We start from the raw sequence: 56423 nt of genomic DNA on the forward strand, positions 1-56423 counted from the left end.
CTTCCGGCTGCCGGACGTGATCACGCTGCCGTCGTACCCCATCCTGGCCCTGACCCTGATCCCCACCGGCGAACTGCCCCGCGCGCTGCTCGGCGGCGTGGCCCTGGCGGCGGTCTACGGAGTGCTGTGGTTCGTCCGGCCCGCCGCCATGGGCCTCGGCGACGTGAAGCTGGCCGGGCTCATCGGCCTGGCCACCGCCGCGCTCGGCTGGCCCGCCTGGGTGCTGGCCGCCGTGGCCGGGCAGCTGCTCGGCGCCCTCTACGCGGTCGCGCTGCTCGCGACCGGCCGGGCGGGGCGCCACACCGAGTTCCCGCTCGGTCCCTTCATGCTGCTCGGCGCCCTGACCGGTCTCTGTCTCGGCAGTTGAACGCCCGGCCATCCCACTAGGCGGCACATGGAAGACTTGTAGGCATGTTGCGCTGGTTGACCGCCGGAGAGTCTCACGGCCCGGAGCTCGTTGCCGTCATGGAAGGCCTGCCCGCTGGGGTCGAGGTGACCACGGCCGCGATCGACGAGGCGCTGCGCCGCCGCCGCCTCGGCTACGGCAGGGGCGCCCGGATGAAGTTCGAGCAGGACCAGGTGACGATCATCGGTGGCGTACGCCACGGCCGCACCATGGGCAGCCCGGTCGCGATCCGCATCGGCAACACCGAGTGGCCCAAGTGGGCGAAGGTCATGGCGGCCGACCCGGTCGACCCCGAGGAGCTCGAGGGGCTGGCGCGCAACGCGCCGCGCTCGCGGCCCCGTCCGGGCCACGCCGACCTGGCCGGCATGCAGAAATACGGCTTCGACGACGCCCGCCAGGTCCTCGACCGGGCCAGCGCCCGCGAGACCGCCGCCAGGGTCGCGCTCGGCGAGGTGGCCAGGCGCTTCCTCAAGCAGGCGCTCGGCGTCGACATCGTCAGCCACGTGGTCTCCATCGGCGAGGCGTCCAGCCCGGCCGAGACGCTCCCGGGGCCGGGTGAGCTGCCCCGGATCGACGCCGACCCGGTCAGGTGCGCCGACCCCGAGGGCAGCGCCGCCATGGTGGCCGTCATCGACAAGGCCCACAAGGACGGCGACACGCTCGGCGGCGTGGTCGAGGTGCTCGCCTACAACCTGCCGCCCGGCCTCGGCAGCTACACCCACTGGGACCGCCGCCTCGACTCCCGGCTGGCCGGGGCGCTCATGGGCATCCAGGCGATCAAGGGCGTGGCGGTCGGCGACGGCTTCGAGACGGCCCGCCGGCCCGGCTCGCGCGCCCACGACGAGATCGCCTACACCACCGAAGACGGGGTGCGCCGCCTCACCAACCGTGCGGGCGGCGTCGAGGGCGGCATGACCAACGGCGAGATCCTGCGCGTCAGCGCCGCGATGAAGCCGATCTCCACGGTGCCCCGGGCGCTGGCCACGATCGACGTCAAGACCGGCGAGGCGGCCCAGGCCCACCACGAGCGGTCCGACGTCTGCGCGGTCCCGGCGGCGGGCATCGTGGCCGAGGCGATGGTCGCGCTGGTGCTGGCCGACGCGGCGCTCGAGAAGTTCGGTGGCGACTCCGTCGAGGAAGTCGCCCGTAACCTGTCCGGCTACCTCTCCTCAATGGTGATCAAATGATCAAGGCCGTGCTGATCGGCCCGCCCGGGTCCGGCAAGACCACCCTCGGCCGCCTGCTCGCCGAGCGGCTCGGCGTGCCCTTCCGTGACACCGACGCCGACGTGGAGGCCGTCGCGGGCAAGCCCGTGGCCGACATCTTCGTCGAGGACGGCGAGGAGCGCTTCCGCGAGCTGGAGCTGCGCGCCCTGCGGCAGGCGTTGACCGAGCACGACGGCGTGCTGTCCGTCGGCGGCGGGGCCGTGTTGCGCGAGGAGGCCCAGGAGGCGCTCGCCGGCCTGCCCGTCGTCTACCTGCAGGTCGGCCTCTCTGACGCGGTGCAGCGGGTGGGCCTCGCCTCGGCCCGGCCGCTGCTCGTGCTCAGCCCGCGCAGCCAGCTGAAGAAGCTCATGGAGGAGCGGCGGCCCATCTACGAGCGGCTGGCGACGATCACCGTGGTCACCGACAAGCGCGAGGTCGAGGAACTGGCCGACGAGATCGCCGAGGGGCTCGGCCGATGACCGCCACGAGGATCGCCGTGCGCGGCGACAGCCCCTATGACGTGGTGGTCGGCACCGGCGTGCTGGGCGAGCTGCCCGGCCTGTTCAGGCCGGGAGTGCGCACGGTCGCGGTGGTCCACCCGGCCGGCCTGCCCGAGATCTCCCGCCCGGTGTGCGCGGCGTTGTCCGACGCCGGCCACGACGTGGTGGCGCTGCCGGTGCCCGACGGCGAGCAGGCCAAGACCATCGAGGTGGCCGCCCAGCTGTGGTCGGCCCTCGGCCGCTACGGCGTGACGCGCTCCGACGCCGTGGTGGGCGTCGGCGGGGGAGCCACCACCGACCTGGCGGGGTTCGTCGCCGGCACGTGGCTGCGCGGCGTTCAGGTGGTGTTCGTCCCGACCACGCTGCTCGCCATGGTCGACGCGGCGGTCGGCGGCAAGAACGGCATCGACACCCCCGAGGGCAAGAACCTGGTCGGCACGTTCCTGCCTCCCGCCGGGGTGCTCTGCGACCTCGCGACGCTGCCGAGCCTGCCGCGTGCCGACTACGTCGCCGGGCTCGCCGAGATCATCAAGGGCGGCTTCATCGCCGACCCGGCCATCCTGGCGCTGATCGAGGAGGACCCCGAGGCGGCCACCCGGCCCGAAGGCCGCCACACCCGCGAGCTGATCGAGCGCAAGATCCAGGTCAAGGCCGACGTGGTGGGCGCCGATCTGCGTGAGGCGGGGCTGCGCGAGATCCTCAACTACGGCCACACGCTGGCCCACGCCATCGAACGCGCCGAGCACTACCACATGCGGCACGGCGAGGCCGTCGCCATCGGCATGGTCTACGCCGCCGAGCTGTCCAGGCTCGACGGCCGCGTGGGGGCCGATCTGGTCGAGCGCACCAGGTCGATCCTGACCTCGGTCGGCCTGCCCACCGCCTACCGCGCTGACGCCTGGCCGCAACTGCGCGATCACATGCGGCTGGACAAGAAGAACCGGGGGGCCGAGCAGCGGTTCGTGGTGCTCGACGGCCTGGCCAGGCCTGCCCGGCTCGAAGGCCCGCCGGAGGAACTGCTGGAAGCCGCCTACCAGGCGGTCACTCAGTGACCCCGGCGGTTCGGCCGCGTCCGGCGGAGACGGGCGTCGGGCGATGAGGCATTACGGCTCCTTCGTGGCCCTCGGTGACAGCTTCACCGAAGGGCTCAACGACGTCGGTCCCGACGGCCGCTACCGAGGCTGGGCCGACCGGGTCGCCGAGCGGCTCGCCGCCGACGACCCCGCGTTCCGCTACGCCAACCTGGCGGTGCGGGGCAGGCTGCTCAACCAGATCGTCACCGAGCAGGTGCCGGTCGCCGTCGAGATGGCCCCCGACCTGGTCAGCCTCTGCGCGGGCGGCAACGACCTGCTCCGGCCGGGCTGCGACCCCGACGCGATGGCCAAGACGCTCGCGCGGGCCGTGCGCGAGCTGCGGGCGGGCGGCGCCGAGGTGCTGTTGTTCACCGGGGTCGATCCGCGTGACACGCCGCTGATGCGCCGCCTGCGCGGCCGCTTCGCCGTCTTCTACCTGCACATTCGTTCGATCGCCGACCTCTACGGCTGCCGGCTGGTCGACCAGTGGTCGATGCAGGGCCTGCGCGACTGGCGGGCCTGGGGCGACGACCGGCTGCACATGAACGAGGACGGCCATCGGCTGGTCGCCGCCCGGGTGCTCGACGTGCTGGGCGTGCCGTTCGACGACTGGCGCAAGGTGTGGCCGGAGCGCTCGGTCGATCCGCGGGCCAGGCGGCGCGAGGACGCGCAGTGGATCCGCGAGCATCTGGTGCCCTGGGTGACCCGACGGCTGCGCGGCACCTCGTCCGGCGACGGCGTCGACCCCAAACGCCCCGACCTGCTGCCCTGGGGTCCTTGAGGTCCGTGTCCGGCCGACCCTGTGCACGGCGGAACGGGTACGGCGAAACCTGTGCGCAGGCGGAGCCCGTACGGCCGGATCAGCTCTCGTCCGCCAGGCGCTTGAGCGCGGCGCGGGGGACGGCGGGGTCGGTGGTGCGCCAGAAGGGCGGTAGCGAGCCCAGCAGGAAGCCGCTGTAGCGGGCGGTCGCCAGGCGCGGGTCGAGCACCGCGATGACGCCCTTGTCGTGTTGTGACCGCAGCAGCCGGCCGGTGCCCTGGGCCAGGAGAAGCGCCGCGTGGTTGGCCGCGACCGTCATGAAGCCGTTGCCGCCCTTGGCCGCCACGTGCCGCTGCCGGGCCGAGGTGAGCGGGTCGTCGGGACGGGGGAACGGCACCCGGTCGATGATGACCAGGCGCAGCGACGGGCCGGGCACGTCGACGCCCTGCCAGAGCGACAGGGTGCCGAACAGGCAGGTCGCCTCGTCTTCGGCGAACTGCTTGACGAGCAGCATGGTCGAGTCGTCGCCCTGGCAGAGCAGCGGCACGTCGAGCCGGTCGCGCAGCGCCTCGGTGGCGGCCTTGGCGGCCCGCATGGAGGAGAACAGGCCCAGTGTGCGGCCGCCCGCGGCCTGGATCAGCTCGGTGATCTCGTCGAGGTAGGCCTGGGGGAGTCCGTCGCGGCCGGGCTGGGGCAGGTGCTTGGCGACGTAGAGGATGCCGGCCCGGGGATGGTCGAACGGCGAGCCGACGTCGATGCCCTGCCACTCGCCCTTGCCGAGCCCCCACTGCATGGCCATGCCGTCGAACGTGCCGCCCAGCGCCAGCGTGGCGGAGGTGAGCACGATGGTGCGGTCGCCGAAGAGCCGCTCGCGCAGCATGCCGCCGACGTTGAGCGGCGCGACGCGCAGCGTCGGCGGGCGCCGGTCGGTGCCGGAGTCGAGCCAGACCACCTCGGCCCGGTCGGCCTCGGTGGCGTGCCCGTAGGCCTCCAGCATGCGTACGGCGGTGTCGTGGACCTCGTCGAGCGCGGTGAACGCCGCCTTGCGCTGGCCCGCCTTGTCGGGGTCGTCCTTGTCGCCGCCGCGCGGCCCGAGAGCCGTGACGCAGCGGGCCGAGGTGTCACGCAGCAGCGCCAGCGTGAGCCCGAGCACCTCGGGCAGTTCGTCGACCCGGCCCGCCGGGGCGGCGGCCAGCAGCGCCTTGAGGTCTTCGCCGGCCTCCAGCAGCTGGTCGGCGATGGGCTGCTCGATCAGCCGGCCCACGCGGCGTACGGCCAGCGACACCGAGACGTCCGACAACTCGCCGGTCACCACCGAGGTGACCCGGTCGACCAGCTCGTGGGCCTCGTCGACGACCACGAGATCGTGCTCGGGCAGCACCGACATGTCGCTCATCGCGTCGATCGCGAGCAGCGCGTGGTTGGTGACGACCACGTCGACCTCGCCGGCCTTGGCCCGGGCCAGCTCGGCGAAGCACTCGGCGCCGCTCGGGCAGCGGGTGGCGCCGAGGCACTCCTGGGCGCTCACCGAGAACTGCCGCCAGGCCTGCTCGCTGACCCCGGGCACCAGCTCGTCGCGGTCGCCCGTCTCGGTCTCCTCCGCCCACTCCTGGATGCGCTGCACCATCCGCCCGGTCGCGCTGACCTCGCGCGGGTCGAACAGCTGGTCCTGCTCGTCCTCCTCGGGCCAGCCGGCGGTCGCCTTGTAGCGGCACAGGTAGTTGCGGCGGCCCTTGAGGATGGAGAACGACGGCTCGTGCGGCAGCTCCTTGGCCAGCGCCTCGGACAGCCGGGGCAGGTCGCGGTCGACCAGCTGGCGCTGCAGCGCGATGGTGGCGGTGGAGACCACGACCGTGGTGTCTGAGTCCATGGCGTGCCGGATCGAGGGCACCAGGTAGGCGAGCGACTTGCCGGTGCCGGTGCCCGCCTGGACCGCGAGATGCTCGTCTTCGTCGACGGCCCGCTGGACGGCCTTCGTCATCGTGATCTGGCCCTGGCGCTCGCTCCCTCCGAGAGCGTTGACCGCGGCGCTGAGCAGGTGTTCGACTGACGGGAGATGGGAGTCCGGCACGGCACTAAACGCTACCGGCATTCCGGGGTCGCCGCGCCGAACGCGGTGTGACGGGGCATACGCATCCCGGCGTTCCCGGACCCGGACCTCGGTTCGCGTGGCACACTGAACGACCGGAACTCCAACCTGTCCGTCTAGGAGCTTCCAGATGCGATCAGATGGACCCAAGATAAGGGTGGGGAGTCCGGTTAAGTAGGGTTTTCCGGGGTTGAGTGGACGAATAAAGGCTGGTTAAAGCAGTATGTCTGCCATGTCGGAAGTTGTCCCGTTGCCGTCGTTCGGTGAAGTGTTCTTCGATGCCAGAGGTCAGGAACGTTGCCTCCGGGTCACGTGGCATGAGGGCACACTCGTGCTCAGCCTGTGGCGTGGGGAGATGTGCACGGCCAGCTTCCGTATGCCGATGGACGACGTGGGGCGCCTGCTCGACACGCTCGACGACGGCTACGCGGAGGCCACGGGCGAGCAGCCGGCCGTGCCCGAGCACGATCCGGTGACCGAGGCGATCCCCGGCACCGGCCAGTATCACCGGCCCCCCGCCCATGGCCTGCTGCCCCCGCCGCCGCAGCACGACGAGCGGCCGACGACCGCGCCCAACGACGTGCTCGTCGCCAGGGGGCCGGCCCACCAGGACAAGCTGGTGGCCTCCTATCAGGAGCCGGTCGCGCCCCGCGACGCGCCGGCCCCGCAGTACGGCGAGCGGAGCCCCTTCAGCGGCCCGCAGTACGCCGATCCGCACACGGGCGAGCCCATCCCCGCCTACCGGGAGCCCGCCCGCGCGGAGCCGTTCTCCGGCCCCCAGTACGCCGAGCCCGACACCTTCGGCGGCCGGCCGTACACCCTGGACCCCGAGCCCTTCTCCGGCCCGCAGTACGTGGCCGGCGGCCACGAGTCCCAGCCCCACTACCAGTTGCCCGGCGGCCGCCCCGTGGCGCCGTCGACCGATCCGCTGGGCTTCCCCTCCCAGGCCGCCGAGCCCTACCCGGCGCCGCGCCAGGAGCGCCCCGCGCAGAGCGACTACGGCTACCAGCAGCAACCACCGCCCCCGCGCAACGTCCCGGGCACGGCGGGGATCGGCACCCCGATGCACGGCATCCCCGGCGCGGGCAGGCGCCAGGCCCCCGCTCCGCCGGCCGACCGCTACCCCGGCCAGGACGGCTACCAGGGTTACCAGCCTCAGATCGACCCCCTCGACCCGCTGGCGAGCCCGTATCCACGGGCCGGCGGCACGCCCGACATCTCGCGCCCGTACGTGGGCGACCCGATGTTCTCCACCGGCGAGCGGCTACGTCCCGACCAGTACGACGACCGCGACGATCGCCGCGACTGGTGAGCCGGGGCCGCTGACCTGGGGCAGGTGACCTGAGGCGTCAGGCCATCTGGGCGTGGACGAAGCACCACCGCCAGTTCTCGCCGGGCTCGAAGGACTCGATCACCGGATGGCCCACGGCCTGGAAGTGCTGCGTGGCGTGCTTGTTGGGTGACGAGTCGCAGCACCCGACATGACCGCACGCCAGGCAGCGACGCAGATGGACCCAGCCGCTTCCGCCGGCCAGGCACTCCTCACAGCCCTCCGGCGTCCGCGCGGGCGGGTCGTCGGCCTGGGCGAGATGCTCACAGATAGTCATGACGCGAATCCTAGAACCAGAATCGTGTTCCAATTTGGCCGGACCTCTTGCTCCACCACGTTCCAACGGTGGACATTGTGACCATCGGGGAGTGACGTAGGACACAATCCCGAGGAGCCGGCTTGCTTGAGGTTCGCAATCTCGAGGTTGTCTATGACGACGTGATGCTCGTGCTGCGCGGCGTGAGCCTCAAAGTCCCTCCGGGCTCGATCGTCGCGCTGCTGGGCGCGAACGGGGCCGGCAAGACGACCCTGCTGCGCGCGCTGTCGGGCCTGCTCGACGTGCACGACGGCGACATCACCAAGGGCTCCGTCACGCTCGAAGGCGAGCCCATCCACCAGCTTAAACCCGCCCAAATCGTACGGCGAGGCATCAGCCAGGTCATGGAGGGCCGGCGCATCCTGGCCGAGCTGACCGTCGAGGAGAACCTCAGAGTCGGCGGCCACACGGCGGGCACCTCGCATCTGGAGCGGGTCTACGACCTGTTCCCGTTGCTGCGCGAGCGGCGCAGGAGCGTGTCCGGCTACCTGTCGGGCGGCGAGCAGCAGATGCTGGCCGTCGGCCGCGCCCTCATGGCGGGCCCCCGCTACCTGTTGCTCGACGAGCCGAGCCTGGGCCTCGCCCCCGCGCTGGTCGCGCAGATCCGCGACCTCATCGTGGAGATCAACCGGCAGGGCACCACGGTCCTGCTCGTCGAGCAGAACGCCACGATGGCGCTGTCGATCGCCGGACACGGCTACGTGATGGAGACCGGCAAGATCGTCATGGACAAGCCGGCCGCCGAGCTGCTGGCCGACGAGGACATCAAGGAGTTCTACCTCGGAGCCGTCCGGTCCTTCCGGGAGGTCAAGCACTACAAGCGGAGGAAGCGATGGCTGTCGTGACCCCCGTGCTGACCTTCGAGGACGTGCGCCTCAGCTTCGCCGGCGTCAGGGCCATCGACGGCGTCACCTTCGACGTGGGCCCGGCCGAGCTGTTCGCGATCATCGGCCCCAACGGCGCGGGCAAGACCTCGATCTTCAACGTGCTGTCCGGCGTCTACCGGCCGGACAGCGGCCGGGTCGCCTTCCTCGGCGAGGACCTGCTGTCCAGGCGGCCGCACGAGATCGCCGCGATGGGGCTGGCCAGGACGTTCCAGAACGTCGAGCTCTTCCACAACCTGACCGTCCTGGACAACCTGATGCTCGGCCGTCACCATCACTTCCGCTACGGCGCGGCCGCCGCCGTGCTGTGGCTCGGCCGGGCCAGGCGAGAGGAGCTGGCCGCCCGCGCCCGGGTCGAGGACATCATCGACTTCCTGGAGCTGGAGGCCTGGCGCCGCCACCCCGTACGGCTGCTGCCGTACGGGGTCCAGAAGCGGGTGGAGCTGGGCCGGGCGCTGGCCATGGAGCCCCGGCTGCTGCTGCTCGACGAGCCGGTCGCCGGGATGAACCTGGAGGAGACCGAGGACATGGCCAGGTTCGTCCTGGACATCCGCGACGAGCTGGGCATCCCGATCGTGCTCGTCGACCACGACATGGGGCTGGTCATGGACCTGGCGGACCGGGTGCTGGTGCTCGACTTCGGCCGGCCCGTCGCGCTCGGCACCCCGGAGCGGGTGCAGCACGACCCCGAGGTCATCGAGGCGTACCTGGGAGGCACCGCTTGACCGCCACCATCGTCACCAGGGTGCGCGAACGCGCCCTGACCGTCCCCGCCGCCGTCGCGATGCGGCGCAAGGACCTGGGCATCTGGCAGGAGATCGGCTGGGCCGGCTACTGGGAGCAGGTCGAGCTGGTCGCGCACGCCCTGCTCGCGCTCGGCGTCGAGCCGGGCGACCGGGTGGCGGTCCACTCCGAGAACCGGCCCGAGTGGCTCTACGCCGACCTCGGCACGGTCGCGGTCAGGGGGATCACGGTCGGCCTCTACCCGACCAACCCGCCCGCCGAGGTCGCCTACCTGCTGACCGACTCGGGCGCGAAGATCCTCCTGGCCGAGGACCAGGAGCAGGTCGACAAGGCGCTGGCCGTGCTCGACGAGTGCCCCGCGCTCCGGCACATCGTCTACCTGGAGCCGCGCGGCATCCGGGGGCGCTACACCGACCCGCGGCTGATGTCCTGGCCCGAGCTGCTCGCGCTCGGCGCCGGACACCGATCGGCCCATCCCGGCGCGGTCGCCGCCCGGATGGACGAGGCCACGCCCGGCGACGTGATGACGCTGATCTACACCTCCGGCACCACCGGGCCGCCCAAGGGCGTGATGCTCACCGTGCGCAACGTCGAGTTCGCCGTGGAGACGCTGGTCACCGGCGGCGGGTTCACCTCACCGCCGCCCTCGGACCGCGACCTGACGGTGTCCTACCTGCCGCTCTGCCACGTGGCCGAACGGGCGTTCACCGTCTGGTTCAACGCCGCGTCCGGCGTGCAGGTGAACTTCGCCGAGTCGATCGACACCGTCCAGGCCAACCTGCGAGAGGTGCAGCCGACGATCCTGTTCGGCGTGCCGCGTATCTGGGAGAAGGTGCTCGCCCAGGTCAACATCAGGCAGGACGCCGCGACCCCGGTCAAGCGCGGCATGACCCGGTTCTGGCTGCGGGTGGCCGACCGGATCGGTGACACGCTGGTGCGCACCGGCGGCCGGCACACCACGCGCACCCGGCTGCTGTACGGGCTGGGCTGGGTGTTCTGCTACCGCGCGCTGCGCGAGCGGCTCGGCATGCGCCGCGTCCGCTACGCCGCCTCGGGCGCCGCGCCCATCGCGCCCGACGTGCTCAAGTTCTACATGGGGATCGGCGTCGCCATGCACGAGGTGTACGGCATGAGCGAGAACACCGCCGTCGCCACCGCCAACCGCCCCGGCAGGGTACGGCTGGGCACGGTCGGCGAGCCGCACCCCGGCACCGAGCTGCGCATCGACGAGCTCACCGGCGAGATCCTGACCAGGCATCCCGGCACCTTCGCCGGCTACTGGGGCAACCCCCGGGCCACGGCCGACGTCCTGGAGCCCGACGGCTGGCTGCACACCGGCGACGTGGGCGAGTTCGTCGACGGCGGTCACGTCCGGATCACCGACCGGATGAAGGACATCCTGATCACGGCCGGCGGCAAGAACGTCGCGCCCAGCCAGATCGAGAACGCGCTGAAGGCGTCGCCGTACCTGAAGGAGGCCGTCGTCGTCGGCGACCAGCGGCCCTACCTCGTCGCGCTGATCGGCATCGAGCCCGACACGGTGGGGGAGTGGGCGCGGCGGCGCGGCATCACCTACACCACCTACCGCGACCTGTCGGACAAGCCCGAGACGCGCGAGCTGGTGCGCGGCATCGTCGACGAGGTGAACGAGCGGTTCGCCCGGGTCGAGCAGGTCAGGCGGTTCGCGTTCCTGCCGAAGGAGCTCGACCACGAGGACGGCGAGCTGACCGCCACCCAGAAGGTCAAGCGCGCGGCCATCGCCAAGCTGTTCGAGGACCTGGTCGAAGGGATGTACACCCGGTGACGGGCCTCCTGGAGTCGCTGATCCGCGGGCTGGGCAACGGCTCGGTGTACGCGCTGCTCGCGCTCGGCTTCGTGATCATCTACAAGGCGACCCGGGTGATCAGCTTCGCGCAGCCGGCGCTGATGCTGGCCGGGGCGGTCGCGGTCAGCTACCTGGCCGAGGTGACCGGCTTCTACGCCGCCGTGCTGCTGGCCGCGCTGCTCATCGCCGGGGTGGCGCTGGTGATCGAGCGGATCGCGATCAGGCCCATGGTGGGGCGGCCGGTGTTCGTCGTGGCCATCATCACGCTCGGCATCGACGTGGTCGTCCGGGTGGTGGTCAACGGTTTCATCGGCCGGGACGTGCGCCAGGTGGGCGACCCGTGGGGGTTCGCGCAGGTGTCGCTCGGGCCGCTGGTGGTGCAGCAACGCTGGCTGGCGATGCTCCTGGTGACGGCCGTGCTGGTGACGCTGCTGTTCGCGTTCTTCCGCTACACCAGGTACGGCCTGGCGATGCGGGCGGCGGCGTTCGACCAGGAGACGGCGCTCGCGCAGGGCGTGTCGGTGGGCATGGTGTTCGCGCTGTCGTGGGGGCTGGCCGGGTTCCTGGCCGCGATCGCCGGCATGTTCGTCGGCACCGGGCAGGGCATCGAGCAGCTGACCTGGGTGATCGCGCTCAAGGCGCTGCCCGCGATCATCGTCGGCGGGCTCGACTCGCTGGGCGGCGCCGTCGTCGGCGGGCTGGCCGTCGGGGTGGTCGAGTCGCTGTTCCAGTCCTACCAGGGCGAGTTCGCGCCGTGGCTGGGGCAGAACTTCGCGGTGGTCACGCCGTACGTGGTGATGCTGGTCGTGCTGCTGGTCAGGCCGTACGGGCTGTTCGGCACCAGGGAGGTCGAACGGGTATGACGGCTCCTCCTGGCCTCTCGGGCGGCCGGTCCCGGCGGGTGCGCGGCCGGCCGCTGCTCTACACCTCCTACGCCCAGGACATGGCGCTGCTCGACACCCGCGCCAAGCGGGTCTGGACCGGGCTGCTGGTCCTGCTCGCGTTCGCCGTCTCCGTGGTGCTGGCCGACCGCTCGCTGGAGATGCTGGCCGTCGCGTACGCGCTGGCCATCGGGGCGATCGGGCTGAACATCGTCACCGGCTACGCGGGGCAGGTGTCGCTCGGGCACGCGTTCTTCGTGGCGATCGGCGCCTACACCGCCGCCGCGCTGTCCGGGCCGCCCGGCGGCGACACCCTCGGGTACGGCCTGGCCGAGATCTGGATTTGGCTGCCCGCGGCCGGGCTCGTCGCCGCGGTGGCCGGAGTGCTGGTCGCGCCGCTCGCCACCCGGCTGCGCGGCCTCTACCTGGCCATCGTCACGCTCGGCCTGGTCTTCCTCGGCGAGCACGTCTTCAAGGAGTGGAAGGAGCTCACCGGCGGGCCGGGCGTCGGGCGGGAGGCGGCGATCCCGCAGCTGTTCGGCTACCGGCTCGACCAGGACGGGCCGCTCGGCACCAAGGAGCAGGTCCTCTACCTGCTGATGCTGTCGCTGCTCGTCGTCTTCGCCGTCGCGGCCCGCAACCTGGCCCGCTCGCGCGTGGGCCGGGCCTTCGCCGCGATCCGCGACCGCGACATCGCCGCCGAGGTCATCGGGGTGCCGCTGACCCGCTACAAGGTGCTGGCGTTCGGCATCTCGTCGTTCTACGCGGGCTGCGCGGGCGGCCTGCTCTACTGCGTCTCCGGGTACGTCGAGCCGGGCTCGTTCAACCTGCTGCTGTCGGTGCAGTTCATCGCGATGGTGCTGATCGGCGGCGTCGCCACCGTCTCGGGGGCGATCGCGGGCGCGCTGTTCATCTCGCTGCTGCAGCCGGTGACCAGGGCGCTACCCGCGCTGGTGCCGGTCATCAGCGGCGACACCACCCAGACGCCCAACGTGTTCCAGGTCGAGACCGTGCTGTACGGCCTGCTGATCGTGTTGTTCCTCGTCTTCGAGCCGCGCGGGCTGTTCGGTCTCTGGGTTCGCGCGCGCAATTACTGGAAGTCGTGGCCGTTCTCCTACTAGAGAGGGATTTATCATGAAGAGTCGCTATGTGGTGATAACCGCCGCTGTAGTGACCCTTCTGTCCGCATGCGGCGTCATCCGGGGGGACGACGAGGGCAGCAAGGGCGCCCAGACGACAGGGGTCACGAGTGAACCCTGTCCCTCCGCGGTCGACAGTAAAAAAGGGTGCATCTACCTCGGCAGCATCTCCGACCTGACCGCCGGCCCGTTCGCGGCGCTGGCCGTGCCGATCACCGAGGCCCAGAAGGCGTTCTGGGCCCGGGTCAACAAGGCGGGCGGCATCGGCGGCAAGTACGAGGTGGACGTCACCAAGTTCGTCCGCGACAACAAGTACAACCCCGAGGTGCACCGCCAGGTCTACAACGAGATGAAGGACCAGGTGCTCGGCCTCGCCCAGACCCTCGGCTCACCCACGACCGCCGCCATCATCGCCGACCTGAAGGCCAACAGCGTCGTCGCGGCCCCGGCCTCCTGGACCTCGGCCTGGGAGTTCGAGGACGTGATCATCGAGACCGGCGCCAACTACTGCGTCGAGGCCATGAACTCGGTGGACTACGCGATGGAGGCGTACAAACCGAAGAGCGTGATGGCCGTGCACCTGGCCGGCGACTACGGAGCCGACGCGGCGGCCGGCGCGAAGATCGCGGCGGAGAAGAACGGGCTCACGTTCACCGCCGTGGAAACGCCCTCGGGCGCCACCGAGCAGGGCCGCGCGATCACCGAGATCACCAAGAACAAGCCCGACCTGGTCATCCTGACCACCGGTCCCGCCGACGCGGCCACCATCGTCGGCCAGGCCGCCGCCGCCGGATACAAGGGCCGCTTCATCGGCACCGGCCCGACCTGGAACCCCGCCCTGCTCAAGTCGCCCGCCGCCCCCGCGCTGAAGGCCCTGTACGAGCAGTCGGCCCCCGGCAAGTCGTGGGCCGCCGACACCCCGGGCCACCAGGCCATGCGCGACTCACTGCCCGGCGTCACCCCCAACGACGGCTACACCTCGGGCTGGGCGTGGGCATACCCGCTGAAGGCGGCGCTGGACGCGATGGTCGCCGGCGGTGACGTCAGCCGCAAGGGCCTGCTCGCGGCCGTCAAGTCGCTCAAGACCGTCGACTACGAAGGGATGCTGCCGCCCGAGGCCGGAAACTACGCCGACGACCCCAACACGGCCACGTTCCGGCAGACCCTGATCAACAAGGTCGACGACCAGGTGCCCACCGGCGTCTCCATGGCCAAGGACTTCTTCGTCGGGCCGACCGCCAAGGACTACACCTTCGACGGCCCCTGTTTCGCCAAGCTCTAGCCACGTGCGGGGCACGAACGGTTGGGTAGGGTCGCGGTATGCACCCCCTCAAGAGCCGCCTCGTGCCCCTCGCCGCCTTCGCCGCGTTCGTGCTCGCCGCCGGATGCGCTGAGGTCAACTCCACGATCGACAAGACCCAGGCCTGCCTGGAGGCACCCAAGATCGTCGCTGATCTGGGTGCCGAGATCACCAAGCTCAAGGACGATCCGCAGGCCCTGGAGAAGGCCCTCGACGACGCCGCGGGCAAGCTCAACGGCGTCGCCGACAAGGCCGCCAATACCACGCTCAAGGAGGCCAGCGACAGCCTGGCGAGCACGCTGGCCGGCATCAACGTCACGGACGTCAACGGCGCCGTCGACGCGATCCAGAAGGTCGGCACCGACTCGGCCGCCTACCTGGAGAAAGTCGCCCAGGCCTGTAGCTGAACCCCGGCTTCTCTAGGGGGAATATGGGCGAACTAGCGTTGAGTTCATGGAGCCGGATCCCCGTTTCACGCTCGCCAACGAGCGCACCTACCTGACCTGGCTCAGCACCGCTCTGGCACTCAGCGCGGGCGGCATCGCCATGGCGGCGGTGCCCGAGGACGTGTTCGTCCCGTGGGTGCGCACCGCCCTGGCGGTCGTGCTGGTCACGCTGTCCGCGCTGGCCGCCGGCATGGCCTATCCCCGCTGGCGCAACATCCAGCGCGCGCTGCGCGCCCAGGCACCGCTCCCGCCGCCTGCCCTGGCGGCCGTCTTCGGCTACGGAGTGGCGCTGGTCGCGGTGATCGCCCTGGTCCTGATCCTGCTCTCGGTCTGACGATGTCCCGCGAGATCTGGGACTCCGGGCTGCAGAACGAGCGCACCCGGCTGGCCTGGGTGCGCACCGCCGTGATGCTGTCCACCGGCGGGCTCGCCGCCACCGGCCTGTCGGTCCAGCACGGCCTGGCCCCGCCGGCCGCCGTGGGCTTCGCGCTGGCCGCGCTCTGCGGTGGCTTCCTGCTGCTGCGGACCGGCGTACGCTACCGGCGCGTTCAGGAGGCGCTGCACGGCGGCCGGCCTCTCGAAGGCGGCCTGGACGCGCTGCTCGCCTGGCTCGGCACGCTGAGCGCGGTGGCCGGGGCGGTCGTCTTCGTGATCACCGTCCGTTAGTTCCCTCGAAGAGCCCCTCGTGCTCGATCGGCGGCGCGAGGGCGGGCTGACGGCCACGGGCCGGGGCGCCGAAGCCGGCCATGCGCGGCTCGGCTACTCTCGGCGCCACTGACGATCATTCCGCGATCCGGGCAACCTGCCACCGAATCGTCAATGGGGAGACACCAACGCATGCACACGCCACCATCGCCACCATCGCCACCTGGAGCGGAGCGGACTGACGGATCATCGGTCCGGATCGGCGCTCTCGTTCCGCTGACTCGGCCTGGCTGGGTCGAGGCAGGCCGGCACTTGCTCGCCGGACTCGAACTGGCCGTTCGCGAAGTCAATGACGCCGGCGGGATCGCCGGAAGACCACTCGAACTAGTGGTCCGAGACACCGCGGCTGATCCACAGAGGGCCGCGGCGGCCGTGGACGAACTGGCTCGCCTGGGCGTGGCCGCCGTGGCGGGGGAGTATCACAGCGTCGTCGCTCGTGCCGCCGCCGCCAGGGCCGACGCCCTCGGCCTGCCGTTCCTCTGCTCATCGGCGGTTCTCGACGCGCTCACCGAACAGCCAACGGAATGGGTTGCGCGCCTCGCCCCGGCGCAGTCCCACGGCTGGCAGATCTACGCGGACTTCCTCCTCGGCGCGGGCCACAGCCGGATCGCCGTGGCAGCCGAGCCGAGCGTCTACTGGGCGTCCGGGGCTCGCATTCTGCGGGACTACCTCACTCCACGCGGCGGCACCCTCATCGAACTCGACATGCGCGCGCTCACCCCCGCGGCCGTGTGCGACGAACTCGCCGGCAATCGCGCGACAGCCCTCCTTCTTCTGGTCGGCCACCCGGAGCCGGCAGTGTCCATCGTCAAGTCCGTCCGCAACGACCGGCGCCTCGCCGAGATCATGATCGGTGCTCCGGCCGGGCAACCGGAGTTCGCCGAATGGGCGACGGCGCTGGGCGACGACGGCGCCGCGATCCCGTTCTTGCGCTACCTGCCCGAGCGTCTCAGCCCACTCGGTGCCCGAGTCGAGACCGCCCTTCGTGAACGGCTGGCCGAAGCGCCCTCCTTCGTCGCCTTCGAGGGCTACGACGCGGTCGCCGTCCTCGCCGATGTGCTGCGTTCTCACGGCGTGGAGCGGGCGCGCACCGCCGAATCCTGGTCGCGCGTCGCGGTCGAAGGCACCCGCGGGCAGATCCGGTTCTCCCGCATGCCGGGCATCAGCGTTTGGCAATGGGCTTGGACGCCGATCCAAGTCGTTGACCGAGATCCGGCGGAACCCGATCGCTTCCGGATCCTGCACGCCACGGACCGCGTCGCCGGCGACGCCTTCTGACCGGACGGTGACAGGTGCTCACAGGAGGGGGGATCAGCCTTGCGGTGGGAGGCTGAGGGCGGCTTCGCGGGCGATCAACGCGGCGGCCCGCCGTACCTCGGCCTCGGTGCTCCAGCGGCCCAGCGACAGCCGTAGCGCGCCGCCGGCCCGCTCGGCGCCCAGGCCCATGGCCAGCAGCACCGGAGAGGGCGCCGGGACACCCTCGTGGCAGGCCGAGCCGGTGGCGGCGGCGATCTCGGGAACGGCGGCCAGCAGGGCCCGCCCGTCGATGCCGTCGATGCTGACGTTCAGCGTGCCGGGCAGCCGTTCGGCGGGGTGCCCGTTGAGATGGACCCGGCCGGGCAGCAGCCGCCGCAGCTCACCGTGCAGCAGGTCCCGCAGGCCCGACAACCGGGCCCGGCTTTCGGGCAGGTCCTGACGGGCCAGCTCGGCGGCGGTGCCCAGCGCGGCGATGAACGCGACGTTCTCCGTGCCGGCCCGCCGCCCGCCTTCCTGGCCGCCGCCGTCGATGACCGGGACGAGCGGGACACCGTCGCGTACGTACAGGGCGCCCACCCCTTTGGGCGCGTACATCTTGTGGCCGACCACGGTCAGCAGATCCACGCCCAGCTCGCGGACGTCGATGGGCACCTTGGCCACCGCCTGGGCGGCATCGGTGTGAAACAACGCCCCGGAGCGGCGCGCCAGCGCGGCCAGCTCGGCGATCGGCTGCAGGGTGCCGGTCTCGCTGTTGCCGTAGGCGATCGACACCAGCGCCGTGTCCTGCCCGAGGGCCGCCTCCAGGTCGGCGGGGTCGACCCGGCCGCGGGCGTCGACCGGCAGCAACCGCACGGCGAAGCCGTCGCGCTCCAGGCTCTGGCACGCCCGCAGCACGGCGGGATGCTCGGTGGCCGGCGTGATGAGCTGACGCCTGCCGGTCTCGCCCGCGCGGGCCAGGGCCAGGACCGCGCCGCGCACGGCCAGGGTGTCGGCCTCCGAACCGCCGCCGGTGAAGACGATCTCCTCCGGGCGGGCGCCGAGCAGTCCGGCCAGCTGGGCCCGCGCCCGAGCGAGAGCCTCACCCGGCGCCTGGGCGTAGAGGTGGCCGCTGGAGGGATTGCCGAAATGGGTGGACAGGTAGGGCAGCGCCGCCCGCAGGACCACCGGGTCGACGGGGGTGGTGGCGTTGTAGTCGAGATAGATCGGCCCGTCGGCCAGGCCGGGATGGCTCATCACGTCTTCTCCGGGGTGGGTCTCGGCCATGCGCACCGCCACCACTATGCCGGAGATATGCCGGAGATCGCGGCTTGCGAGGTCACGGGCCTGGGCGGACACTCGTAAGTGGGGGTGAACCTGATGGAAGAAGAGCGCCGAATCCTGCCCTTCGAATGCCGCGGATGCTGGCACGTATGGGAAGAGGAGTATCTCGTACGACGCGGCGAGGGCCGCAGGGGCGACGACCGGGAGATCTGGCTGCGCGCGGGCGTCGCGGTGCCGCCTCCGACGCAGGGCGCCATCTGCCCGCGCTGCGGCTGCCAGGCCGCCACCACGTTCCCCGAGGGATATCTCAGGTGGCATCCCGAGCTGATCGCGCCGGTGGGTCCGCCGACACCCGACGCGACGCCGCTCCTCAGCCCGGTACCTAAGCGGCATCCCGGACACCTAACCTGACAGCAGGTGAGCATTTCATAGCGATGGGTGTCATAAGTCACGTCTTTTCGTAGCGTGACGAGAGGCGGACACTCGGTGCGGATGGCGGTCGGTCACCGGGGGGTGGTCCTCGTGCGCGACGGGTTCAGCACTCGGCGGATGTGGCTCTTCGAATGCCTGCGCTGCTGGTACGTCTGGGAAGCGGCCTATCTGGTCAGGCACGTCACCGACGACCACGGCAACGACGTCGAGATCTGGCTCCAGGGCGGAGTGCCCGTTCAGCCCCCCTGGTCAGGCACCTGCTGCCCCGGTTGCGGCGTCTACCACGTCACGTCCTTCCCGGTCGGTTACCTCGCGCGGCACCCGGAGCTGGCACCCGCGCCGGAACCGGAGCCCCTGGTGGCGGCCACGCCCGTGGCGAGGTGGGTGCCACCCGTGCGGGCGCCGCTGCCCGGCAGGCTGCTGGTGGCGATGGGCCTGCCCGTGCTCGCCTTCATCGGCTACGAGCTGTACGAGAACCTCTTCGTCAGGACGCACCCGCACTAAAGACCTGTCCCGTAGATCAGGCTCGCGATGTCACCGGCTTGTTGCCGGGACTCATAGCCGTGCCCAGCCGATTAGCGGACGAAGGCACTGATCACCGCTACGGTAAGCGGAAAGTTTGATGTGTCCAGGGCGAGCGGGCGAGGGATTGATGTGGCATGAGGAACTCCATCCAGCCGACCGCGCAACCGTTCGTCACCCGCCTCCGTGCCCGCGACTACAAGTCGCTCAAGTCATGTGATGTGGCTTTCGGACCGCTGACGATCCTGACCGGTTTCAACGCGGCGGGGAAGTCGACTGTTCTCGACGCGATCCGTCTCGTCCGCGACGCGTTGGCGCTGTCCCCCGAAGGAGCGATCGCCAAGCGTGGTGGGCTGGAGTCGGTTCTACGGCGCGGGAAGGAGGCTGGCGAACGTGGCGCGGACTCTTTCGCGATCTCGCTCGACCTGGCCTTCCCGGACGGCCAGGGAGGCGCGGCCTACGAGATAGAGATCGGCCGAGATCCGGCAGGGCGGCACCCACTCGTGGTGATCAACGAGAAGCTGACGCTCACAGTGCGCGACGAGCAGGCACGATACGCCGTCGATTACGCTGCCGACGGGCACCGCGAAGTTCATGGTGGGGAGATTCCCGGAGCAAAGCTAGGTGTCGATGCGTTGCTTCTGCCCATCGTGGGACGTCTGGCCCCTTACGACGTTCTGCTCGACAAGCTTCTCGCGATGCGGTTTTACGAGCTGGACACGACCGTGCTCAGGGAACTGGACAACACTCGTGCGCCTCATCGCCAGTTGGGCGAGCGAGGCGAACACCTGGGACAGGTGCTGGGGGTGCTCGCGGAGGAGCATCCGATGTTCAAGCAGGCGATCGACGAGACGATGCGCTGGCTGGTCCCGTCGCTGCTGGGCGTCGATCGTCGCATGCAGGGCGATTACGCCACGATCCAGGCTCGGTTCTGGACCGGCGACCCGCACTTGCCGTACTGGGACGCGGTGAACTCCGGCGCGGTGGGATCGCAGGATCCGCGCGTGCAGGTTTTCCAGAGCGACGAGCTCTCAGAGGGAACAGTCCAGGCCATGGGCGTGCTGGTGGCATTGAACCAGCCGGAGGCCATCAGTGGTGCGATCCCCTTGGTCGCGATCGAGGAGCCGGAATATGCGATTCATCCCGCGCGAGTAGCGGGCCTGTTGGCGGAAATGGCGGAGGCAGCCAACCGCACTCAGGTGATCGTGACCACGCAGAGCTCCGAGTTGCTGGACGCGGAGGAAATGGACCCCGTATGGCTGCGCATCGTGGAGATGGATGAGGCAGTAAGCAGGGTCGGCCCGCTGAGCGACGAAACCATCGAGATCCTGCGGAAGAACCCTTCGTACCTTCCCGATATGCATCGGCAAGGGCATCTCAGTCCAAAGGATGACCGAGAGCGGAAGGCTGCCAGGTGAACGGGGATCAGTTGCGGATCGGCGCCATCGTGGAAGGCGATGGCGAGGTGGAAGCCTTGCCGATCTTGCTTCGCCGGGTCGTCGCCGAGATTTCCCCAGAGCGATGGGTTGACGTGCCGAAGCCGTGGCGGCTCGACCGTGGCTGCCTGATGACGGTCGGCGGAGTGGAAGGGAGCGTCAATCGCCTGGTCTGTGACGTTGGCACGATCACGGGCCTTCTGGTGCTGCTTGACGCCGATGATGACTGCCCGGCTGATCTCGGTCCGCGGCTTCTGGCCCGCGCCCAGGCCGCCAGGCCGGACGTGCCGGTGGCTGTGGTGCTCGCCAACCGAGAGTTCGAGGCGTGGTTTCTGGCGGCCGCGAGTTCGTTGCGCGGCTGTGCGGGGCTGGCCGCGGATCTGGAGAATCCGCCCGACCCGGAGCAGCCGCGTGGCTGCAAGGAGTGGCTGAGCCACCGAACGATCAACGGCCGACCTTACAAGCCGAGGAGCCATCAAAGCAGCCTGGCCGCCCAGTTCGACCTGAGGATGGCCAGGGAGAACGCGCCCTCCTTCGACAAGTTCTGGCGGGACGTCGAATACCTGATCACCGGGAAGAGGTAGCTCTCTTGGCAATCGCCGGCGAGGACTGCTTGAACCTGCTCATCAGGCTGAAGGCCGGAGAGTAAGGGAGGCGTGGATCTTCGCCCACACTCGGTGGCCGATCGCGTCGTCGCCCTCGTATCCGACCTGGTCCGCGAGTGCGGCGACGACGGCCAGGCCCCTGCCGCGCTCCGCGTTGGTCCGGCACGGGGTGCCGAAGCGAGGGACACCACCCCAGCCGCAGTCGTAGACCGCGATGGTGATCGTGGCGGTCGTACGGGTGAGCTCGACGATGAAGGTCCCGTGCGGACGGCCACTGCTGCTGTGCTGGACGGCGTTGGCGGCCAGCTCGGCGACGATCTGCTCGGCGTCGTCCTGGCGGGGAGAGTCGGCCAGCAGGAAGCGGGTGAAGTGCCGGGCGTCCGGGATCTGGTCGAAGGCGCCCGGGAAGGTACGCCGCCAGACCAGGCCACCGGGGTGCAGGTCGATCATCGCGTCGATGAGTTCGCGTTTGACGTGGCACGGCTGAGCTTGTGCGCGTTGCCGGGGGATGATCAGAGCGGCGGCGGTGTCAGGCACTGGGATTCTCCGTGAGGAAGCGGATCGGTGTGTCACCGCCAGGTTGCCCCTCCGGACCGGCACCTTGGATCCCCACCATCGCTTCCTGAATGCCCCACGCTGAGCCGAACGACTTCAGCGAGGTTCCCACACCATCCGCACGGCTATCTAGACGGAATGTGACTATGCCATTACGTTCGGTTGTCGTGATGTCGTAGTGGAGGTGGTACGGATGGCCCGCGAAGGTTACCTGGTGCTGCAGCAGACCCGGATGTGGAGTCAGCGGCTCCGGGAGAAGGGGTTCACCTGGGATCAGATCGCCGAGGTGATCGCGCTCACCCACGACGTCAGCCCGTTGCGGTTGTATCGGCTGGCGCACGGCCGCACGGCGGCCGACGTGGTGGCGGTGGTCAACGACGCCGACCCGGCGGGCACCGCCGCGCTTCGCGTGCCACGCCTGTACGACTTCGAGTCCTGGCCGCAGGGCGGGCGCAGGCCACCCGCACCGCTGCTCGCGGCGCTGGCCAAGATCTACCAGACCAGCGCGCGCAACCTGGTGCACAGCACGACCCTGGCGTCGTACGGGCAAGTCGATCATGAGCTGATCGACCGCGCGGACTTCCGCCACTCGGACACTAACCGGACCGCGACCCCATGTCGTGTCACCATGGACGAGAGCGCAGCAATCCACCCCGCTGACACGTCGCTCGTGGACGCTTCAGCGTGCGTCCGGTTGCTGCACGCCACCGGCGCTGAGGAGGCCGATGTGAAGCGACGCGAACTGCTCTTCGAACTGGCCCTGGTCTTCGGCGGCAGCCAGGCGCTCGGCCTGCTGCGCATCCTCACCCCAGAGGAGGAGGAACGCCTGGCCGGAGTGCTGCGCGACACCTGGCGCATGGACGAGGCCGCCGTACAGACCTTCGAAAAGTTGACATTGCAGGCGCGGCGAGCTGACGAGGTGTCCGGACCCGCGACGCTACTGCCGGTGGTCAACGGACAGCGGACGGCCGTGGGCAAGCTCCTGGCACGCGAGTCGCTGGCACCGAGCCTCCGCGACAGGCTTCTCGACACGTATGCGCAACTGTCCCAGCTGGCCGGTTACCTCGCCTACGACATGCTCGACTATCCGACGGCCGAGCAACCACTGCACGACGGGCTACGCGCGGCACTCGACCTCGGAGATCCGACGCTGATCGGCTACATGCACTACTGGCTGGGCAGGCTGGCCGCCGACCAGCACCGGACGGCCGCCGTCTTCGACCATGCCTACGCCCTGCAGAGCTGGGCCGCCCGATCTCCGAGCAAGCTGCTGGCCCCGCTGCACCAATCGCTGGTCTCGCTGGCTCACGCCGCCAATGGTGAAGCTGCGGCGAGCGCCCGCGCGCATGAGAGCGCGCTCTCGTCGGCGAGAGCGCCGAAGGACAACGAACCGGCGTTCTTGCACTGGGTTTCGCCACCGGCGGTGGAATCCAGGAGAGCCGCCTTGCTGATTCAACTGAATCACCCCAGAGGCGCCATAGCGGCTGCCGAGCGATATCTGACCGAGCATGACGCGAAATTCAAGAGGGAGCATGGGTTGGTGCTCGCCCGGTACTCCCGCGCCCTGGCTCTGGCCAAGGAGATCCCCGAGGCCACTGCCCGGCTGGCCGAGGCGGCCGACATCACCGGGCAGCACAGCTCCGCCCGACTGGCCGCGGAGATCGCCCAGGCCCGAACCCGGCTGGAGCCCTGGGCGACCACCACGTACGTACGGCGACTGGATGAGACCTTGCGCTCCCGCGGCCTCACCCCGGCGAAGTCGGCCAGGGCTTGAGCCGGAGCGCAGGCCGTCCATGACAGCTAGGACCAAACGGCCTTGGTCCTAGCTGAGACTCTCCAGCCAGGCCCGGTGCAGCCCGGCGAAGCGGCCCGAGGCGGCGATCAGCCGGTCGGGCGGGCCGTCCTCGACGATCTCGCCGCGCTCCATGACCAGCACCCGGTCGGCGATCTCCACCGTCGACAGCCGGTGCGCGATGATGAGCGCCGTCCGGTCGGCGAGGATCGTCCGCAGCGCCCGCTGCACCAGGCGCTCGCTCGGCACGTCCAGGCTCGACGTCGCCTCGTCCAGGATCAGCACCGCCGGATCGGCCAGGAACGCCCGCGCGAACGCCACCAGCTGCCGCTGCCCCGCCGACATCCGGCCGCCGCGCTGGCCCACCTCGGTGTCGTAGCCGTCGGGCAGTGACATGACGAACTCGTGCGCGCCGATCGCCTTGGCCGCCTCGCGCACCTGCCGGTCGGTGGCGTCCGGCCGGCCGAACCTGATGTTGTCGGCCACCGTGCCGCTGAACAGGAAGTTCTCCTGCGTGACCATGACCACGGCTCTGCGCAGCGAGAGCTCGTCCAGTTGCCGCAGGTCGATGCCGTCGAGCAGCACCCGGCCCTCGGTCGGGTCGTAGAAGCGGGAGATGAGCTTGGCCAGCGTCGTCTTGCCCGCGCCGGTCGCCCCGACCAGCGCCACGCTCTGGCCCGCCGGGACGGTCAGGTCGAGCCCCGGCAGGATCGGCATCTCCTCGACGTAGGCGAACCGCACCCCCTCGAACCGCACCCGGCCGCGTGCGCCGGTCAGCGCCTCCGGCTCGCGTGGCTCCGGCACCCCCGGCTCCTCCTCCAGCACGCCCGACAGCTTCTCCAGCGCCGCGCCCGCCGACTGCAGCGTGTTGTAGAACTGGCTGATCTCCTGCATCGGCTCGTAGAACTGGCGCAGGTAGAGAAGGAACGCGGCGAGCACCCCGACCGTGATCTCCCCGTGCAACGCCAGCCAGCCGCCGTAGACCAGCACACCGGCGACCGTGACGTTGCCGATCAGCTTGATGCCCGGCATGAACACCGCGACCAGCCGCATGCTGCGCGCGTTGGCGTCGCGGTAGTCGTCGTTGAGCTGCCGGAAGATCTCCTGGTTGCGCGGCTCACGGCGGAACGCCTGCACCGCGCGGATGCCGGTCATCGACTCCACGAAGTGCACGATCACCAGCGCGACCGTCTCCCTGGTGCGCCGGTAGACGATGGCCGACTGCCGGCGGAACCACCGGGTGAACAGCAGCAGGAGCGGCAGCGGGATCAGCGCCACCAGGCCGAGGGGCACGTCCAGCACCAGGAGCAGCACCGCCGTGCCGAACAGCGTCAGCACCGCGGTGACCAGGCCGTCGAACCCCGACTGCAGCAGCTCGGCGATGGCCTCGATGTCGGAGGTGAGCCGCGAGATGACCCGGCCGGAGGTGTACTTCTCGTGGAAGCTCAGTGACAGCCGCTGGAAGTGCTCGAACACCCTGCGCCGCAGCTCCAGCAGGATGCTCTGGCCGATGCGGCCCGACAGCTTGAGGAACGCCTGCCGGGTCAGCGCCTGGGTGGCCGCCGCGGCCACGATCACGCCGACCACGGTGATCAGCGTGCCGGGCCCGGTGCCCTTGAGCATCGGCGGGATGCCCGCGTCGATGCCCACCTTGACCAGGTAGGGGATCGCCAGCCCCGCCGCGTTGGAGACCACGATGATCGCCGTGAGCAGCGCGATCGCCTTGCGGTGCGGCGTCAGCAGGTCGCCGAGCAGCCGCCGCGACCGGTCGCGCAGCAGGACGGAGACCTTCTCGGACAGTTCGTCCTGGTCCTCGGAGGCCACGCCGCGCCAGTCGGTGACCGTGTTCGTCGTCATCGCAGGGCCCCTTCCGACGGGTCGAGGTCGGCGTCCTGCGCGAGCAGCTCGCGGTATTCGGGTACGTCGTTCAGCAGCTCCTGGTGCCGCCCGACGTGCGTGATCGTGCCGCCCGCCAGCAACGCGACCTTGTCGGCCAGCAGCACCGTCGAGGCGCGGTGGGCGACCACGATGCCGGTCGCCTCGCGCAGCACGTGCCGCAGCGCCTCCTCCACCAGCGCCTCGGTCTCCACGTCCAGCGCGGACAGCGTGTCGTCGAGCACCAGGATCCTTGGCCTGCTCAGCACGGCCCTTGCCAGCGCCAGCCGTTGCCGCTGCCCGCCGGACAGCGACAGCCCCTGCTCGCCGATCCGCGTGTCGAGACCCCACGGCAGGTCGTACACGAACATCGCCTGCGCGGTGCGGATGGCGGCGTCCAGGTCCTCTTCGGTGGCGTCGGGCCGGCCGAGCATGAGGTTCTCGCGCACGCTCATCGAGAACAGCGTCGGCTCCTCGAACGCCGTCGCCACCACCTCGCGCAGGGCAGGCAACGTCAGGTCGCGCACGTCGTGGCCGTCGATCGTGACCCGGCCCGCGGTGGGGTCGATCAGCCGGGGCACCAGCGAGGTCAGCGTCGTCTTGCCCGACCCGGTGGCGCCCACGACGGCGACCGTCTCGCCCGGCCGTACGTCCAGCCAGACGTCGTTCAGCACGGGCCGGTCGGCGCCGGGGAAGCGGAACTCCACGCCCTCGAACCGCAGGTGGCCGCGGGGCCGCTCGACCGTCCGCGCGCCGCCCTCGATCGCGGGCACCGTGTCCATGACCTCCATGACCCGGTCGGCCGAGGTCATCGACTCCTGCGCCATCGCCAGGATGTAGCCGAGGCTGGCGATCGGCCAGACCAGCTGCAGCATCAGCGTGGTGAAGGCGACCAGCGTGCCCAGCGTCAGAGATCCGCCGCCTACCGCCAGCGCGCCGAGCAGCAGCACCAGCGAGAGCGTGAAGTTGGGGATCATCTCCAGGAAGGTGAAGAACCGGGCCGACAGCCGCACCTTGTCCATCGAGGTGTCGTAGACCTTGAGCGCGGCGTCGTCGTACCGGTCGTAGACGTGGTGCCGACGGCCGAACGCCTTGATCGTCCTGATCCCGATCGCCGACTCCTCGACCAGCGTGGCCAGGTCGCCCTGCTCGTCCTGGACCTGCCGGGAGATCTTGATGTAGCGCTTCTCGAACCGCATCGACACCACGATGATCGGCACCGCCGACGCCGCCACCAGCAGCCCGAGCGGCCAGTACATGTTCAGCAGCAGCACGGTCACGACGCTGAGCTGCAGGATGTTCATGACCAGGAAGAGCATGCCGAAGCCGAGGAACCGGCGGATCGTCGACAGGTCGGTCGTCGCGCGCGACAGCAACTGCCCCGACTGCCACTCGCCGTGGAAGCCCATCGGCAGCCGCTGCAGGTGCTCGTAGAGGTCGTCGCGGATCCGGGTCTCCAGGCCGAGCACCGGCCCGATCTGCGACCACCTCCTGATGAAGATCAGGAACGCCTCCAGGACGCCCAGACCGAGCGCCAGGAGGCCGAGGGGGAGTAGGGCGCCGGAGTCGCCGTGGAGCACGGGCCCGTCGATCACCTCCTTGCCGACGAGGGGCAGCGCGATGCTCGCGCCGATGCCGAGGAGGGCGGCCAGCCAGATGAACACCAGCTTGGCGAGGTAGGGGCGGAGGTAGGACCTCATCCGCCACAGCGAGTTGGAGGACAGCAGGGGACGACGTGGTGAACTCGTATCGGGAGGCATCCCATCCAGGCTACGACGGAGGATCAACCGATTTTCGGAGCGCCACGGGCGCATACCCGTTCCTGACCGGGACGTGACATCGGCCGAGAAGGCGTGATGCACAGTGATCACAGGTTGACGCGCGCCCGGGGCGACTGGTTCCTGAAAACGGTGGGCGGCGGCGCGCTCGCCTCCCGGTAAATCTGACCCTGGACAGGCCAGGAACCGGGACTCCGGCCCGAAGGCCATCGAGACGCCTGCCGGGCCGGAGGACGGGACCTCTCGCTGCGGCGCAGTCCGGGTATTGTCTTGAATATGTCGTCAGCGACATATAGCGTTGTGGGGTGGATGCGCTCTTTGCCATCGAGCCCGAGGTGCGGGATTGGTTGGAGGCGTTGCCAGCCAAGCACTTCCTCAAGATCGACGAGTATGTCGGGCTGCTCGCGGAACACGCTGCCGCGTTCGGCGAGCCCTATGCCCGCTGTCTGGGCGACGGAGTTCGGGAGCTGCGGCCCACCCTCGACGGTGCTGCCATACGCATCACGTACTGGCTCACGCCGAACCGCACCGCGGTCCTGCTAACCGTCTTCCGCAAGACGAGAATGCGGGAGGACGCCGAAGTTAGGCGCGCCAAGCTCGCTCAGAAGGTTTGCGAGGCCGAACACGGTCCAGCGCACGAGGAGTTCATCCGCACCATTGAGGAAGGAGAGGTGGAGCAATGAGCCACAGCCGCTGGAAGACCTTGCGCGAACGCAAGCTCGCCGCGGGTTTCACCGAGCCGGAGGACGTGGCCGAGGCTCGTCGCGAGATCCGGCTGTCCATGGCCCTGGCGAAGGCGGTGTACGATCGGCGCACCGAACTCGGGCTCACTCAGGCTGAATTGGCCGACCGCGCGGGCCTCACCCAGGCGAAGGTCTCCCGGATCGAAGGCTCTGACACCGTTCCCACACTGCCGCTTCTCGCCAAGCTGGCCGAGGCCCTTGACGCCACCCTTAACATCGCCCTCGACAACGACAACACCCAGGTGAGCTTCACCGGACACCGCACCAACGCGGCCTGAGTAGTCCAAGCACTCGGCGGTGTGATGGGCATTCGAATAGACGAAACGTATGACAGCGGCCACGGCATAACCCAAGCCGAGGTGGCCCAGGTGATGGGGGGTGTCCCAGCAGCGCGTCGCGGCGATCGAGAACGGGTCCATCGCCGAACTGGCCCCCCTCAGCCTGTACATCCATGCCCTAGGTGGAGAGCTGAAGGTCATCGCCGACTTCGGGGACACCTGGCAACGCGTCGCTTGACCGGATCTGCGAAGGTCCCGGACCGGTCGGGATCGAAGAAGCGAGCCCCGCGATTCACTCGCTGAGGCGTGACGTCCACATGCGCCCTGACGGCTACGCTGACGGCAGCAGAGAAGGACAACCATGGACGCCCATGGCCGGATGTGGGCTCTGACACCCCAGCTAGGTAGCGAAGCAGGACTGCCCTGGCAAGCCGCAGTTCAATGATCGACAAGCGTAAAGCCCCTGTGTAGGAGTGCCGAACACCGCTGGCTCTGCCATGACTCCGCCTGCCGGCGGTAGGCGGCGGGGGAGAGGTCGTGGGCGGCGCGGAAGGCGCGGCTGAACTGCGCCGGGCTGGGGAAGCCCCAGCGCGCGGCGATGGCGTGGATCGGCAGGTCGTTCTGCGACGGGTCGGCCAGGTCCCGGCGGGCTCCGTGGAGGCGCCGCCGGCGGATCCACCCGGCGACCGTCAACTCCTGCGACTGGAAGAGCTTGTGCAGGTAGCGGGTGGAGATGTGGAAGGCGCCGGCGATCGTGGCCGGTGACAGGGCGGGGTCGCCCAGGTGCCGGTCGATGTGCTCGTGGATCCGTACGAGCAGGGCGTGCCGGCCGACGCCCGGTGGGGGTGAGGTGCCGAGGCGCTGGTGCAGCATCGCGGCGGTGAGGTCGAGCAGCACCGTGGACAGGCGCGCGGTGTCGGCGGCGCCGTACTCGTCCGGGCGACGGGTCAGGTTCGTCAGGAAACCGGCGAGGAGCGCGCCGATCCCCTCGTTGCCCGGCAGGGGGTCGCGATCAGCCGTCTGACCTGGCATTCGGGCACGGGCAGCAGCGCTCTGGGGAACGCCATCAGCACCCCCTCGGCGAACGTCCCCTCAGGGACCACCTGGCCATGGAACGGGCGTGAGGTGTCGAAGAGCATCATGTCCATGCGACCGAGGCAGGCGTCCTGCCGTCCCTGCGACACGCTGGATCTGCCGCGCAGGTTCAGTGCGAGCTGGTACGACTCCAGGTCGGACTGCCGGATCAACCGCGGAGTGCGCACCGCCTCGTAGGCCGGGCAGGTCGTCCGCGACACCAGCACCGTGCCTAGGTCGATCAGCCGCGCGGCGGCCCAGAAGTCGCCCGTCTCCCGTCTGCGGAGGTCCATCGGGGCCACCATCCGCCCGCTCACCTCGCGCCAGAAGGCGAACCGCTCGCCGACAGGGAGATCATGCGTGCGTAGGACCATGTTCACGGCTGCCCCCTTGACCGTCATGTCCCGCGGCGCTCTCCATCCTCCCGCCGCACACTCGATTCGAGTTTCCGGCGCGCGAATAGGTTCACGGCAAAAGGCACAAAAGGTCCCGCGACGCGGAACCTTTTGCGGGCTTCCGGGGACGGGCTCCCGTCCTGCCCCGGACAACCGGTCGATCAGCTTTTACGAAGGTCGATCAGCGGGCGGCTGCATCAGATCCAGCAGGGATTGCTGGAGCCCGAACGGATGGTGTAGAGAACGGCCTGACGGTAGTTCTGCGGTGTGACCGTTTGGCCGGCGGGCCCGGTGCGGGCTACGAATCATCCTGCTCCTTAACGATGATCGGACAGATCACCGACAGAATGTCCGGAGGGACAGGAGATGTCGTTGGCGCAGAGCGAACAATGATGCGCAATGAACGTACGACCCACCGGCGCCGCCCACCGTCCTCGCCCTGACGGAAGGCCGGCGTCGGTAGGCCCCTCCTCCTGGCTCCGGGGCGCCGTCGCAGGGTCGCTCAGTCGGTGCCGGACGCCTGCGGCGGCGGCCAGGCGGCGACGCGGCCGAGCTGGGCGGGCACTGGCTTGCCCAGGTGCCGCCCGATGCCCAGCCCGGCTTCGGCCACGGCGGGCAGCGTGATGCCGGTGCCGACGCCCATCCGGTCCAGCAGGTAGACGAGGTCCTCGGTGGCGATGTTGCCGGTGGCCTCGGGCGCGAAGGGGCAGCCGCCGATGCCGCCGGCGCTGGAGTCGAGGGCGGCGGCCCCGGCCTCCAGGGCGGCCACGGCGTTGGCGTAGCCGGTGCTGCGGGTGTTGTGGAAGTGGAAGCGCAGCGGTCTGTCGGTGACCTCGCGGACGGCGGTGACCAGGCGGCGCACGTCGGCCGGGGTGCCCACGCCGATGGTGTCGGCCAGCGCGACCTCCTGCGCGCCGGTGCAGCGCGCCACCAGCTCGGCCACGTGGCCGGGGTCCACCTCACCCTCGAACGGGCAGCCGAACGACGCCCCCACGGTCAGCGTCACGCCGAGCCCGGCGGCGCGGGCCCGCTCGGCGATGGCGCCGAAGCCGTCGACGGCCCGGTCCACCGACATGCCCTGGTTGCGCTGGGAGAAGGTCTCGGTCGCCACGACGACGACGTTGACCTCGTCGACGCCGGTCTGCAGCGCCCGGTCGAGGCCGCGTTCGTTCAGCACGAGGCCGGCGTAGCGCAGGCCCGGCACGCGCGGGGCGCGGGCCATGACCTGCTCGGCGTCGGCCATCTGCGGGACCCGGCCGGGATGGACGAAGCTGACCGCCTCGATGCGGCGCACGCCCGCGCCGACGAGAGCTTCCAGGTAGGCGACCTTGGCGTCGGTGGGCACCTGCTCGGGCTCGTTCTGGAGACCGTCGCGGGGGCCGACCTCGATGATTTCCAGCTCCATGTTGTATGCAACCCCTTGTCCAAATGGTGCGATTACGCCAAGATACTCGCATCCCAACCGAGGAGTTGTATACATGTCGGCTGTCGACGAGCTCAGAAGCCTCATCCTGGCGGGACAGTACGCCCCGGGTGACCGGCTGGGCGAGGTCGAGCTGGCCGAGGTGCTGGGCGTCAGCCGCACTCCGGTGCGCGAGGCGCTGCGCCGGCTGGAGGCCGAGGGGCTCGTCGAGCTCGTGGCCAACAAGGGCGCCCGGGTGGTGGCGTACCCCGCCCAGGACCTGGAGACGATCTTCGAGCTCAGGGCGCGCATCGAGGGGCTGGCCGCGCGCCAGGCCGCCCTCACCGCGAGCCCGGACGACGTCGCCCGTCTGCACGGGGTGGCCGTCGACCTGCGCGACCACTCCGAGCGGGGCGACCTCGACACCGTCTACCGGCTCAACTCCGAGTTCCACCAGAGCCTGATCCACCTCGGTGGCAGCGCCCTGCTGGCCCAGTCGATCAGCTCGCTGATCCACTCCTCCATCCTGCTGCGCACGTACGGCTCCTTTGACGAGGACGCGATGCGGCGCAGCGTCAACCACCATCTGGAGATCGCCGCCGCCCTGCGCGCCGGCGACCCCGAATGGGCCGAGGCGGTCATGAGGGCCCACCTGTTCTCGGCCCGAGCGTCGTTGCTGGGCCCCCGATATCAGGAGAGAACCACATGAGAGGACTCCCGCTCGGCGACATCCGAGTGGTCGAACTGGGCCAGTTGCTCGCGGGACCCTTCTGCGGCCAGCTCCTCGGCGACTTCGGCGCTGAGGTGATCAAGGTGGAGGATCCCGGCAAGGGTGATCCCATGCGCCAATGGGGCAGGGAGAAGCCCCACGGCAAGTCCCTCTGGTGGCCGGTCGTGGCCCGCAACAAGAAGTCGGTCACCTGCGACCTGCGCACCACCGAGGGCCAGGACCTGGTGCGGCGCCTGGTCGAGCAGGCCGACGTGCTGCTGGAGAACTTCCGGCCCGGCACGCTGGAGCGCTGGGGCATGTCGCCCGAGCAGCTGCACGAGATCAACCCCAGGCTGGTGATCACCCGGGTGACCGGCTTCGGCCAGACCGGCCCGTACGCGCCGCGCGCCGGCTACGGCTCGATCGGCGAGGCGATGGGCGGCATCCGCTACGTGACCGGCGATCCCGGCCAGCCGCCGTCGCGCGCCGGGATCTCCCTGGGCGACTCGCTGGCCGCCACCTACGCGTGCCTCGGCACCCTGGTCGCGCTGCACGAACGCGAGAACAGCGGTCAGGGCCAGGTCGTCGACTCGGCGATCTACGAGGCCGTGCTGGCCATGATGGAGTCGCTGCTGCCGGAGTGGCAGCAGGCCGGCTACCAGCGCGAACGCACCGGCCCCGTGCTGCCGAACGTGGCGCCCAGCAACGTCTATCCCACCAAGGACGGCGACAGCATCCTCATCGCCGCCAACCAGGACAGCGTGTTCGCCCGGCTGGCGGCCGCCATGGGCCGGCCGGAGCTGGCCGGCGACGAGCGCTACGCCACCCACGGCGCCCGCGGCGCCAACATGGGCGAGCTCGACGACCTGATCGGCAGGTGGACGGCGGAGCTGCCCGCCCAGCAACTGCTCGACCTGCTGCACGTGAGCGGCGTGCCGGCGGGACGGATCTACCGTGCCCCGGACATGTTCGCCGATCCGCACTTCGCCGCCCGCGAGGCCATCGTCCGCGTCCAGCATCCCGACTTCGGCGAGCTGGCCATGCAGAACGTCGCGCCGAAGCTGTCGGCCACCCCTGGCGAGGTGCGCACCGCCAGCCCGGCTCTGGGCGAGCACAACCACGAGATCTACCACGGACTACTCGGCCTCACCCCCGAGGAGATTGACCGGCTGTCGGCCGGCGGAATCATCTAGCAACAAGGAGCGTCGCCATGCGTTACCGCCTCGGCGTGGATGTCGGAGGGACTTTCACCGACATCCTGCTCATCGACGAGCACTCCGGGCGCAGCTATCGCGCCAAGACCCCATCAACCCCCCACGACCAGTCCGTCGGCGTGCTCGCCGGTCTCGAGAAGGCCTGCGCCCAGGCGGGCGTGACACCCTCCGAGATCGGCGAGATCCTGCACGGCACCACGGTCGCCACCAACGCCATCCTGGAGGGCAAGGGCGCCAGGGTCGGCCTGGTCACCACCGCCGGGTTCCGGCAGGTGCTCCAGATCGCCCGTTCCTATGTGCCGGGCGGCCTGGCCGGCTGGATCATCTGGCCCAAACCCGAACCGCTCGCCGCGCTGGAGGACACCGTCGAGGCGGTCGAGCGGGTCGCCGCCGACGGCTCGATCGTCACCCCGCTCGACGAGGACGACCTGCGGGTCAAACTGCGCCGGCTGCGCGGCGTCGAGGCGCTCGCGGTCTGTCTGATCCACTCGTACGCCGACGACACGCACGAGCGCAAGGTGGCGGAGATCGCCGCCGAGGAGCTGCCCGGGGTCCCGGTCTCCATCTCCTCGGCGGTGCTGCCCGAGCTGCGCGAGTACGAGCGGGCCATCACGACCGTCGCCAACGCCTACGTCCAGCCGCAGGTCGCCCGCTACGTCGACAACCTGGCGGCCAAGACCGCCGACAACGGCGTGGACGGCCAGCTCTACATCCTGCGCAGCGACGGCGGCCTGTCCTCGGCCGCGAGCGCCGCGGAGAGCCCGGTCAACCTGTTGCTGTCCGGCCCGGCCGGCGGCGTGGCGGGCGCGACCTGGTTCGCCGAGCAGGCCGGGTTCGACGACTTCCTGACCTTCGACATGGGCGGCACGTCCACCGACGTGGCGCTCGTGGAGGGCCTGCGCCCGCGGATCGGCCGGGAGACCCGGATCGGCGACCTGATCGTCCGCTCCGCCTCGGTGGACGTGCGGACGGTCGGCGCGGGCGGCGGCTCCATCGCGCACGTCCCCGCGCTGACCCGCGCCCTGCGGGTCGGACCGCAGTCGGCCGGCGCCGTGCCCGGCCCCGCCGCCTACGGCCGGGGCGGCGAGGAGCCCACGGTGACCGACGCCAACGTGGTGCTCGGCTACCTGCCCTCCCGTCTGGCCGGCGGCGAGATCGAGCTCGACCGGGAACGGTCCAGGGAGGCCGTGCGCAAGCTGGCCGAGGCCATGGGCCTGCCGTCGGTGGAGGCCGCCGCGCAGGGCATCGTGGACATCGTCAACGAGAACATGTTCGGCGCGCTGCGCCTCGTCTCCATCCAGCAGGGCTACGACCCGCGCGACTTCGCGCTCGTCGCCTTCGGCGGAGCGGGCCCGCTGCACGCCAACGCCCTCGGCAAGCTGACCGGCTCGTGGCCGGTCATCATCCCGCCCTCACCCGGGGTGCTCTGCGCGTACGGCGACGCCACCACCAGCCTGCGTGACGAGGCGGCCCGCACCTACATCCGCCGCTTCTCCCAGCTCACCGACGAGGAGCTGAGGCAGCTCCTCACCGAACTGGCCGAGACCGCCACCCGTGACCTCGGCTCCGACGTGGACGAGGTCGTCTACCAGGTGGACGTCCGCTACCACGGCCAGGGCTTCGAGATCCCGATCACCCTCGACCTCGACACCGGCCTGGAGGCACTCGGCAAGCAGTTCGACGCCGAGCACGAGCGGCTCTTCTCCTTCCTGCTGAGCAACGAGCATGAGCTCGTCAGCGCCAGGGCGATGGTCAGCGGCCCGCGCCCGAACGTCCAGCCGGTCCGGCTGGAGCAGGCCGGCGCCGACCCCGAGCCGGTCGGCAGCCACGACGTCTGGATCGACGGAGGCTGGACCACCGCCGCCGAGTACGACCGGACGGCGCTGCGCGCGGGAGCGGTGATCACCGGCCCCGCGATCGTCGCCGAGATGGACTCCACCACGCTGATCCTGCCCGGGCACGCCGCCCGCGTGCACGAGAGCGGCTGCCTGCTGATCCGCCCCCTGGAGGCATGATGGCCCAGATCATCGAGACCGCGACGGAGCCGCTCGCCCGCGTCGCCGTCGATCCCATCACGCTCGACATCGTCGAGAACGCCCTGCGCAACGCCCGCTACGAGATGGACGAGGTGCTGTTCCGCACCGCGCTGTCGCCCGGCATCCGCGAGCAGCACGACGAGTTCCCGCTGATCGGGGACCCGACCGGGCGCATGGTCGTGGGCCAGTTCGGGCTGTCCATCCCCGCGCTGCTCGACCGGTTCGACGGGACCATCGAGGAGGGCGACGTGCTGCTCACCTCCGACCCCTACTCCTGCGACGGCGCCATCAGCCACGCCAACGACTGGCTGGTCGTCATGCCCATCTTCGTGGGCGGCCGGGTCGTCGGATGGTCGTCGATGTTCGGCCACATGTCCGACGTCGGCGGCAAGACCGCCTGCTCGATGCCGACCGACGCGCGCACCATCTACGAGGAGGGCGTGGTCATCCCGCCCTTCAAGCTCTACGCCAAGGGCGTGCTCAACGAGGCCGCGCTGGGCATCATCCTCAACCAGGTGCGCCAGCCCGACTGGAACCGGGCCGACCTCAACGGCATCGTGGCCGCCTGCCGCACCGCGTCGCGGCGGATCCAGGAGCTGTGCGCCCGCTTCGGCGCCGACACCTACACCTCCGCCCTCGACGCGCTGCTGCAGCGCAACTACGACGCGATGAAGGTGCTGCTCGCCACCCTCTTCGAGGACGGCGAGACGCTCACCTTCTCCGACTACATCTGCGACGACGGCCGCGGCAACGGGCCGTACAAGCTGACGCTGTCGCTCACCCGCACGGGTGAGAAGGTGCTGCTCGACTTCTCGGGCAGCGATCCGCAGGCCGAGGGGCCGATCAACTACTTCCTGAACGAGAACCTCGCCAGGATGTTCTTCGGCATCTACCTGATCACGGTGGCCGACCCGCAGATCCTGTGGAACGACGGCTTCTACCCGCTGGTGGACGTGCACATCCCCGAGGGCAGCTTCTGGAAGCCGCGCTTCCCGGCCGCGCTCAACGGCCGTAACCACGGCATCGGCCGGCTGTTCGACCTGTTCGGCGGTCTGCTCGGGCAGAAGACGCCCGACCTGCTCAACGCCGCCGGCTTCTCCTCCTCCCCCCACTTCATGTACGCGGGGGAGGGGTTCCAGCTCTACTCCATCGGCTTCGGCGGCATCCCCGGCAGGCCGATCGGCGACGGCCCCGACGGGCACTCGCTGTGGCCGTCGTTCACCAACATCCCGTGCGAGTTCCTGGAGTCGTACTATCCGTTGCGGATCGAGCGGTGGGAGACCGTCGCCGACACCGGAGGCGCCGGCCTGCACCGCGGCGGCAACGGCGTGGACGTCGCCTACCGCTTCCTGAAGCCGGGCACGATCGCCATCCACGACGACCGCTGGCTCACCTACCCGTGGGGCGTCAACGGCGGCGAGCCCGGAGCGCGCGGCCGCAAGTGGATCGAGCGGGCCGACGGCGGCGTCGAGATCCTGCCGAGCAAGGTGCACGACGTCGAGGTGCACCCGGGCGATCTGCTGCACTTCGTCACCTGGGGCGGCGGCGGGTGGGGCGACCCGCTGGCCCGCGACCCCGAACTGGTCGCCCTGGAGGTCAGGCGCGGCCTGGTGACCGCCGACGGGGCGCGCCGCTTCGGGGTGGTGTGCGCCGCCGACGGCACGCTCGACGCCGAGGCCACGGCCGAGCTGCGCGAGCGGCTGCGCGCGGACCGGGGCGAGCTGCCGGTGTTCGACATGGGCCCGCCGCTGGAGGAGCTCCTCGCCCGCTGCGAGGACGAGACCGGCCTGCCCGCTCCGACGCCGCCGGCGCGCGTGTGACCAGGCCCCACGAGGAGGTGTTCGGGCGCTCGCTGGAGTTCGGCGAGCGCCCGGCGCTCATCCTCATCGACCTGATGCGGGCCTACTTCGAGCCGGGCGCCGAGCTGTACATGGGCTCGCGCGACTGCCTCGACTCGGCGGCCCGCGTGCTGTCCGCCGCCCGCGCCGCCGGCGTGCCGGTCGTGCACACCCGGGTGGCGTTCGGGCCGGGCGGCGTCGACGGCGGGCTGTTCTTCCGCAAGGTGGCGCCGTTGCGTCACCTGGTCGGCGACGGGCCGCTCGGCGAGCTGATGCCGGAGGTCGCGCCGGAGCCGGGCGAGCTGGTGATCGTCAAGCAGTACGCCAGCGCCTTCTTCGGCACCTCGCTCGCCTCGACGCTGACGGCGCTGCGAGCCGACACCCTGGTCATCGCCGGGGTGTCCACCAGCGGGTGCGTGCGGGCGACGGCCGTGGACAGCATCCAGCACGGGTTCGTGCCGATCGTGGCGCGCCAGGCCGTGGGCGACCGCGACCCGGGGCCGCACGAGGCCAACCTCTTCGACATCCAGGCGAAGTACGGGGAGGTGTGGGACGAGCGCGACGTGATCGCGAGGCTCTGAGCGGAGGTTATGAGCCGCCGGTCGCGGCGCGGTGTTTTGAGCGTCAGTCGCGGCGCCGCTGAGCGTCAGTTGCGGCGCAGCAGCAGCATCGCCGCGTCGTCGAGCAGCGGGCCGCCCGCGTGGGTGACCAGGTCGCCCCTCAGCGCGTCGAGCGCGATCTGAGGGTCGTCCTGCTCCAGCAGCACGCAGGCCCGCTCGGTCAGCGGGTAGAAGGTGCCCGCTCGGTCACGCGCCTCGATGACGCCGTCGGTGTAGAAGAGGATCTGGTCTCCCTCGCCGAAGGGGACGCGGTGCGGCTTGGGCCGCCCGGTGTTGAACGAGCCGAGGCCGAGCGGCAGGGCGGCCTCCGGCGGCTCGGCCAGGCTGACCCGCCCGTCGGGGTGGATCAGCAGGGGCTCCGGGTGGCCACAGTTGAAAAGGGAGATCTCGTCGTCGTGCACCTCCGCGACGATCGCGGTGACGAACTGCTCGCCGCCCAGGTGCCTGGCCAGACTCACCTCCAGCCGCTCGCCGATGTCGGCGAGGTCGGCCTCGTCGTACGCGGCCTCGCGGAACGCCCCCAGCACCCAGGCCGCGGTCTCGACGGCGGACAGGCCCTTGCCCTGGACGTCGCCGACCAGCAGGCGGACCCCATGGGGAGTGGTGACGACTTCGTACAGGTCGCCGCCGATCTGGGCCTCGGCCGCGGCGGAGGTGTAGGACAGGGCAACCCGCAGGTCGCCCGCCCGGCGCGGCACGGGGCGCAGCAGCACCCGCTGGGCCGCCTCGGCGACCCGCCGCACGTTGGCCAGCTCGCGCTCGCGCTTGAGCCGCAGGTGGCTGGCCACCATGCTGGCCGCGGTCACGCTGATGATCGTGGCGATCGTCAGGTTGTTCTGCCACGTGAGCAGCAGGTCGAAGTGGTAGGCGAGAGGAACGCAGATGGCCAGCGCCAGCCCGCCGACCATCGCGGTGCGGCGGACGCTGCCCGACACGGACGCGAACGTCGGGCCCAGCGTGAGCAACGGCAGGAAGCCCAGGGCCGGCCCGGCGAGCAGGTCGGTCAGCGCCACGGCGAGCATGACGGCGAACGGCAACCAGCGCAGGGCCTGCTGTGACCTCATCCGGCGCTCCCCGAGGCGGCGTGTGTTGTCTCTCGTGCCCCCAGCACTGTCCTCCCCCGTGCGCCGTTCCAAGGCCATCGCCGAGCGATGGGCCAACAGTCAGTATGGTGCCCCGCGTGGGTGCCGGGGGCAGGCGGACATCCTTTCTCCAGCTCCCGCACCGCGTCGCACCACCGACGAGGCCCGATTCCCGGGTTCTATTCTGCACAACGCAAGATCCCCTAGGAAGTCCGTACGAGGCGGCCGCACCTCTTCCGACCTTCAGCGCCGCCCGAGGTGCGCGGCCATCGTACGTTGAAAATTTCATGGATTACCCGATAATTTCAGCGTGCCAACTGCGGGGACGGAGCCGGTCGGGAGCCGGCATTGACCCGCCTGCCAGCGGGTCAATAGCGTCCGGGTGGATCCCTTAGGGGATGGAAACTTTCGGAAACGCTGCCCCGGAGGTGGAAGGCCCGTGTCACCGTCCCCGCTCATCACCCCGCCGGTCCGGATCAGGACCCTCGCGGCGGTCGCCCTGCTCGGGCTGCTCGCCGTGTTCCTCCTGCCGGCCGCCCCGGCCGACGCCTCGGCGCCGCTGCGCCAGCACGCCGCCTCCCGGGGCAAGTTCGTCGGCGCCGCGCTCGCCGCCTCCCCGCTGGCGAACGAGACCGCGTACCGGACCATCGCGGCCACCGAGTTCAACCAGGTCACCGCCGAGAACGCGATGAAGTGGGAAGCCACCGAGCCCAGCCAGGGCCAGTTCACCTTCGGCGGCGCTGACGCCCTCGTCAACTTCGCCACCCAGAACGACCAGCAGGTGCACGGCCACACACTCGTCTGGCACAGCCAGACCCCCGGCTGGGTGCAGGGCCTCGGCGCCACCGCCATGCGCTCGGCGATGCAGAACCACATCAGCCAGGTCGTCGGCCGCTACGCGAACAACGCGGCCCTGGTCTCCTGGGACGTGGTCAACGAGGTCTTCGACGACAACGGCAACCTGCGCACCTCGTTCTGGTACAACACGCTGGGCCAGAGCTACATCGCCGACGCCTTCCGGGCCGCCCGAGCCGCCGACCCCGACGCCCGGCTGTGCATCAACGACTACAACGTCGAGGGCGTCAACGCCAAGAGCACCGCGATGTACAACCTGGTGCAGTCACTGCGGCAGCAGGGCGTGCCGGTCGACTGCGTGGGCTTCCAGGGGCACCTCGCCATCCAGTACGGCTTCCCGGCCCAGGTACAGCAGAACATGCAGCGGTTCGCCGACCTCGGCGTGCAGGTCAGAGTCACCGAACTGGACGTGCGCATGACCCTGCCGAGGGACACCGCCAAGGACGCCACGCAGGCCACGTACTACCGTGACGTGGTCAACGCCTGCCTCGCGGTCAACGCCTGCGCCGGGGTGACCATCTGGGGCTTCACCGACAAGTACTCGTGGGTGCCCGAGACCTTCCCCGGCCAGGGCGCCGCGCTCATCTACGACGAGAGCTACCAGCGGAAGCCCGCGTACACAGCGGTCCACGACGCGCTGGCGGGCGGCACGAGCGGCGACACCACCCCGCCGACCACGCCGGGCACGCCGTCGGCGAGCGGCGTCACCGCCGGCTCGGCCACGCTGACCTGGACGGCGTCCACCGACTCCGGGGGCAGCGGCCTGGCCGGCTACAACGTCTACCGCGAGCAGGGCGCCACCGACCCCATGCTCGGACAGAGCGGCACCAACTCGATCACCTTGACCGGGCTCAGCGCCGCCACCCAGTACCAGGTGTACGTGCGGGCGCGTGACGGCGCGGGCAACCTGTCCGGCAACTCCGCCACGGTCACCTTCACCACCTCGACCGGAGGCGGGGGCGGGCCGTGCTCGGCGACCGCGACCGTGCAGACCCAGTGGAACAACGGGTACGTGGTGCAGCCGGTGACGGTCGCCAACACCGGCACCTCGACGTCGGCCGGCTGGACCGTCACCTTCACCCTGCCCGCCGGCCACAGCCTGACCGGCTCCTGGAACGCCACCCTGACCACCAGCGGGCAGACGGTCACCGCCCGGAGCATGGGCTACAACGGCACCCTCGCTCCCGGCGCGAGCACGAGCTTCGGCTTCCAGGCCGCTCGTCCCTCCGGCGACACCCACACGCCGTCCGGCTACACCTGCGCCGCACCCTGACAGACGTCACGGACGACGAGGCACGGCGCCCAAGGGGGCCGTGCCTCGTCCAGGTTTTCGAAAATCTTCCTTCTCGGGCGATGAGTTTCCGGCCGCCCCCGGGTCTGGACGGGTAACAACACCACGATTCCGGGAGGAACCATGAGGCTTCCCAGCCTGGACAGCATCCTGCTCGCGAGCACCGACCCCGCGCGGCTGCGCGACTGGTACGCCGCCGCGCTGGATCCCGAGGAGAACGCCGACGTCGACGGCTACCTGGTTCTCAAGTTCGGCCACTTCCACCTGCTCATCGACAGCCGCGCGGACATCTCCGACAAGAACCCGGAGCCCGGCCGGATGGTTCTCAACTTCGACGTGGCCGACGCCCGTGCCGTGGTCGCGCGGTTCGAGACGCTGGGCGTGTCCTGGCTGACGGAGCTGGAGGACCGCCACGGCAGCCTGTTCGCCACGGCCATCGACCCGGACGGCAACTACGTGCAGATCATCGAGCTGAGCGAGGAGCACCGCGCGGCCATGTGACCGCGTCACACCAAAGGAGACGATCATGTTCGGTTCGACGAAGGCGTTCAGCGGGTTCGCCGTGGACGACATCGACGCGGCCAAGGCGTTCTACGGGGAGACGCTCGGCCTTGACGTGACGGAGGAGAACGGCCTGCTGACGCTGCGCATCGCGGGGGGCCGCGACGTCCTGGTCTACCCCAAACCCGGCCACACCCCGGCCACGTACACGATCCTCAACTTCCCGGTGGACGACATCGAGAAGACCGTGGACGAGCTGGTACGGCGCGGGGTCCGGTTCGAGCGCTACCCGCAGATGGAAGCTGATGACAGGGGCATCTTCCGTGGCGGGGGTCCGCTCATCGCCTGGTTCACCGACCCGGCGGGCAACATCCTCTCCGTCCTGCAGGAGCAGTAGGCCGCTCCTGCGGGAGCGGCGGGCCGGTCCCGCAGGGAGCGGTAGGCCGCGGTCCTGCGGGGGTGGTGGGCCGGGAGAGCACATGGGTGTCCGCTGCCCGGCCCCGTGCCGCGTGACCGGGAAGTGACCGGCCCGTCAGCGGCCCTGAGCATCCTTCGAAAGGCCGGGCTCGCCGCCCGCGCCGCCGGCGGCGGGGACGCCGGCGGACGGCGCGGCGATCCGCCCGGCGTCCAGGTCACCGCGACCCCGCGGTGCGTATCGAAGGAGCGGACACCAGTGAATCGATCTCGACTCGGCAAGAGCGCCAGGACCATGGCCCGCGCGACCGGCCGCCCGGAGGCCCTGACGGCCGCGGCCGTCAGGGTGGCCGGGCTCCGGCGGGCTCTGACGGCCGCGGCCGTCCTGGCCGGCGCCGTCGCGCTGGGCGGAGCGCCCGCCGCCGCCACGACGGGCGCCGTCGCGGCGCAGGCGGCGCAGGCGGCGCCGATGACGGCCGCCGCGTGCGGCCTCTACCGCGATGAGGACGCCGCGCTGTACAAGAACTGCACCGGCGGCGGGGAGAACATCTTCGTCACCTACATCTGGTCCACGAACACCTACTACTGCGTGCCGGCCGGCGAGACCAAGCACCTGGGCCGCTGGAGCAACGTCTTCCGGGTCTACAACCGGGGCGGCTGCTAGCGCGTTCGATGACCGGGACCTTACCCACCGCTGTCTTCTGATTACAATCAGCTGTGCGCGGTGGGGGTTTCGAGTTCAGCATTCTGGGGCCGATCGAGGTGCTCCGCGATGGCGCCCGGCTGACCATCCGGGCGCCCAAGCTGCGGATCCTGCTCGCCTCGTTACTCCTCGACGCCGGGCGGGTCGTCACCGTCGAGACGCTGGCGGAGCGCCTGTGGGGCGACGACCCGCCCGACGGCGCTCGCAACACCCTCCAGAACTACGTCCTGCGGCTGCGCCGCCTGCTGGGGGGCGAGGCGGCGCACGTCCCCCTGGTGACCCGTCCCCAGGGCTACCTGATCGAGCCGGCGCCGGGCGCGCTCGATCTGCACCGGTTCGACGCGCTGGTGAGACGGGCCCGGGCGGCAGCCACCGCCGACGAGATGGGGCAGGCGTCCGCGCTGCTGGAGGAGGCGTTGCCACTGTGGCGGGGGGAGGCGCTCTCGGACGTTCCGTCGGAGGTGCTGCGGCGAGACGTCGTGCCCGTGCTCCACGAGCGCCGGTTGGACGCGATCGAGCTGCGCGTCGAGGCCGATCTGGCTCTGGGCAGGCACGAGAGCGTGGTCGCGGAGCTGCTTGAGCTGACCACGGCGCATCCGTTGCGGGAGCGGTTCTGGGCTCAGCGGATGGTGGCGCTCTACCGGTCCGGCCGCCAGGGCGACGCGCTGCGATGCCACCGGACGGTCCGGGGTCTCCTGGCCGAGGAGCTCGGCGTCGATCCCGGCGCGGAGCTTCGCGAGCTGCACCAGCGGATCCTGACCGCCGACCCGGCGCTGCTGTGCACGAGAGCGCCCGGCGACCGGGGCAACCTGCCGGCGGAGGTGACGACGTTCGTCGGCCGCGAACGGCAGCTCGCCGAGGTCGGGCGGCTCCTGGCGGCCAACCGCCTGGTCACCCTGACCGGTGTGGGCGGCGTGGGCAAGACCAGGCTGGCGCTGCGGGCCGGCGCGGAGCTGTGCGGCGGGTTTCCCGACGGCGTGTGGCTGTCCGACCTCGCCTCGCTGGCCGAGCCCCAGCTGCTCGACCAGATCGTGGCGGAGGCCCTCGGCATCCGCGACCAGTCGGCGCGCCGCCCCGCCGACATCCTGGTCGAGCACCTGCGCGACAAGCGGCTGCTGCTCGTGCTCGACAACTGCGAGCACGTGGCCGGCGCGGTCGCGGCGCTGGTCGACGTCCTGCTGAGGGCCTGCCCCGGCCTGCGGGTGCTGACCACCAGCAGGCACCGGCTCGGGCTGCAGAGCGAGCACTCCCTGCTGGTGCCCCCGCTCGCGCTCCCGCCGGCGACGGCCACCGGCGGCTGCCGGCCGCTCACCGGCTACGACGCGGTGTCGCTGCTGGCCGCCCGCGCGGCGGCCTCGGCTCCGGGCTTCCGCGTCACACCGGGCAACCAGGAGGCCGTCGCCCAGCTGTGCAGGCGTCTCGACGGCATCCCGCTTGCGATCGAGTTGGCGGCGGTCAGGCTGGGCACGCTCTCCGTCGAGGAGATCCTGGAACGCCTCGACCACCGGCCCCGGTTGCTGGCCAACACCAACCCCCACATCACGCCCCGCCACCACCAGACCCTCCATGACGTGATCACCTGGAGCCATGGCCTGTGCACCGAGCCCGAGCGCCGGCTGTGGGCGCGGCTCTCGGTCTTCTCCGGCGGGTTCGACCTGGAGGCGGCCGAGGAGGTGTGCCACGGCCCCGGCCTGGATCGGGCCGACATCATGGACCTCCTGGCCGGCCTGGTGCACAAGTCGATCCTGATCGTGAGCGCCGGTGGCCGCCGGACGCGCTACCGGCTGCTGGAGACCATCCGCCAGTACGGCCGGCGGCGCCTGGCCGACCTCGGCCTGCACGACGCGGTGCGGCTCCGCCATCGCGACCACTACCAGCGGCTGGCCGCCCGCGCCGCGACCGGCTGGTGCGCCCCCGACGAGGTCGAGTGGCTGTCCACGCTGCGGCGCGAGCTGCCCAACCTGCGGGCCGCGCTGCGCTTCTGCCTCACCCAGCCGGGCCAGGCCGGCCACGGGCTGGAGATCGCCATCAACCTGACCCGGACCCGGATCTGGTTCTTCAGCAGCACCATCGGCGAGGGGCGGCTCTGGCTGGAGCGGGCCTGCGCGGCAGCCTCCGCGCCCCCGGAGCCGCAGCGCGAGGCGGCCGCCGCCTTCCTGGTCTGGATCGCGCTCTGCCAGGGCGACCAGGAGGCGGCCGGGGAGTTCCTGGCCCGGTGCCGAGAGCCGCGCCTCCGCCGGCCGCCCGCCGCCGACCCGCTCGTCCGGCCGCCTGCTGCCGACCTGCCCGTCCGGCCGCCCGCCGGCGACCTGTCACCGGTCGCCGCCTACATCGAGGGCGCCCACGCGCTGCTCGTGCACGGCAGCGATCGCGCCATTCCCCTTCTCGCGATGGCGCGCGTCGCGTTCGGTGACGCCGGAGCGCGCGGTGACGCCCACATGGCGACCATGATGTGGGCGATGGCCTGCGCCTTCCTCGGCGACCGGGGCCTCGCGTTCGCCGCCAGCGACGCCTATCTCGCAGAGGCCGAGGCGAGCGGGGGAGCCTGGGCCTGGTCGTGGGCGCTGTGGACCCGCGGGCTCACCGAGCTCCGGCACGGTGACGCCGGCAGGTCCGTCGACCTGTTCCGCGAGGCCCTGCGCCGCCAGTACGACATCGACGATCGCTGGGGGCCGGTGTGGGGTCTCGAGTCACTCGCCTGGGCGGTCGCCGCCACCGGCCGGCACGTCCACGCCGCCGAGCTCCTCGGCAGCGCGTACGCCCTCCGGCAGGTCACCGGGGTGGCGCTGATCGGGCTGCGCCCCTTCCACGACGCCCACGCCGTGGTCGAACAGCTGACCCGCCGGGCCCTCGGGGAGCAGGCGTACGAGGCCGCCTTCGAGCGGGGCAGCCGGATGGACGACATCATCGCGTTCGCCACCCGGCCCGGCGGAGGGCAGGCGCCCGCGCGTCCGGCGGGGCCATCCTCAGGAGGAGTCCCTGGTGTAGCGCAGCAGGTCGCCCGGCCGGCAGTCGAGGACCTCGCGGAGACGGACCAGGCTGGAGGATCTGATGGCCTTGCCCTTGCCCGTCTTGAGGATCGACAGGTCGACGACGGTCACCTCGACACGGTGTGAAGTCGCCGGGGATCACGTAGGCGTCGGTGATCATCATGCGGGCCGCGACGGTCTTGGCCGCCGGGCTCAGGACGAGGGCGGCGGGCGTCGCCGGGCTCAGGGTGGGGGAGGGGCGGTGCTGCCGCGCGGGACGAGGCGGGGCGCGCGGTCCTCGACGGCGCCCACCCGCTCGCCGGCGATCAACGACAGGAGCGTGCGCGCCGCGTGCGCCCCGTAGGCGGGGATGTCGCGGGTGAGGGCGCTCAGCGCGGGCCGGACGACCTGCGAGAGCGGCGAGTCGTCCCAGGCCACGATCGACAGGTCGCCGGGCACGTCGAGCCGCATCTCCTGGGCCGCCGACATCCCGGCCACCGCCATGATGTCGTTGTCGTAGACGATCGCGGTCGGCCGGGCGGGCGAGCCGACCAGCCGCCGGGTGGCGCGGGCGCCGTCCTCGCCGGTGTAGTCGGTGTGCATGATCGTGTGCTGGTCGAGGCCCAGCTCCTCGCACACGGCGGTGAACGCCTGGTCGCGCAGCACGGTGTGGACCAGCTCGGGCAGCCCGGCGACCCGGGCGACGCGGCGGTGCCCCAGGGCCGCCAGATATTCGACGGTCTCCCGCACGGCGGCGGCGTCGTCGGACCACACGGGCGTGAGCGTGCCCGCCTCGGACGGATGGCCGATCACCACGGCGGGCAGGCCCAGCTCCTCCAGCTCGGTCACGCGGGGGTCGGCGAAGCGGAGGTCGACCAGGATGAGGCCGTCGACCCGGCCTTCGCCCGACCATCGGCGGTAGACCTCCATCTCCTGCTCGGGGTCGCTCACCACCTGCAGCATCAGCGCGTAGGAACGACCGGACAGCTCGCTCTCGATGCCGCTGATCAGCTCCATGAAGAACGGCTCCACGCCGAGGATCCGGGCCGGGCGGCAGAGCGTCAGCCCGACGGAGTGGGCCCGCGCCCCGCTGAGGGCGCGCGCCGCGCTGTTGGGCCGCCAGCCGATCTCCTCGGCGATGGCCTTGATCACGGCTCGCTTGGCCTCCGACACCCCCGGCCGGTCGTTGAGCGCGTAGGAGACCGCCACCTTGGAGACCCCCGCGCGCCGCGCGATGTCGGCGATCGTCGGTCGCTTCACCAAGCCCCCTGATTGAACCGGTTAGTCATCCGTGCAGACGAACCTTACTATCGGCTGGTTCTGGGAGCACGCGGATAAGCCGCCACCGTTCGACGGAGCAGGTGGAATCCCAGGTTTCGAACGCGTCACGGGTCTTGACGTCCCGAGCCGCTGAATTTACGGTCGCGTTACTTACCCGGTTCAGTGGGAGCGCTCCCAGAGAGTGCTTGAGCGGACCGGGGCGCACGGCGGCGCCACGTGCTCGGGCCGCCACTCTCGGGGCTGTGACAGATGGTCGAGCCTCCGCCACCGGCGGGGGAAGGAGAGAAAGATGCGTAAGCGGGCGCGGATCCTGATTCCGCTCCTGGCGGCGGCCATGGCCGCCGCCGCATGCTCCAGCGGCGGTCCCACGCCGGCCCCGCAGGGTTCACAGGGGGCGAATCCGCCCGCGGCGAACCCCGGCAACCCGGGCTCGCTGCCCCGCAACGAGACGCTCTACACCACGGGCACCCAGTGGGGACCTCCCGCCAACTTCAACCCGATCCGCGAGTGGGACTACGCCACCGGCACCAAGGGCCTGGTGTACGAGACGCTCTTCCACTACGACCCCAACACCGCCAAGCTCACCCCCTGGCTGGCCGAGAGCGGCGCCTGGACCAGCGACACCGTCTACGACGCCAAGCTCCGCGCCGGGGTCAAGTGGGCGGACGGCAAGCCGCTGACCGCCAAGGACGTGGCCTTCTCCTACAGCCTCGGCAAGATGGAGACGGTGCCCTTCCACAACATCTGGGACTGGCTCAAGAGCGTCGAGGCGGTCGACGACCAGACCGTGCGCTTCACCTTCTCCAAGGCCAACTACCAGGAGTGGGACTTCAACCTCTACAGCCGGGTCATCGTCCCCGAGCACGTGTGGACCGGCCGCTCGGAGGAGGACGTGCTGAACGGCGTCAACGAGAACCCGGTCGGCACCGGCGCCTACAGGTACCAGAGTCACGACCAGGACCGCGTCGTCTGGGTCAAGCGTGACGACTGGTGGGGCAAGGCCGCGCTCGGCGTCGAGCCCAAGCCCCGCTACATCGTCGACGTCGCCACCCCCAGCAACGAGGTGGCCATGGGCATGCTGCTGCAGAAGGGCCTCGATCTCAGCAACAACTTCCTGCCCGGCGTGGCCAACCTGATCAAGGGCAACTTCGGCATCACCTCGTTCTACAACGAGCCGCCGTACATGCTGTCGGCCAACACCGCCTGGCTGGTGCCCAACACCCGCAAGAAGCCGATGGACGACCCGGCGTTCCGCAAGGCGCTGGCCACGTCCGTCGACACCAAGAAGATCGTCGAGGGTGTCTACGGCAACCTCGTCAAGGCGTCCAGCCCGACCGGCCTGCTGCCGCAGTGGGACCAGTTCGTCGACCAGGGCGTGGTGGGCGGCAGCGGCTTCAGCTTCGACACCGCCAAGGCGAAGAAGGCGCTGGCCGACGCCGGCTACCGCGACCGCGACGGTGACGGCCTGGTCGAGAACAAGGACGGCTCGAAGATCGACCTGACCCTGATGGTGCCGACCGGCTGGACCGACTGGATGGAGGCGGCCCGGGCCATCTCCACCAGCGCCAAGGCCGCCGGGATCAACGTCACCCCCGACTTCCCCGACTTCAACGCCCTGGTGGAGAAGCGCGGCAAGGGCGACTTCGACCTGCTCATCAACAACGAGCGCCAGCTGTCCAACACCCCGTGGACCTACTACGACTACATCTTCCAGCTGCCGATCCAGAAGACGCAGAACACCGTCAACTTCGGCCGCTACGAGAACAAGAAGGCGTGGTCGCTGGTGCAGCAGCTCGACCAGGTCAAGACCGACGACATCGAGGGCATGAAGAAGGTCATCTCGCAGCTCCAGCAGATCCACCTGGACGAGATGCCGATCATCCCGCTCTGGTACAACGGCCTGTGGGCCCAGTCCAGCGTCAGCGTCTGGAAGAACTGGCCGTCCTCGGCGCAGGGCGCGCCCAAGTCGGCGCCCGCGATGTGGCGCAACTGGATGGAGCTGGGCGGCTTCGAGACGCTCACCCAGCTTCAGCCCGCCGCTTCCTGACCGGCTGATCCGCTCCCTCCTTCCGTCCCTCCCGGGAGGAGGGAGCCTCCTGGGAGACCCCTCGTGCGCCAGTACTTCGGCAGGAAACTGCTCGTCTACGCCCTGACCTTCGTGGTCGCCGTCACCGTCAACTGGATGATCCCGCGCTTCATGCCGGGCGACCCGGTCTCCGGGATGCTCGCCAGGGCCGGGGTGTCACAGCCCGCGGCCGTCGAGGCGATGCGCCTCTACTACACCAGCCTCTTCGGCTTCGACCAGCCGCTCTGGAAGCAGTACGTCAACTTCTGGTCCGCGCTGCTGCGAGGCGACTTCGGCATCAGCATCTGGTTGTTCCCGACCCCGGTGAGCACCGTCATCCTGCGGGCGGTGCCGTACACGCTGGGGCTGATGATCCCGGCGGTGCTGCTCAGCTGGGTGATCGGCAACCGGCTGGGCGCCTACGCGGCCCGGCGCAAGCTGCTCGACAACACGATCCTGCCCGCCGGCTACATCCTGACCGCGATGCCGTACATGTGGCTGGCCGTGATCCTGGCCTGGGGGCTGGGCGTCGTCGCCGGATGGTTTCCGGTGGCCGGCGGCTACAGCTTCTCGCTGCAGCCGAGCTGGTCCGCCGACTTCGTGCTGGACCTGCTGCACCACTGGGTGCTGCCGTTCCTGTCGCTCTTCCTGGTCGCGCTCGGCGGCTGGGCGATCGGCATGCGCAACATGATCATTTATGAGCTGGAGTCCGACTACTCCACCTATCTGGCCGCGCTCGGCGCGCCCTCGCGGCTGATCCGCCGCTACGCCTTCCGCAACGCCGTGCTCCCGCAGATCACCGGGCTGGCCCTGCAACTCGGCGTGCTGGTCGCCGGGGCGCTGGTCACCGAGATCGTCTTCTCCTATCCGGGGCTCGGCAGCCTCATCCTCAAGGCGATCCAGAACCAGGACTTCTTCCTGCTGCAGGGCACGTTCATGTTCATCGTGATCGGGGTGCTCGTGGCCAACTTCGTCATCGACCTCGTCTACGTGGTGGTCGATCCCCGGACCCGGGCCGGAATGGCGGGTGGCCGGCCATGACGACGATCCCCGACTCCCTCGCGGACAACCGGGTGGTGCGGCGCGAGGCGCTCCACTTCGCCGTCCGCAACGGCAAGCTCGTGATCGGGTTCGCCATCGTGCTGGTGCTGCTGCTGATCGGCGCGCTCGGGCCGGTGCTGCTCGGCGTGGACGCGCCCAACGAGTACGTGGCGGGCCCCATGCTGCCGCCGTCGGCGGAGCACTGGTTCGGCACCACGACGTTCGGCCAGGACGTCTTCACCCAGTTCGTCCACGGCACCCGCACCACCTTCGTCGTCGGGGCCCTCGGCGGCGGCATCGCCGCGGTCATCGCGATGGTCGTCGGCTTCACCGCCGGCTACCGGGGCGGCCTGGTGGACGAGGTCCTCAACATGTTCACCAACATCGTCCTGGTCATCCCGACGCTGGCGGTGCTGCTCATCGTCAACGCCTACCTCGGCATTCGCAGCGTCGCCGTACAGGCCCTGTTCATCGGGCTGACCTCCTGGCCGTGGGCGGCGCGGGCGATCAGGGCGCAGACGTTCTCACTGCGCACCCGCGACTTCGTGGACCTGGCCAGGCTCAGCGGCATGAACACCCGGCGCGTCATCGTCCGGGAGATCGCGCCGAACATGAGCTCCTACCTGTTCATGACGTTCATCCTGCTGTTCGGCGGGTCGATCCTGATCGCCTCTTCGCTCGACTTCATCGGGCTCGGCCCCACCGAGGGCGTCTCGCTCGGGCTGATGCTGCAGAACGCCACCCAGTGGAGCGCGCTCCAGCTCGGCCTGTGGTGGTGGTTCATCCCGCCGGGCGCGGCCATCACCGCGATCGTGGGCGCCCTCTACGTCGCGAACGTCGGCCTCGACGAGGTCTTCAACCCGAAACTGAGGCAGCGATGAGTCTGCGGGTCACCGAGCTGAGCGTCCACTACCGGACCCTCAGGGGCGAGGTGAGGGCGCTCGACGGGGTGTCCTTCAGCATGGCGGACGGCGAGATCCTGGGGCTCGCCGGCGAGTCCGGCTGTGGCAAGACCACGCTGGGCAAGAGCCTGATCCGGCTGGACGGGCGGATGCGCCACGCCGGAGGCACCGTCGAACTCGACGGCCGCGAGCTGCCCATCGCCGACGACCGGGCGATGAACGCGTTCCGCTTCCACGAGGTGTCGCTCATCCCGCAGTACTCGATGAGCGCGCTGAACCCCACCCGCAAGATCGGCCGGATGGCAGGCGAGCTGCTGAGGTCGCGCGGCGTCGCCCTCGACCGCGAGACGCTGGAGCACCGCCTCGCCCTCGTCGGGCTGGACCGCGACGTGCTCGACCGCTATCCCATCGAGCTGTCCGGCGGCATGCGGCAGCGCACGGTCATGGTCATCTCCACCCTGCTCGACCCGTCGCTGCTGATCGCCGACGAGGTCACCTCGGCGCTCGACGTCTCCACCCAGAAGTCGGTGGCCAGGGCCCTGCTCGGGTTCCGCGACGAGGGCTTCGTCAAGAGCATGCTCTTCATCACCCACGACCTGGCGCTCACCTCCCGCATCGCCGACACGATCATGGTGATGTACGCGGGCCGGCTGGCCGAGAAGGCGCCGGCCGACGTCATGGTCAAGGCCCCGCGGCACCCGTACACCCGGCTGCTGATCAACTCGCTGCCCGAGGTCGGCGTGCGCTACACCGGCGAGCGCCTGTCCGGCATCCAGGGCAGCCCGCCGTCCCTGCTCGACCCGCCGCCGGGATGCCGGTTCCGCGACCGCTGCCCGCTGGCCGACGACCGGTGCGCCGAGCAGCCGCCGGCCGTCGAGATCGAGCCCGACCACTTCGTCGCCTGCTGGAAGGCCTGATGCTGAAACTCGAGAACGTCACGAAGGTCTTCAAGGTCGGGACCCTCGGCGGCAGATCGGTGACCGCCGTCGACGCGGTGAGCTTCGACGTCCGGCCCGGCGAGGTCGTCTCCCTGATCGGCGAGAGCGGCAGCGGCAAGAGCACGATCGGCCGGATGATCCTCGGACTGAGCCGGCCCACGAGCGGCTCCATCACGGTCGACGACGTGCCGGTGCGGCCGGGCAAGGACTACTACCGATCCGTCCAGGGCGTCTTCCAGGACCCGTTCAGCTGTTACAACCCGGTGTTCAAGGCCGACCGCGTGTTCCGCCTGATCAGGGAGACCTACTACCCGGCGGCGGGCGAGGCGGAGTGGACGGAGCGGGTGCGCTCGGCGGTGCGGGACGTGCGGCTCAACCCCGACGAGGTCCTCGGGAAGTACCCCCACCAGCTGAGCGGCGGCCAGCTCCAGCGGATGCTCATCGCCCGCGCCCTGCTGCTCGACCTCAGGCTGCTGGTCGCCGACGAGATCACCAGCATGCTCGACGCCTCCACCCGCATCGACGTGCTCAACCTGCTGGCCGAGCTCAAGCTCCGCGGCCTGGGCGTGCTGTACGTGACCCACGACCTGTCGCTCGGCAACTACCTGGCCGAACGCACGGTCGTGCTGCGCGGCGGCTCGGTGGTGGAGATGGGGCCGACGGCCGACGTCTTCGGCGACCCGCTGCACCCCTACACGCGGCAACTGCTGGCGGCCGTGCCCCGGCTGCACGCCCCCTGGGAGGACGCCGCCCCGGTGGAGTCCTGCCTCTACCACGAGCGGGGGGCGACCGGTGGCCTGGTGGAGGCCGAGCCGGGGCACTTCGTGGCCTGCGCCCGGCTCCGTGACTGCTAAGGAGACCTTCTTGAGCTCGTACCGTCCGTTGCACGACGGCTGGACCCTTCAGGCCGTCGGACGGGACACTCCGCCCCAGACCGTGCCCGGGACCCTGCCCGCCACCGTGCCTGGCTGCGTGCACACCGACCTGCTCGCGGCGGGCCTGATCGACGACCCCTACCTGGACGACAACGAGCACCGGCTCGACTGGATCGGCCGCACCGCCTGGGCCTACACGACCACCTTCGCCTGGTCTCCCGACGGCCACGAGCGTACCGACCTGGTGTGCGAGGGGCTGGACACGGTCGCGACCGTCACGCTCAACGGGGTGCGCCTCGGCGCCACCGCCAACCAGCACCGCTCCTACCGCTTCCCGGTGCGTCACCTGCTACGCGACGGCGACAACACGCTGGTCGTGCGGTTCGATCCGGTCCACGAGTACGCGGCGGACCGGCGGGCCGCGCTCGGCGACCGGCCGGGGGCCTACGAGGCGCCCTATCCGTTCGTCCGGAAGATGGCCTGCAACTTCGGCTGGGACTGGGGACCGGCCCTGGTCACCGCCGGGATCTGGCGGCCCATCGGGCTGGACGCCTGGAGCGGCGCCCGCCTGGCCGAGGTGCGCCCGCTGGTCCGGCTCGACGGCACCCGGGGCGAGGTGGAGGTGCACGTCACGGTCGAGCGCGCCGGCGAGGCGCCGCTCACCTTGAGCGCCGAGGTGGCCGGGGTGCGTGCCGAGGTCGAGGTGCCCGCAGGCCGGCGGCGGGCCGTGGTGACCCTCTCCGTGCCCGGCCCGCTGCCGTGGTGGCCTTGCGGGTACGGGCCGCAGCACCGCTACGAGCTGGCCGTGCGCCTCGGCGACCAGGAGTGGCGGCGCAAGGTCGGGTTCCGCACGGTCGAGCTGAACCGGGAGGCGTTCGGGCTGGTGGTCAACGGCGTGCCGGTGTTCGTCCGGGGCGTCAACTGGATCCCCGATGACTGCTTCCCCGCACGGGTCACACCCGACCGGCTGGCCGAGCGGTTCGCGCAGGCGACCGGCGCGGGCGTCAACCTGCTGCGCGTCTGGGGCGGCGGCCTGTACGAGAGCGACGACTTCTACGACCTGGCCGGCGAGCTGGGCCTGATGGTGTGGCAGGACTTCCCGTTCGCCTGCGCCGCCTACCCCGAGGAGGAGCCGTTCCGCTCGGAGGTGGCGGCCGAGGCGCGCGAGAACGTGACCCGGCTCAGCCCCCACCCCAGCCTCGTGCTGTGGTGCGGCAACAACGAGAACCTGGAGGGCCACGCCGACTGGGGCTGGCAGGACGCGCTCGACGGCCGCAGCTGGGGCGGCGGCTTCTACCACGACCTGCTGCCGTCGATCGTCGCCGAGCTGGACCCGACCCGCCCCTACTGGCCGGGCAGCCCCTACTCCGGCTCGCCCGAGCTGCCACCGAACGACCCGGCGGCCGGCACCGTGCACATCTGGGACGTGTGGAACCGGGAGGACTACACCCGCTACGCCGCCTACACGCCGCGCTTCGTCGCCGAGTTCGGCTTCCAGGGGCCGGCCGCGTACTCGACCATGCGCCGCGCCATCAGCGGCGAGCTGGACGCGGACGCGCCGCTCGTGCTGCACCACCAGAAGGCGCACGACGGCAACGCCAAGCTGCTGCGCGGGCTCGGCGACCACCTGCCGGCGCCCGCCACGTTCGACGACTGGCACTACCTGACGCAGCTCAACCAGGCGCGGGCGATCGCCTTCGGCGTCGAACGGTTCCGCTCACTGGCGCCGCACTGCACGGGCACTGTTGTCTGGCAGCTCAACGACTGCTGGCCGGTCACCTCCTGGTCGGCCGTCGACGGCGATGGCCGGCGCAAACCGCTGTGGTACGCGCTGCGCCGCGCCTACGCCGACCGGCTCCTCACCGTGCAGGACGGCGGGCAGGACGGTGGGCAGGACGGCGGGCAGGACGGCGGGCGGGGCGGTGGGCGGGGCGGCGAGGTGGCCGTGGTCAACGACGCCGACCGGCCGTGGCAGGGCGAGCTGCTCCTCGTACGGCACGACCTCGGCGGCGCGGCGCTGGCCAAGGACGTCGTCCGGATCGACGCGGCGCCCCGGTCGGTGACCAGGGTGGCGATCCCCGCCGCCGTCGGCACACCGGGCGACCCCCGGCGCGAGCTGCTCGTCGCCCGGCTCGGAGACCGCCGCGCCGTGTCGTTCTTCGCCGAGGACACCGCCGTGGCCTACCCCCGGGCCGCCTACGACGCGACGGCCGAACCGGTCGAGGGCGGCTACCGGGTCACGGTGACCGCCCGTACGCTGCTGCGCGAGCTGGCCCTGTTCCCCGACCGGCTCGACCCGGCCGCGTCCGTGGACGACCTGCTCGTCACGTTGCTGCCGGGTGAGGTGGCGACGTTCCACGTGGCCACCGGGCGGCGGCTGGACCCCGGGGCGCTGACCCGCCATCCCGTCCTACGCTGCGTCAACGAAGCCGGAGTCGGCGAGGCCGGCATCGCCGGGGGCGGTGCGGTCAGGGTCGGCGAGGCCGGGGCTTGAGGCGACCTCCACCCGGCCGCCGCTGACCCGCGCCGCGTAGGTCGGCACCGCCACCCCCGGCTGGTCCAGGCAGGCGCCGGTGACCAGCGAGAACACCTGCTTGTGCAGGGGAGAGGCCACGGTCGGCTCGCCTTCCCTGCTGCCCACGATGCCGCGCGAGAGCACCTGGGCCCCGCTGAACGGGTCCAGGTTGCCGATCGCCCGCACCGTGCCGTCGAAGACGCGGAACACGGCCACCTGCCGGCCGTCCACCAGCGCGCACACCCCGCGCTCGGGCAGCAGGACGCCGTAGTCGCACACCGGAACCCAGGAGCTCATCGGACCACCACCGGTTTGATCTGGTCGCGTTCCCGCTCGAACACGATCGACGGGTCGGGGACGCCCGGCGCGTTGACGAAGCTGACGAAGCGGCTCAGCTTCCCGGGGTCCTCGATGGTCGCCCGCCACTCGTCCTCGTAGCCGGCGACGTGCCGCCGCATCTGCTCGTCCAGCTCGGCGCACAGGCCCAGCGAGTCGTCGACGATCACCTGGCGCACGTGGTCCAGGCCGCCCTCGATCGACTCGATCCAGGCGGCCGTGCGCTGCAGCCGGTCGGCCGTGCGGATGTAGTACATGAGGAACCGGTCGATGGTCGTGACCAGCTCGCCGGTGGTCAGGTCGGCGGCGAACAGGTCGGCGTGCCGCGGCCGGAACCCGCCGTTGCCGCCGACGTACAGGTTCCAGCCCTGCTCGGTGGCGATGATCCCGAAGTCCTTGGAACGGGCCTCCGCGCACTCGCGGGCGCAGCCGGACACGGCCGACTTGAGCTTGTGCGGCGCCCGCAGACCGCGGTAGCGCAGCTCCAGGGCGATGGCCAGGCCGACCGAGTCCTGCACGCCGTAGCGGCACCAGGTGGAGCCGACGCACGACTTCACCGTGCGCAGCGCCTTGCCGTAGGCGTGACCGGACTCGAAACCGGCCTCGACGAGCCGCCGCCAGATCTCCGGCAACTGCTCGACCCGGGCGCCCAGCAGGTCGATCCGCTGCCCGCCGGTGATCTTGGTGTAGAGGCCGAAGTCGCGGGCCACCTCGCCGATCACGATCAGTTTGTCCGGCGTGATCTCACCGCCCGGAATGCGCGGTACGACCGAGTAGGTGCCGTTCTTCTGGATGTTGGCAAGGAAGTGGTCGTTGGTGTCCTGCAGTGCCGCCCGTTCCCCGTCGAGCACGTGCCCGTTGTGCAGCGAGGCCAGGATGGAGGCGACCGCGGGCTTGCACACGTCGCAGCCCCGGCCTCGCCCGTGGGCGGCGATCAGCTCCGAGAACGTGCCGATGCCGCGCACCTGGACGATGTCGAACAACTCCGCTCTGGAATGGGCGAAGTGCTCGCACAGTGCCGTGCCCAGCTCGACGCCCGACGTCTCCAGCAGCCGCCGCAGCATGGGCACGCAGCTGCCGCAGGTGGCGCCCGCCCGGGTGCACGCCTTGACGCCCGCGACGTCGGTGAGCTGCTCGGCGGCGATGGCGGAGCGGATCCGGCCCGCGCTGACGTTGTTGCACGAGCACACCTGCGCGTCGCCGGGCAGCTCCAGGTCCGCCCCGGCGCCGC

The 56423-nt window shown here is 70.7% G+C and carries 53 protein-coding genes and 1 pseudogene (2 of these 54 cut by a window edge); 40 read left to right on the forward strand and 14 right to left on the reverse strand.

What is annotated here, in order from left to right; translation table 11 throughout:
• The 5 genes in view from AB0I38_RS13110 to AB0I38_RS13130 are tightly spaced (at most 44 nt apart) and all read left to right on the forward strand, a layout consistent with a single transcriptional unit that may run on beyond the window.
• Positions 1-367, forward strand: partial view of a prepilin peptidase gene (locus AB0I38_RS13110; protein WP_358466371.1) — the 3' portion only. Its footprint begins 269 nt before the window's first position; 367 of the gene's 636 nt are visible here — the last part of the coding sequence; its start codon lies off the left edge, out of view; its stop codon occupies positions 365-367.
• 44 nt (positions 368-411) lie between these two features.
• A complete protein-coding gene (gene aroC, locus AB0I38_RS13115; RefSeq protein WP_358466373.1) occupies positions 412-1593 on the forward strand; it encodes a chorismate synthase in 1182 nt (393 codons plus the stop codon).
• Positions 1590-2090 (forward strand): shikimate kinase, encoded by a 501-nt coding sequence (locus tag AB0I38_RS13120; RefSeq protein WP_358466375.1) that lies wholly within the window; start codon positions 1590-1592, stop codon positions 2088-2090. Before aroC ends, AB0I38_RS13120 begins: the two co-directional genes overlap by 4 nt.
• A complete protein-coding gene (gene aroB, locus AB0I38_RS13125; RefSeq protein ID WP_358466377.1) occupies positions 2087-3163 on the forward strand; it encodes a 3-dehydroquinate synthase in 1077 nt (358 codons plus the stop codon). The genes AB0I38_RS13120 and aroB overlap by 4 nt, the downstream gene beginning before the upstream one ends.
• A 43-nt stretch (positions 3164-3206) precedes the next feature.
• On the forward strand, positions 3207-3965 hold the full coding sequence (locus tag AB0I38_RS13130) for an SGNH/GDSL hydrolase family protein (protein ID WP_358466379.1): 759 nt from the start codon (positions 3207-3209) through the stop codon (positions 3963-3965).
• Positions 3966-4044: 79 nt separating this feature from the next.
• Here AB0I38_RS13130 and AB0I38_RS13135 read toward each other — a convergent pair whose 3' ends face one another.
• The gene (locus AB0I38_RS13135) at positions 4045-6036 is read right to left on the reverse strand and encodes an ATP-dependent DNA helicase (protein ID WP_358466381.1); all 1992 of its coding nucleotides are present in this window, start codon (positions 6034-6036) and stop codon (positions 4045-4047) included.
• Between the two features lie 379 nt (positions 6037-6415).
• On the opposite strand from AB0I38_RS13135, the gene AB0I38_RS13140 reads away from it, so the two are divergent.
• Entirely contained in the window at positions 6416-7345 is a 930-nt protein-coding gene (locus AB0I38_RS13140; protein ID WP_358466383.1) for a hypothetical protein, read from the forward strand.
• Positions 7346-7382: 37 nt separating this feature from the next.
• Here the strand turns inward: AB0I38_RS13140 and AB0I38_RS13145 are convergent, their stop codons facing one another.
• Positions 7383-7640: a ubiquitin carboxyl-terminal hydrolase 14 gene (locus AB0I38_RS13145; protein WP_358466385.1), complete on the reverse strand. Its 258-nt coding sequence runs from the start codon at positions 7638-7640 to the stop codon at positions 7383-7385.
• Between the two features lie 122 nt (positions 7641-7762).
• Between AB0I38_RS13145 and AB0I38_RS13150 the strand changes: the two genes are divergently transcribed.
• From AB0I38_RS13150 to AB0I38_RS13195, 10 genes are all read left to right on the forward strand, one after another.
• Positions 7763-8524: an ABC transporter ATP-binding protein gene (locus AB0I38_RS13150; RefSeq protein ID WP_189126466.1), complete on the forward strand. Its 762-nt coding sequence runs from the start codon at positions 7763-7765 to the stop codon at positions 8522-8524.
• The gene (locus AB0I38_RS13155; RefSeq protein ID WP_189126465.1) at positions 8512-9288 is read left to right on the forward strand and encodes an ABC transporter ATP-binding protein; all 777 of its coding nucleotides are present in this window, start codon (positions 8512-8514) and stop codon (positions 9286-9288) included. Before AB0I38_RS13150 ends, AB0I38_RS13155 begins: the two co-directional genes overlap by 13 nt.
• Positions 9285-11111 carry an AMP-dependent synthetase/ligase gene (locus AB0I38_RS13160; protein ID WP_358466388.1) on the forward strand — a complete coding sequence of 609 codons (1827 nt, stop codon included), beginning with the start codon at positions 9285-9287 and terminating at the stop codon, positions 11109-11111. Before AB0I38_RS13155 ends, AB0I38_RS13160 begins: the two co-directional genes overlap by 4 nt.
• Positions 11108-11995, forward strand: a complete 888-nt coding sequence (locus AB0I38_RS13165; protein WP_358466390.1) for a branched-chain amino acid ABC transporter permease — start codon at positions 11108-11110, stop codon at positions 11993-11995. Before AB0I38_RS13160 ends, AB0I38_RS13165 begins: the two co-directional genes overlap by 4 nt.
• Entirely contained in the window at positions 11992-13134 is a 1143-nt protein-coding gene (locus AB0I38_RS13170) for a branched-chain amino acid ABC transporter permease (RefSeq protein ID WP_358466392.1), read from the forward strand. Before AB0I38_RS13165 ends, AB0I38_RS13170 begins: the two co-directional genes overlap by 4 nt.
• Before the next feature lie 13 nt (positions 13135-13147).
• A complete protein-coding gene (locus tag AB0I38_RS13175; RefSeq protein ID WP_358466394.1) occupies positions 13148-14434 on the forward strand; it encodes an ABC transporter substrate-binding protein in 1287 nt (428 codons plus the stop codon).
• Between the two features lie 38 nt (positions 14435-14472).
• Positions 14473-14859, forward strand: a complete 387-nt coding sequence (locus AB0I38_RS13180) for a hypothetical protein (protein WP_358466396.1) — start codon at positions 14473-14475, stop codon at positions 14857-14859.
• Positions 14860-14905: 46 nt separating this feature from the next.
• Complete coding sequence (locus AB0I38_RS13185; RefSeq protein ID WP_358466398.1) at positions 14906-15232, forward strand: YidH family protein; 327 nt, start codon at positions 14906-14908, stop codon at positions 15230-15232.
• Between the two features lie 2 nt (positions 15233-15234).
• On the forward strand, positions 15235-15564 hold the full coding sequence (locus AB0I38_RS13190; RefSeq protein ID WP_358466400.1) for a YidH family protein: 330 nt from the start codon (positions 15235-15237) through the stop codon (positions 15562-15564).
• A gap of 171 nt (positions 15565-15735) precedes the next feature.
• Positions 15736-16881 carry an ABC transporter substrate-binding protein gene (locus tag AB0I38_RS13195; protein WP_358466402.1) on the forward strand — a complete coding sequence of 382 codons (1146 nt, stop codon included), beginning with the start codon at positions 15736-15738 and terminating at the stop codon, positions 16879-16881.
• A gap of 33 nt (positions 16882-16914) precedes the next feature.
• Here the strand turns inward: AB0I38_RS13195 and AB0I38_RS13200 are convergent, their stop codons facing one another.
• Entirely contained in the window at positions 16915-18123 is a 1209-nt protein-coding gene (locus AB0I38_RS13200; protein ID WP_358466543.1) for a cysteine desulfurase family protein, read from the reverse strand.
• Positions 18124-18216: 93 nt separating this feature from the next.
• Here AB0I38_RS13200 and AB0I38_RS13205 point away from each other — a divergent pair, with 93 nt between their 5' ends.
• From AB0I38_RS13205 to AB0I38_RS13220, 4 genes are all read left to right on the forward strand, one after another.
• Positions 18217-18531 carry a hypothetical protein gene (locus AB0I38_RS13205; RefSeq protein WP_358466404.1) on the forward strand — a complete coding sequence of 105 codons (315 nt, stop codon included), beginning with the start codon at positions 18217-18219 and terminating at the stop codon, positions 18529-18531.
• 54 nt (positions 18532-18585) lie between these two features.
• Positions 18586-19056: a hypothetical protein gene (locus AB0I38_RS13210; protein ID WP_358466406.1), complete on the forward strand. Its 471-nt coding sequence runs from the start codon at positions 18586-18588 to the stop codon at positions 19054-19056.
• A 155-nt stretch (positions 19057-19211) separates the two neighbouring features.
• Positions 19212-20492 carry an AAA family ATPase gene (locus tag AB0I38_RS13215; RefSeq protein ID WP_358466408.1) on the forward strand — a complete coding sequence of 427 codons (1281 nt, stop codon included), beginning with the start codon at positions 19212-19214 and terminating at the stop codon, positions 20490-20492.
• Positions 20489-21094, forward strand: a complete 606-nt coding sequence (locus AB0I38_RS13220) for a DUF4276 family protein (RefSeq protein WP_358466410.1) — start codon at positions 20489-20491, stop codon at positions 21092-21094. The genes AB0I38_RS13215 and AB0I38_RS13220 overlap by 4 nt, the downstream gene beginning before the upstream one ends.
• A gap of 42 nt (positions 21095-21136) precedes the next feature.
• Here the strand turns inward: AB0I38_RS13220 and AB0I38_RS13225 are convergent, their stop codons facing one another.
• Positions 21137-21652, reverse strand: coding sequence for an ATP-binding protein (locus tag AB0I38_RS13225; RefSeq protein WP_358466412.1), 516 nt, complete (start codon positions 21650-21652; stop codon positions 21137-21139).
• A gap of 211 nt (positions 21653-21863) precedes the next feature.
• On the opposite strand from AB0I38_RS13225, the gene AB0I38_RS13230 reads away from it, so the two are divergent.
• A complete protein-coding gene (locus AB0I38_RS13230; protein WP_358466414.1) occupies positions 21864-23444 on the forward strand; it encodes a hypothetical protein in 1581 nt (526 codons plus the stop codon).
• Positions 23445-23492: 48 nt separating this feature from the next.
• On the opposite strand, the gene AB0I38_RS13235 is transcribed toward AB0I38_RS13230, so the two are convergent.
• Together AB0I38_RS13235 and AB0I38_RS13240 are read right to left on the reverse strand one after the other, a co-directional pair.
• On the reverse strand, positions 23493-25319 hold the full coding sequence (locus tag AB0I38_RS13235) for an ABC transporter ATP-binding protein (RefSeq protein WP_358466416.1): 1827 nt from the start codon (positions 25317-25319) through the stop codon (positions 23493-23495).
• Entirely contained in the window at positions 25316-27097 is a 1782-nt protein-coding gene (locus tag AB0I38_RS13240) for an ABC transporter ATP-binding protein (RefSeq protein ID WP_358466418.1), read from the reverse strand. Before AB0I38_RS13240 ends, AB0I38_RS13235 begins: the two co-directional genes overlap by 4 nt.
• A 323-nt stretch (positions 27098-27420) precedes the next feature.
• Between AB0I38_RS13240 and AB0I38_RS13245 the strand changes: the two genes are divergently transcribed.
• The 3 genes from AB0I38_RS13245 to AB0I38_RS13255 all read left to right on the forward strand — a co-directional run bounded on the left by AB0I38_RS13245 (position 27421) and on the right by AB0I38_RS13255 (position 28374).
• Positions 27421-27798, forward strand: coding sequence for a type II toxin-antitoxin system RelE/ParE family toxin (locus AB0I38_RS13245; RefSeq protein WP_358466420.1), 378 nt, complete (start codon positions 27421-27423; stop codon positions 27796-27798).
• A complete protein-coding gene (locus AB0I38_RS13250; RefSeq protein WP_358466422.1) occupies positions 27795-28136 on the forward strand; it encodes a helix-turn-helix domain-containing protein in 342 nt (113 codons plus the stop codon). The genes AB0I38_RS13245 and AB0I38_RS13250 overlap by 4 nt, the downstream gene beginning before the upstream one ends.
• A gap of 100 nt (positions 28137-28236) precedes the next feature.
• Positions 28237-28374, forward strand: a complete 138-nt coding sequence (locus AB0I38_RS13255) for a hypothetical protein (RefSeq protein ID WP_358466424.1) — start codon at positions 28237-28239, stop codon at positions 28372-28374.
• 200 nt (positions 28375-28574) lie between these two features.
• Here the strand turns inward: AB0I38_RS13255 and AB0I38_RS13260 are convergent, their stop codons facing one another.
• The 3 genes from AB0I38_RS13260 to AB0I38_RS13270 form a co-directional block, all read right to left on the reverse strand.
• Positions 28575-29168, reverse strand: a complete 594-nt coding sequence (locus tag AB0I38_RS13260; protein WP_358466426.1) for a helix-turn-helix domain-containing protein — start codon at positions 29166-29168, stop codon at positions 28575-28577.
• Positions 29093-29584, reverse strand: a complete 492-nt coding sequence (locus AB0I38_RS13265) for a hypothetical protein (RefSeq protein ID WP_358466545.1) — start codon at positions 29582-29584, stop codon at positions 29093-29095. Before AB0I38_RS13265 ends, AB0I38_RS13260 begins: the two co-directional genes overlap by 76 nt.
• Positions 29585-30107: 523 nt before the next feature.
• A complete protein-coding gene (locus AB0I38_RS13270; protein ID WP_358466428.1) occupies positions 30108-31010 on the reverse strand; it encodes a hydroxymethylglutaryl-CoA lyase in 903 nt (300 codons plus the stop codon).
• Between the two features lie 73 nt (positions 31011-31083).
• On the opposite strand from AB0I38_RS13270, the gene AB0I38_RS13275 reads away from it, so the two are divergent.
• The 5 genes from AB0I38_RS13275 to AB0I38_RS13295 are packed head-to-tail and all read left to right on the forward strand — an operon-like array spanning position 31084 to position 37385.
• The gene (locus AB0I38_RS13275; RefSeq protein WP_358466430.1) at positions 31084-31716 is read left to right on the forward strand and encodes a GntR family transcriptional regulator; all 633 of its coding nucleotides are present in this window, start codon (positions 31084-31086) and stop codon (positions 31714-31716) included.
• Positions 31713-32909: a CaiB/BaiF CoA transferase family protein gene (locus AB0I38_RS13280; RefSeq protein WP_358466432.1), complete on the forward strand. Its 1197-nt coding sequence runs from the start codon at positions 31713-31715 to the stop codon at positions 32907-32909. Before AB0I38_RS13275 ends, AB0I38_RS13280 begins: the two co-directional genes overlap by 4 nt.
• 17 nt (positions 32910-32926) lie before the next feature.
• Positions 32927-34945 (forward strand): hydantoinase/oxoprolinase family protein, encoded by a 2019-nt coding sequence (locus tag AB0I38_RS13285; RefSeq protein ID WP_358466434.1) that lies wholly within the window; start codon positions 32927-32929, stop codon positions 34943-34945.
• The gene (locus AB0I38_RS13290; RefSeq protein WP_358466436.1) at positions 34942-36786 is read left to right on the forward strand and encodes a hydantoinase B/oxoprolinase family protein; all 1845 of its coding nucleotides are present in this window, start codon (positions 34942-34944) and stop codon (positions 36784-36786) included. Before AB0I38_RS13285 ends, AB0I38_RS13290 begins: the two co-directional genes overlap by 4 nt.
• Entirely contained in the window at positions 36783-37385 is a 603-nt protein-coding gene (locus AB0I38_RS13295; protein ID WP_358466438.1) for an isochorismatase family protein, read from the forward strand. The genes AB0I38_RS13290 and AB0I38_RS13295 overlap by 4 nt, the downstream gene beginning before the upstream one ends.
• A 65-nt stretch (positions 37386-37450) precedes the next feature.
• Here AB0I38_RS13295 and AB0I38_RS13300 read toward each other — a convergent pair whose 3' ends face one another.
• Positions 37451-38488, reverse strand: a complete 1038-nt coding sequence (locus AB0I38_RS13300) for a PP2C family protein-serine/threonine phosphatase (protein WP_358466440.1) — start codon at positions 38486-38488, stop codon at positions 37451-37453.
• Positions 38489-38945: 457 nt separating this feature from the next.
• Here AB0I38_RS13300 and AB0I38_RS13305 point away from each other — a divergent pair, with 457 nt between their 5' ends.
• From AB0I38_RS13305 to AB0I38_RS13325, 5 genes and pseudogenes are all read left to right on the forward strand, one after another.
• Positions 38946-40634, forward strand: a complete 1689-nt coding sequence (locus tag AB0I38_RS13305) for an endo-1,4-beta-xylanase (RefSeq protein ID WP_358466442.1) — start codon at positions 38946-38948, stop codon at positions 40632-40634.
• Positions 40635-40775: 141 nt separating this feature from the next.
• Positions 40776-41153: a VOC family protein gene (locus AB0I38_RS13310; protein WP_358466444.1), complete on the forward strand. Its 378-nt coding sequence runs from the start codon at positions 40776-40778 to the stop codon at positions 41151-41153.
• Between the two features lie 25 nt (positions 41154-41178).
• Entirely contained in the window at positions 41179-41550 is a 372-nt protein-coding gene (locus tag AB0I38_RS13315) for a VOC family protein (RefSeq protein ID WP_358466446.1), read from the forward strand.
• 276 nt (positions 41551-41826) lie between these two features.
• The gene (locus AB0I38_RS13320; protein WP_358466448.1) at positions 41827-42231 is read left to right on the forward strand and encodes a DUF6355 family natural product biosynthesis protein; all 405 of its coding nucleotides are present in this window, start codon (positions 41827-41829) and stop codon (positions 42229-42231) included.
• Between the two features lie 98 nt (positions 42232-42329).
• Positions 42330-43016 (forward strand): annotated as a pseudogene (locus AB0I38_RS13325) (AfsR/SARP family transcriptional regulator); the annotation flags it as partial.
• Positions 43017-45236: 2220 nt separating this feature from the next.
• Here AB0I38_RS13325 and AB0I38_RS13330 read toward each other — a convergent pair.
• Positions 45237-45371 carry a helix-turn-helix domain-containing protein gene (locus tag AB0I38_RS13330; protein ID WP_358466547.1) on the reverse strand — a complete coding sequence of 45 codons (135 nt, stop codon included), beginning with the start codon at positions 45369-45371 and terminating at the stop codon, positions 45237-45239.
• 111 nt (positions 45372-45482) lie between these two features.
• Positions 45483-46499: a LacI family DNA-binding transcriptional regulator gene (locus AB0I38_RS13335; protein ID WP_358466450.1), complete on the reverse strand. Its 1017-nt coding sequence runs from the start codon at positions 46497-46499 to the stop codon at positions 45483-45485.
• Positions 46500-46809: 310 nt separating this feature from the next.
• Here AB0I38_RS13335 and AB0I38_RS13340 point away from each other — a divergent pair, with 310 nt between their 5' ends.
• The 6 genes from AB0I38_RS13340 to AB0I38_RS13365 all read left to right on the forward strand — a co-directional run bounded on the left by AB0I38_RS13340 (position 46810) and on the right by AB0I38_RS13365 (position 54835).
• Complete coding sequence (locus AB0I38_RS13340; protein ID WP_358466452.1) at positions 46810-48567, forward strand: ABC transporter substrate-binding protein; 1758 nt, start codon at positions 46810-46812, stop codon at positions 48565-48567.
• Between the two features lie 63 nt (positions 48568-48630).
• Entirely contained in the window at positions 48631-49626 is a 996-nt protein-coding gene (locus AB0I38_RS13345; RefSeq protein WP_358466454.1) for an ABC transporter permease, read from the forward strand.
• Positions 49623-50507: an ABC transporter permease gene (locus AB0I38_RS13350; protein WP_358466456.1), complete on the forward strand. Its 885-nt coding sequence runs from the start codon at positions 49623-49625 to the stop codon at positions 50505-50507. Before AB0I38_RS13345 ends, AB0I38_RS13350 begins: the two co-directional genes overlap by 4 nt.
• Positions 50504-51445 (forward strand): ABC transporter ATP-binding protein, encoded by a 942-nt coding sequence (locus AB0I38_RS13355; RefSeq protein ID WP_358466458.1) that lies wholly within the window; start codon positions 50504-50506, stop codon positions 51443-51445. The genes AB0I38_RS13350 and AB0I38_RS13355 overlap by 4 nt, the downstream gene beginning before the upstream one ends.
• Positions 51445-52320, forward strand: a complete 876-nt coding sequence (locus AB0I38_RS13360; protein ID WP_358466460.1) for an ATP-binding cassette domain-containing protein — start codon at positions 51445-51447, stop codon at positions 52318-52320. Before AB0I38_RS13355 ends, AB0I38_RS13360 begins: the two co-directional genes overlap by 1 nt.
• 10 nt (positions 52321-52330) lie before the next feature.
• Positions 52331-54835 (forward strand): glycoside hydrolase family 2 protein, encoded by a 2505-nt coding sequence (locus AB0I38_RS13365; RefSeq protein WP_358466462.1) that lies wholly within the window; start codon positions 52331-52333, stop codon positions 54833-54835.
• On the opposite strand, the gene nirD is transcribed toward AB0I38_RS13365, so the two are convergent.
• Positions 54752-55153, reverse strand: coding sequence for a nitrite reductase small subunit NirD (gene nirD / locus AB0I38_RS13370; protein ID WP_358466464.1), 402 nt, complete (start codon positions 55151-55153; stop codon positions 54752-54754). The two genes, AB0I38_RS13365 and nirD, sit on opposite strands and share 84 nt — an antisense overlap.
• Positions 55150-56423: the 3' portion of a nitrite reductase large subunit NirB gene (gene nirB, locus AB0I38_RS13375; RefSeq protein ID WP_358466549.1), read on the reverse strand. The gene runs 1156 nt beyond the window's last position; only the last 1274 of its 2430 coding nucleotides appear in the window; the start codon falls outside the window, past its right edge; it ends in the stop codon at positions 55150-55152. Before nirB ends, nirD begins: the two co-directional genes overlap by 4 nt.

The organism is Nonomuraea cavernae, assembly GCF_040655715.1.
GTDB classification, from domain to species: domain Bacteria; phylum Actinomycetota; class Actinomycetes; order Streptosporangiales; family Streptosporangiaceae; genus Nonomuraea; species Nonomuraea cavernae_A.

Excerpts from the sequence above, each read along its gene's own strand:
- aroC (WP_358466373.1), top strand. The coding sequence starts at position 412 with ATGTTGCGCTGGTTGACCGCCGGAGAGTCTCACGGCCCGGAGCTCGTT.
- AB0I38_RS13120 (WP_358466375.1), top strand. The coding sequence starts at position 1,590 with ATGATCAAGGCCGTGCTGATCGGCCCGCCCGGGTCCGGCAAGACCACC.
- aroB (WP_358466377.1), top strand. The coding sequence starts at position 2,087 with ATGACCGCCACGAGGATCGCCGTGCGCGGCGACAGCCCCTATGACGTG.
- AB0I38_RS13130 (WP_358466379.1), top strand. The coding sequence starts at position 3,207 with ATGAGGCATTACGGCTCCTTCGTGGCCCTCGGTGACAGCTTCACCGAA.
- AB0I38_RS13135 (WP_358466381.1), bottom strand. The coding sequence starts at position 6,036 with ATGCCGGTAGCGTTTAGTGCCGTGCCGGACTCCCATCTCCCGTCAGTC.
- AB0I38_RS13140 (WP_358466383.1), top strand. The coding sequence starts at position 6,416 with ATGGACGACGTGGGGCGCCTGCTCGACACGCTCGACGACGGCTACGCG.
- AB0I38_RS13145 (WP_358466385.1), bottom strand. The coding sequence starts at position 7,640 with ATGACTATCTGTGAGCATCTCGCCCAGGCCGACGACCCGCCCGCGCGG.
- AB0I38_RS13155 (WP_189126465.1), top strand. The coding sequence starts at position 8,512 with ATGGCTGTCGTGACCCCCGTGCTGACCTTCGAGGACGTGCGCCTCAGC.
- AB0I38_RS13170 (WP_358466392.1), top strand. The coding sequence starts at position 11,992 with ATGACGGCTCCTCCTGGCCTCTCGGGCGGCCGGTCCCGGCGGGTGCGC.
- AB0I38_RS13175 (WP_358466394.1), top strand. The coding sequence starts at position 13,148 with ATGAAGAGTCGCTATGTGGTGATAACCGCCGCTGTAGTGACCCTTCTG.
- AB0I38_RS13180 (WP_358466396.1), top strand. The coding sequence starts at position 14,473 with ATGCACCCCCTCAAGAGCCGCCTCGTGCCCCTCGCCGCCTTCGCCGCG.
- AB0I38_RS13185 (WP_358466398.1), top strand. The coding sequence starts at position 14,906 with ATGGAGCCGGATCCCCGTTTCACGCTCGCCAACGAGCGCACCTACCTG.
- AB0I38_RS13190 (WP_358466400.1), top strand. The coding sequence starts at position 15,235 with ATGTCCCGCGAGATCTGGGACTCCGGGCTGCAGAACGAGCGCACCCGG.
- AB0I38_RS13195 (WP_358466402.1), top strand. The coding sequence starts at position 15,736 with ATGCACACGCCACCATCGCCACCATCGCCACCTGGAGCGGAGCGGACT.
- AB0I38_RS13200 (WP_358466543.1), bottom strand. The coding sequence starts at position 18,123 with ATGGCCGAGACCCACCCCGGAGAAGACGTGATGAGCCATCCCGGCCTG.
- AB0I38_RS13205 (WP_358466404.1), top strand. The coding sequence starts at position 18,217 with ATGGAAGAAGAGCGCCGAATCCTGCCCTTCGAATGCCGCGGATGCTGG.
- AB0I38_RS13215 (WP_358466408.1), top strand. The coding sequence starts at position 19,212 with ATGAGGAACTCCATCCAGCCGACCGCGCAACCGTTCGTCACCCGCCTC.
- AB0I38_RS13230 (WP_358466414.1), top strand. The coding sequence starts at position 21,864 with ATGGCCCGCGAAGGTTACCTGGTGCTGCAGCAGACCCGGATGTGGAGT.
- AB0I38_RS13235 (WP_358466416.1), bottom strand. The coding sequence starts at position 25,319 with ATGACGACGAACACGGTCACCGACTGGCGCGGCGTGGCCTCCGAGGAC.
- AB0I38_RS13240 (WP_358466418.1), bottom strand. The coding sequence starts at position 27,097 with ATGCCTCCCGATACGAGTTCACCACGTCGTCCCCTGCTGTCCTCCAAC.
- AB0I38_RS13250 (WP_358466422.1), top strand. The coding sequence starts at position 27,795 with ATGAGCCACAGCCGCTGGAAGACCTTGCGCGAACGCAAGCTCGCCGCG.
- AB0I38_RS13260 (WP_358466426.1), bottom strand. The coding sequence starts at position 29,168 with ATGCCAGGTCAGACGGCTGATCGCGACCCCCTGCCGGGCAACGAGGGG.
- AB0I38_RS13265 (WP_358466545.1), bottom strand. The coding sequence starts at position 29,584 with ATGGTCCTACGCACGCATGATCTCCCTGTCGGCGAGCGGTTCGCCTTC.
- AB0I38_RS13270 (WP_358466428.1), bottom strand. The coding sequence starts at position 31,010 with ATGGAGCTGGAAATCATCGAGGTCGGCCCCCGCGACGGTCTCCAGAAC.
- AB0I38_RS13275 (WP_358466430.1), top strand. The coding sequence starts at position 31,084 with ATGTCGGCTGTCGACGAGCTCAGAAGCCTCATCCTGGCGGGACAGTAC.
- AB0I38_RS13280 (WP_358466432.1), top strand. The coding sequence starts at position 31,713 with ATGAGAGGACTCCCGCTCGGCGACATCCGAGTGGTCGAACTGGGCCAG.
- AB0I38_RS13285 (WP_358466434.1), top strand. The coding sequence starts at position 32,927 with ATGCGTTACCGCCTCGGCGTGGATGTCGGAGGGACTTTCACCGACATC.
- AB0I38_RS13290 (WP_358466436.1), top strand. The coding sequence starts at position 34,942 with ATGATGGCCCAGATCATCGAGACCGCGACGGAGCCGCTCGCCCGCGTC.
- AB0I38_RS13300 (WP_358466440.1), bottom strand. The coding sequence starts at position 38,488 with ATGAGGTCACAGCAGGCCCTGCGCTGGTTGCCGTTCGCCGTCATGCTC.
- AB0I38_RS13310 (WP_358466444.1), top strand. The coding sequence starts at position 40,776 with ATGAGGCTTCCCAGCCTGGACAGCATCCTGCTCGCGAGCACCGACCCC.
- AB0I38_RS13315 (WP_358466446.1), top strand. The coding sequence starts at position 41,179 with ATGTTCGGTTCGACGAAGGCGTTCAGCGGGTTCGCCGTGGACGACATC.
- AB0I38_RS13340 (WP_358466452.1), top strand. The coding sequence starts at position 46,810 with ATGCGTAAGCGGGCGCGGATCCTGATTCCGCTCCTGGCGGCGGCCATG.
- AB0I38_RS13350 (WP_358466456.1), top strand. The coding sequence starts at position 49,623 with ATGACGACGATCCCCGACTCCCTCGCGGACAACCGGGTGGTGCGGCGC.
- AB0I38_RS13355 (WP_358466458.1), top strand. The coding sequence starts at position 50,504 with ATGAGTCTGCGGGTCACCGAGCTGAGCGTCCACTACCGGACCCTCAGG.
- AB0I38_RS13360 (WP_358466460.1), top strand. The coding sequence starts at position 51,445 with ATGCTGAAACTCGAGAACGTCACGAAGGTCTTCAAGGTCGGGACCCTC.
- nirD (WP_358466464.1), bottom strand. The coding sequence starts at position 55,153 with ATGAGCTCCTGGGTTCCGGTGTGCGACTACGGCGTCCTGCTGCCCGAG.